The following is a 56,545-nucleotide window of genomic DNA, read 5'->3' on the forward strand; positions in this document are numbered from 1 at the left end:
GCTCCGGACCGGGGGCGACGCATCCGCGGCCCGCACACCGGGAGAACTGGACACGAGTCCTCGACCCGCCGACGATCCGGAGGCCCTCATGCCCCGTTCCTGGGAACTCGAAGGACGTACCGTCGTCGTCACCGGCGCCGCCCGCGGGCTGGGCGCCGGGCTGGCCCGGCTGTTCGCCGCGCGCGGGATGCGTGTGGCCCTGCTGGGGCGGGAGCACGCCACGCTCGCCGCCGTGGCCGCGACGCTCGACACGGCGAGCCACGCGGTCGAGGTCGACGTGACCGACGACGCGGCGATGGAGCGGGCCGCCGAGGAGGTGACGCGGGTTCTCGGCGTCCCGTCCGTCGTCGTCGCCAACGCGGGTGTCGCCGAGGGCGGGCCGTTCGAGACCTCCGACCCCGCCTCCTGGCGCCGCGTCGTGGAGGTCAATCTCGTGGGCAGCGCGGTCACCGCACGTGCCTTCCTGCCCGGACTCCGCTCATGCGGCGGCTACTTCCTCCAGGTCGCGTCCACCGCGGCCTTCGGCGCGGCCCCGATGATGAGCGCCTACTGCGCTTCCAAGGCGGGCGCCGAGGCGTTCGCCCGCTCCCTGCGGGCCGAGGTGGCGCACCAGGCCGTCGGCGTGGGCGTGGCGTATCTGCACTGGACCGACACCGACATGGTCCGCGACGTCGACCGTCACGCGGTGCTGCGCGAACTGCGCGGGCACATGCCCGGGCCTGCCCGCCGGGTGTATCCGGTGGACCAGGTGGCGTCCTGGCTCGTGCGGGGAGTGGAACGGCGATCCGCCTCGGTGTACGCACCGCCCTGGCTGAGGCTCGCCCAGGCGGGCCGGCCGTTCTTCCCCCTCGCGGTGGACCTGCTCGCCCGGCGCGAACTTCCCCGCCTCATGAGGGAGCACTCCTTCGAGCAGACCGGTCTGCTCGGCGCGGGTGGCCACATCGAGGAGAGGCTGATCGACCGGACGTCCTCCGCACGCCGCGGGGAGCGTCCGACCCGCTGAGCCCGGCCCCGGCCCCCGCCCGGGTTCCCTGCCCGGGCGGCCGCCCCAGCCTTGTCCGGTCAGCCGCCCTCAGCCCTGCCCGGGTTCCCTGCCCGGGCGGCCGGCCTTGTCCGGCCTCGACCGAGGCTCTTCCGAGGCGCGTCGAGGTCATGCGAGCACCGAGGGACGGCAGGGGTGCGCCCGGCCGCGCCGGCGTACCCGCGCGGATGCCCCGGCGGCGATGTTCCCAGGCGCCGCAAGGTCCAGTCCATTGACAGGTGCAGATCATCTGACCATTCTTGAGAGCGCTCTCAGAAGAGCCATGCAACCCGTACGGAGACCCCACCTCCGAGGAGCCCCTCATGTCCCCACGGCACAGGCGCGCCCGCGTCCGGCTCGTTCCCCTGGCCGTCGCCGCGTGCGTCGGCATCGTCGGCACCGTCATCGGCACCTCCGGCCCCGAGCCGGCCTCCGCTGCCGTTCCCGCCACCATCCCGCTCACCTTCACCAACAACTCGGCCCGCGGCGAGCAGGTCTACGTCTACAACCTCGGGACCGAGCTCTCGACGGGCCGCCAGGGCTGGGCGGACGCGAACGGAGTCTTCCACCCGTGGCCCGCCGGCGGCTCGGTCCCCGTGCCCGCCCCCGACGCCGCCATCACCGGACCGGCGGCCGGGAGGTCGATGACCATCCGGCTGCCGAAGTTCTCGGGCCGGATCTACTTCAGCTACGGCCAGAAGCTGGTCTTCAAGCTGGCGACCGGCGGCCTCGTCCAGCCCGCGGTGCAGAACCCCAGCGACCCCAACAGGAACATCCTGTTCAACTGGTCCGAGTACACGCTCAACGACGCGGGCCTGTGGCTCAACAGCACGCAGGTCGACATGGTCTCGGCGCCGTACGCCGTCGGAGTGAAGCGTCCGGACGGCACGGTCGTGAACACCGGGCGCCTCAAGCCCGGCGGTTACCGGGGCTTCTACGACGCCCTGCGCGCCCGGCCCGGCGGCTGGGCCGGCCTGATCCAGACCCGCTCCGACGGCACCGTGCTGCGCGCGCTTGCGCCCGGGCACGGCATCGAGGCGGGCGCACTGCCCGCCGGGGCGATGAGCGACTACATCAACCGCGTCTGGACCAGGTACGCGACCTCGACGCTGACCGTGACGCCCTTCGCGAACCAGCCCTCGACCAAGTACTACGGCCGGGTGTCGGGGAACGTCATGAACTTCACCGACGGCGCCGGAAGGGTCGTCACCTCCTTCCAGAAGCCCGACTCCGACAGCGTCTTCGGCTGCTACAAGCTCCTCGACGCGCCGAACGACCAGGTGCGCGGCCCCATCTCCCGTACCCTCTGCGCGGGTTACAACCGGACCACCCTGCTCACCAACCCGAACCAGCCGGACACCTCGGCGGCCGGCTTCTACCGGGACGCGGTGACCAACCACTACTCCCGCGAGATCCACGCCCGGATGGCCGACGGCAAGGCCTACGGCTTCGCCTTCGACGACGTCGGCGCGCACGAGTCCCTCGTCCACGACGGCGACCCGCGACAGGCGTACATCACGCTCGACCCGTTCGACTGACCGCACCCGCCGGCGGCCGGGACGGCCGCGTCACCCGGGCCGGCGGGCCCGGGTGACGCGGTGCCCGGTCACTTCCCGGTCGGGGCCAGGACGACGAAGTCGGCTCCGGACGGGTCGAGACAGACGGCGAGGCGGCCCACGTCCTCGGCGTCGTCCGGTCCCATCTGGACGCTGCCGCCGTGCGCCTCCACCTTCGCGACCGCGGCGTCGCAGTCGACGACGTCGAAGACCGGGTGCCAGTACGGGCGGCCGTCCGCGAGGGAGAGTGCCTCGCGGGGCAGCTCCATGAGACCGCCCTGCATGCTCTCCTGCGGCAGTCCGGCGGGGGTGATCAGGGTGTACGTGCCTCCGCCGCCCGGCATCTCCATGTCGGCGTACTGCCATCCGAAGACGCCGCCGTAGAACTCCCGGGCGGCCGCCGCGTCGCTCGTGTAGAGCTCGGTCCAGGACAGCGAGCCGGGCGCGTCCACCAGCTCCACGCCCTTGTTCGTACCCGGCTGCCAGACGGCGAACTGCCCGCCCAGCGGGTCGCTGTACTGGGCCATCCGCCCCCACTCGTCGAGGTCCATGGGCGCGACCCGCACGGTCCCGCCGCCGCGCTCCACGGCCTGGGTCGTGGCATCGGCGTCGGTGACGCCGTAGTAGATCATCCAGGCGGAGCGGGCGCCCTGCTCGGTGAGCTCGCCCAGGCCGGCGACGATCTTGCCGTCCTTGCGGAACATGCCGCCTTCCCTCTCCTCCCCGCCGCCGCTCATGGGCTCGTAGTCCCAGCCGAGGACGGCGCCGTAGAAGGCCGCCGCGGCGGGGACGTCCGGCGCGCCGAGGTCGAGCCAGCAGGGGGAGCCAGGGGGGAAGTCGGTGGTGATCATGGGGTTCCCTTCGCAGATCCCGTACGGCCCCAGGCTGCCACCGGCCGCCCTTCCCCGCCCCTCGACCGCGCACCGGGACGGTCGTCACGCTCCGGAGCCGACCGGGAGGGGCGGCGTGGAGGGGCCGCCGGCTCCGCCGTCCTGTGCCGCGCCGCCGTCCGGCTCAGGAGGTCCGGCGGAGCCGGATCAGCGCGCTGGCGTAGTCGCCCTCGGGCAGGGCCGGGCCGATGCCGCGCCGGACCAGGGCGGCGCCGGTGTGGACGGTGCCGTCGTCCAGGTCCAGGTACCGGGCGGCGGGGTCCAGCGCCGGCAGGGCGAGCGCCGCGGCCGGGTGGCCGAAGCGGGTCGTGGGGCGCCAGGCGAGGACGGCGTGTTCGGTGCCGTCCTCGGAGGCGTAGTGCACCCCGGTCACACCGCCGGGGCCGCTCAGGCGGTGCTGGCTTCCGTGCTGGACGAGGGGGCGGATCTCCTTGTAGCGGGCGACGAGCGCCGCCGCCTCGTCGAGTTCCTCCTCGGACCAGTGGGTGAGGTCGCCGCCGAGGCCGAGCGCCCCCGCCATCGCCACGTGGAAGCGGAAGCGCAGGGGAGTGGTCCGGCCGGTGGTGACGTTGGGGCTGTCGGTCACCCAGGCGGCCATGGACTGCGCGGGGAAGAGCTGGCTGAAGCCGTGCTGGATGCCGATCCGGTCGACGGGATCGGTGTTGTCGGAGGTCCACGCCTGGTCGGTGCGGGCGAGGATGCCGAGGTCGACGCGGCCGCCGCCGCCCGCACACGCCTCGATCCGCAGGCCGGGGTGGTCCGCGCGGAGGCGGTCCATGACGCGGTACACGGCGCGGGTGTGGTCGATCCACAGCCGGTCGGGGTCGGGATGGCCCGGCCAGCCGGCTTCGGTGACCACCCGGTTGGCGTCCCACTTGAGCCAGTCGACGGCATGGTCGCGCACCAGCCGGTCCAGGGTCCGCAGCGCCCACGCCTCGACGTCGGGGCGGCCGAAGTTCAGCATGAGCTGGTTGCGGAGCTCGGTGGTCTCCCGGGTCGGCGCGTGGACGACCCACTCCGGACGGGCGCGGTAGAGGTCGCTGTCGCGGTTGACCATCTCCGGTTCGACCCACAGCCCGAAGTCCATGCCCAGCCGGTGCACCTCGTCGGCGAGAGGCCGCAGTCCGTCGGGGAAGGCGGAGGGGCGGGGCGTCCAGTCGCCGAGGCCCGCCCGGTCGCTGGTCCGTGCGCCGAACCAGCCGTCGTCCACGACGAAGAGCTCCGCTCCCAGACGGGCGGCGAGGCGGGCCAGGCGCAGCTGTCCGGGGTGGTCGATGCCGAAGCCGGTGGCTTCCCACGAGTTGTAGAGGACGGGCCGGTCCCGGCCGGGGGAGGGGAGCACGTGGGCGCGGAGGTACGTGTGCCAGGCGCGGCTCGCGGCACCGAAGCCGCCCTCGGTGTACAGGCCGGCGAAGACCGGGGTGCGCAGGGTCTCGCCCGGGCCGAGGGTCCAGCCGACCCCCTCGTGGCCGAAGCCGCCGGTCCAGGTGGTGCGGCCGACCGGGTCGCGGTGAACGGTGACGCGCCAGCTTCCGCTCCAGGCCAGGGCGGTGCTCCAGACCTGGCCCTCGTCCTCGCCGGCGGTGCCGTCGTCGAGGGCGAGCCAGGGGTTGGCGTGGTGGCTGGTGACGCCGCGGCGGCTGGTGAGGACGGTCTCGGCGACCGGCAGCCGGTCCCGGTGCAGCTGGAACTCGCTGTTCCAGCCGCCGACGAGGTGGCTGAGCCGGTAGTCGGGCAGGGCGGGTGACGTCCAGGAGGCGGAGTCGAGCCGGTCGACCGCGATCGCACCGGAGCCCTCGGGCCCCGTGTGGGTGAGTTCCGTCCAGCGTTCGACGACGTCACTGCCGGGGCGGACCCGGTAGCAGAGCTCGGCGGCCAGCGGATGGTGGCGGTCGGTGAGGCGGAGGCGCAGCTCGCCGCCGTCGGCGTGGTGGCCGGCGAAGTGCCACTGGGCGCCGCGCGTGCCGTCGGCGAAGCGGACCTGAAGGCCGGCCGGCCCGAAGCGCGCCCCGGTCTGGGGAGCCAGTTCGTCCGGCGCGGCGTCGGCCTCGAAGCTGCTGGCCGCGGGGGAGGCCGCGCCGGGCAGCGCCTGGAGTTCGCCGGAGTCGAGGGCGGGTCCCCAGTGGACGTGCCGGGGGCTGCCGTCGGCGCCGACGCGGACGGCGTACACGCTGTGGGGGGTCCGGAGGACCGCGAGCCCGAGGGCGCGGTCGAACGAGACGGTCGAGGACGTTCGAGGCACGAGGGGTCCCAGGAGGTCGGGCGGACTGGTGGGTCCGGCGCGCCCCGGAGGGCGGTCGTCGCCGGAGCCTCCGGGGGCGCCAAGTGACCGAAGAGTAGGGGCGCTTGTTCGTCAAAATCAATACTGGACGAACTTATTTATTTGCCGGTACGTTGCCGCCGTGTTTCCGAACCAGACACGGCCGTTGGTCACCGCACCGGCCGAAACCGCCATCCTGAGCCTGCTGTTGGCCGAGAGCCCGCTCAGCCGGGTCGAGCTGGCCCGCCGCACCGGGCTGTCCTCGACCGCGGTGACCAAGGCGGCCAGGCCCCTGATCGACGACGGCTACCTGCACGAACTCCCCCCGGAGCGCACGGCCCCCGGAGCCGGACGCCCGGTGAACCCGCTGTCCGTCACCCCCGACCGGGAGTTCTTCGTCGGCGTGAAGATCAGCGCCGACACCCTGTACGGCACGGTGTGCGACCTGAGGTCCCGGCCCCGGGTCCACGCGAGCCGGCCGCTGGCCGACCGCGGACCGGCGGCCGTGTGCGCCCTCATCGCCGACCTCGTCACCGAACTCCTCGACACGGAGCCCGAGTTCCGTGCCCGTACCCGGCACGTGGGCATCGCCGTCTCCGGTGACGTCGACCGCCCCGGCGGGCTCGTGCGCTACTCGGTGCTCCCCGGCTGGCGCGATGTGCCGCTGGCGGAGACCGTGGCCCGCGCCACCGGGCTCAGCGTCACGATCGCCAACGACGTCAAGGCCCTGACCGTCGCGGAGCACTGGTTCGGTGACGGCATCGGGACCGAGTACTTCGCGCTCGTCACCATCGGCGCGGGCATCGGCTCCGGCATCGTCGTCAACGGCCAACTCGTCGAGGGCGCCTACGGAGTGGCCGGCGAGATGGGCCACATCAGCGTCGACCCGGCCGGCCCGCGCTGCCACTGCGGCTCGACCGGCTGCGTCGAGGCGATCGCCTCCAGCGACGCCATCCTCGGCACCGTGCGCCGGGCCACCGGTCGCGCCGACCTCGACTTCGACGGCACGGTCCGCCTCGCCCGCGACGGAGACCCCGCCGCGCGGGAGGCGTTCGCCCGGGCCGGCAAGGCCATCGGGGTCGGCATCGCCAATCTCGTGAGCCTCCTGGGGCCCGAACGCGTCGTCGTCACCGGCGAGGGGCTCGACACCTACGACCTCTTCGGCGTGCACATCAGGGAGGCGTACGCCGCGCACTGTTTCAAGGCCGCCGCGGAATGCCCGCTGACCCTGCGGCCCCTGCCGTGGGAGGAATGGGCCCGGGCGGCGGCCGTCGTCAGCATCCAGGCGCTCTTCCCGTGAGGCCGCCACGGACCACGACACGGGAGCACCCCGAGAACGCCGTGTGACCGGGACCCACCGGCCCACGTCACCGGCGCGACCGATGTCCGTCACCGCCTGCCAGCCGTGAACGTCGGACACCGGCCTCGCCGGACAACATCACCCGCACGCCCACATCACCACGCAAGGAAGCGACATGAGCGGACAGAGAGCACAGCTTAGCCGTAGAGGATTCCTCGGCGGATCCCTCCTCTTCGCCGCCGGTGCGGCGGTCGGCTGCACCACCAGCCCGACCGGCGGTTCCTCGTCCGGCGCGAAGACCACCCTGAACGTCTGGTCCCACGCCTACGGCGAGGCCGGCACCCAGCAGGCCCTGACCCGCTACGCCACCGAGTTCACCAAGGCGAACCCGGACATAGCGGTGAAGGTCACCTGGGTCCCCGGCGACTACACGGCCAAGCTCAACGCCTCGCTGCTCACCGACGCGGCACCCGACGTCTTCGAGCACGGCGACTTCACGCAGGGGCTCGCCCGGCGCGGCCAGGTCGCCGCGCTGGACGCCGAGTACGGCAGCGCCAAGGACGACTTCAACCAGGGCAGCCGCGGCCTGGTGACGGTCGACGGCAAGCTCTACGGCGTCAAGATGATCGACGACGTCCAGATGCTCTACTACCGCAAGAGCGCCCTCGCCGAGGCCGGGATCGCCCCGCCCACCACCTTCGACGCGCTCGTCGCCGCGGCCAAGGCGCTGACCACCAAGAAGAGCAAGGGACTGTTCGTCGGCAACGACGGCATCGGCGAGACGCCGGCCCTCTCGGTGTTCTCCCATCGCGGCGAACTCGTCACCGACGGCAAGGTCGCCTTCGCCTCGGACCGGGCCGTCGAGGCCGTCACGGGCCTCAAGCGCCTGCACGACGACAAGTCCCTGCTCCTCGGCTTCACCACCGACTGGTGGGACCCCTCGGCGCTCCTCCAGGGCGTCGTGCCGATGCAGTGGGGCGGACTGTGGGCCATGCCCGCCATCGAGAAGGAGCTCGGCGACGACTTCGCCATCCTGCCGTGGCCCGCCTTCAAGGCGGGCGGCAGCCCGGTGCTGCGGGTCGGCGGCTGGACGAGCTGCGTCAACGCCAAGGGCAAGAACGTGGACGCGGCCAAGAAGTTCGTCAAGTGGCTCTGGATCGACCAGACCGACCTCCAGAAGGACTGGTCCGAGGGGTACGGCTTCCACGTCCCGCCGCGCACCTCCGTCGCCGCCACCGCCACCAAGCTCAGCAAGGGCACCGCCAAGGAGGCCGTCGAGCTGGCCGCGAAGTACGGCAGGAGCAACCCGAACACCTGGGACTCCGCCTCCGGCACCCCCTTCGGCGCGGCCGTCTCGAAGATCGTCACGGGGCAGGGAGACCCCGCCGCGCTGCTGGCCGACGCGGCCAGGCAGGCCCAGACCGCCGTGGACAAGCAGCTGTCCTGATGAACGCCACCACACACTCCGTACCACGCTCCGAGAGAGCAGGGCGCCCCGCGGACACTCCGCGGGGCCCCGCCCGGGCCCGCGGCCGCCGCGCCGACCTGCGCGCCTGGGGCGCCTTCGCCCTGCTCACGGCGCCGATGCTGATCGGCCTCGGAGTGTTCAAGTACGTCGCCATCGGCTGGAGCTTCCTGCTCAGCCTCAGCGACGCCCAGGGCACCATCGCGCTGGGCGACTGGGTGGGGCTCGACAACTACCGGCAGCTGCTCGGCGACGCCGTCTTCCAGGGCTCGCTGGTCAAGATCCTTCTGTTCACCCTCTTCATCGTGCCGATCACCTTCGCGGCCTCCCTCGGCCTCGCGCTTCTCGTGCACCGGATCCGGCGGGGCCGGGCCGTCCTGCGGACCGCGTTCCTGATCCCCGCCGCCGTCTCGTACGTCGCCGCCTCGCTGCTGTGGAAGATGTCCCTGTTCAGCGGCATGCCGGCGGGCATCGCCAACATGATCGGCGGCTGGTTCGGGATGGAGGCCGTCCCCTGGCTGCAGACCGGCTCGCCCCCGCTGTACTGGATCGCCCTGGTCACCCTGCGCCTGTGGCTCCAGGTCGGCTTCTACATGGTGCTCTTCCTCGCCGGCCTCCAGGCGATCCCGAAGGAGGTCTACGAGGCCGCCGCCCTGGACGGGGCCACCGGACCGCGCCTGCTCCGCCGGATCACGCTGCCGATGCTGCGCAACACCTCGGTGGCCGTGCTCATGCTGATGTTCATCGCGGCGTTCCAGGCGTTCGACGAGTTCTACAACCTGTTCGGCAGCGGTCTCTCCGGCACCGGCACCGCGCCGGTGAAGACCCCGCTGATGTACCTGTACGACACCGCGATGGGCGCCCAGAACTACGGTCTCGGATCGGCCGGCGCCTTCGTCCTCACGGCCCTCATCGTCGGCGTGACGCTGGTCCAGGGGCGGATCACGGGCTTCGGAAAGAGCGAGGAGTGACCCCGGTGACGACCGTACGAGAGGGAGCGCGCTCCCTGCGGCGCCCCGCGCGCGGCCTGCTGGCCGGCGTCCTGATGGTGGTGTTCCTCGCCCCCTTCTACCTGATGCTGCGCAACGCGCTGATGGACACCCGGACCCTGACATCGCCCGAGTGGACCTGGTGGCCCTCGACGATGCACTGGGAGAACTTCACCTCCCTGTTCAGCGACCCCATGGTCAACATGGGCCAGTCCCTCGCCAACTCCCTGCTGATCGCCGCGATCACGGCCCCGCTGTCGACGCTGCTCGCCTCGGCCGCCGGCTTCGCGCTCGCCCGCATCCCGGTACCCGGACGCGGTGTCGTGCTCGGCCTCGTCCTGGCCACCCTCATGATCCCCGGCTCGGCCACGTTCGTGCCCACCTTCGTCGTCGTGGGCTCGCTCGGCGGGGTCAACACCCTGTGGGGCCTCATCGTCCCCGGACTGTTCAACCCCTTCGCGGTCCTGCTGTTCCGCAACTTCTACCTGCAGTTCCCCCGTGAGATCGAGGAGGCCGGCCGCCTCGACGGCCTCGGCTGGCTCGGCCTCTACCGCCGGATCGCCCTGCCGTCGTCCGGCGCGATGCTCGCCTCCCTCGGCGCGCTCGCCTTCATCGACAGCTGGAACGCCTTCCTGTGGCCCCTGGTCATCGGCCAGGACCCGTCCGCCTGGACGGCGCAGATCGCCCTCTCCACCTTCCTCACGGCGCAGACCGTCAACCTGCCCGGCCTGTTCGCGGGCGCCGTCGTGACCATCACCCCCCTGGTGGTCATGTTCCTGGTCGCCCAGCGCCACATCGTCGAAGGCATCGCCCACTCCGGCCTCAAGGGCTGACGGCGCCTTCGCCCCCCGACCCCGGACCGCCGGTCCGGAACGCAGTACCTCCTTCACTCCCACACCCTGGAGGACAGCACCATGCGATCACGCAGGCCCGACGGCGCCCTCGCGCGCAACGTCACCCGGGCGCTGACCGCCGCGCTGGCCACGAGCGCCCTGCTCGTCAGCGCGCTCCCCGGCACGGCGACGGCCCTCGCACCCGCCGCCGCGACCGACGCCCCCCTCGCACTGACCGGGCCCCAACTGGCGGCATCCTGGACCGCTCCGCTGAGCACCCGGGGCCGGTACGTCGTCGACGCCGACGGCGACCGCTTCAAGCTGAAGGCCGGCAACTGGTCCGGCGCCCAAGGAACATGGGAAGGCAGCGGGTCCGTCGACGACGTGACCAACCACCAGGCGGACCAGAAGTCGAACAACATTCCGCTCGGTCTGGACCGCGCGCCCCTCTCGCGTATCATCGCCGACTTCCACGCCCTCGGCCTGAACACCATCCGCCTGCCGTACGCCGACGCGATGGTCAAGGACACCACCGTGGTCCCGGACAGCGCCGTCGCGGCCAACCCGGAGCTGCGCGGCAAGACCCCGCTCCAGGTCTTCGACGCCGTCGTGGCCGCGCTGACCGCGGACGGCTTCGCCGTCGTCCTCAACAACCACACCACCAGCTACCGCTGGTGCTGTTCCGTGGACGGCAACGAACGCTGGAACAGCGGCCAGACCACCCAGCAGTGGGTCGACAACTGGCTCTTCCTGGTGAACCGCTACAAGGCCAACAAGCGGGTGGTCGGCGCCGACCTGCGCAACGAGGTCCGCCGCGACTGGTACGACGACCCCAACTGGGGCTGGGGCAACGACCACGACCTGTACAAGGCGTACCAGGAGGCCGGCAACAAGATCCTGGAGAACAACCCGGACCTGCTGGTCGTCATGGAAGGCATCAACTGGCAGGGCATCCCCCAGGGCATGTTCCCCCACGGCCGGCCCACGCTCACCCCGGTCCGCAACCTCTCCAACACCCTGATCAACTCCGGCAAGCTGGTCTACGCCGCCCACTTCTACGGCTACACCGGCCCCCACCACACCGGTGCGAGCGGCGGCTGGCAGAACGGCGAGACCAACGACCCCCGCTACCAGGACCTCAGCCCCGAAGACCTGATCCGGGTCGTCGACGACCAGGCCCTGTTCGTCACCGAAGAAGGCCAGCACTTCACCGCACCCGTCTGGATCAGCGAGTTCGGCGCCGGGGGCCGCGGCTCCGACAACGCCAAGGAGAAGGACTGGTTCGCCCGCTTCACCGACATCCTGGTCGCGAACGACACCGACTTCGCCCAGTGGCCCCTCGTCGGCTGGGCCGGCGCCGACGGCAAGCCGAACGACAACTGGGCGCTGATCACCTACGACGCCGCCGGCAACCGGCAGACCGTCAACGACCCCGGCGACTGGCGCGCCACCCACTGGAACAAGCTGGTCAACGCCCCCGCCAGGACCGGCCCGGTCGCCGAGGTCGACCACTGGAACATGATCAACCTCGACTTCGCCGACCAGAACGTCTCCGCCACCATGCGGCAGCAGGCGGACTGGTCCGCCGGCAACCGCAAGGGCAACTGCCCCGACAGCCAGCGGCTCGTCGCCCTCGCCCGCAGCAACAACCGCGGCCTGTGCACCGACGCCGGCGGTGAGCTCGCCAAGGCCGACAGCATGTGGATCACCGTCGTCGACGAGCGCCACGTCAAGAACGGCGACTGGGCGAGCGGCTACAACAAGCTCGAATGCCCCAAGGACACCTTCGCCGTCGGCTACAGCGTCAACGGCAACGCGATGGCCGCCCTGCTCTGCGCCCCCTCCGCCAGGCCGCTGCCCGCCACCAACCGGCTGCTCTGGTTCGACAAGGGAGACAACCGGCCCGCCACCGGCGGGTCAGTGAAGAGCGACTGGGCCCCCGGCGCCTACAAGGGCCAGTGCCGGGACGACGAGTACCTCGCCGGCGTCGCCTACACCTGGAAGTGGCAGCACGGCGGGGCCCCCGACGCCCTCCTGTGCCGCCCGCTGACCTGACCGACACCCTCCGCACCGACACCTAGGAGCACCACAGCCATGCCTCGACTGGAGATCGCCGCAGACGGCTTCCGTCTCGACGACCGTCCGTTCCGCATCATCTCCGGCGGACTGCACTACTTCCGCGTCCACCCGGAGCAGTGGGCCGACCGGCTCCACAAGGCGAGGCTGCTGGGGCTCAACACGGTCGAGACCTACGTCCCGTGGAACCTGCACGCGCCCCGGCGCGACGAGTTCCGCGTGGACGGCGGTCTCGACCTGCCCCGCTTCCTCGACCTCGCCGCCGCCGAGGGACTCCACGTCCTGCTCCGGCCCGGCCCGTACATCTGCGCCGAATGGGAGGGCGGCGGCCTGCCCTCGTGGCTGCTCGCGGACGACGACATCGCCCTGCGCAGCCGCGACCCCCGCTACCTGAAGGCGGTGGACGACTACCTCGGCGCCCTCATGGCGTCCGTCGGCCCGTACCTCGCCACCCGCGGCGGACCCGTCATCGCCGTCCAGCTGGAGAACGAGTACGGAGCCTACGGCGACGACTCCGGATACCTCGCCGAACTGGCCGACCTGCTCCGCAGCCACGGCGTGGACGTCCCGCTCTTCACCTGCGACCAGCCCTCCGACCTGAAGCGCGGCGGCCTCGACGGAGTCCTGCGCACGGTCAACTTCGGCAGCCGCGTCGACGCCGGCCTCGCCGAGCTGCGCACCCAGCAGCCCGAAGGCCCGCTGATGTGCACCGAGTTCTGGATCGGCTGGTTCGACCGCTGGGGCGGCACCCACGTCACCCGCGGTGCGCAGGACGCGGCGGCCGACCTCGACCGGCTGCTCGCGGCCGGCGCCTCGGTCAACCTCTACATGTTCCACGGCGGCACTAACTTCGGCCTCACCAACGGCGCCAACGACAAGGGCACCTACCGGCCCACCGTCACCTCCTACGACTACGACGCCCCGCTCGACGAGGCCGGCGACCCCGGACCCAAGTACACGGCGTTCCGCGAGGTCATCGCCAAGTACGCCCCCGTGCCCGACGAACCCGTCCCCGCCGCCGGACCGAAGCTGCCCCGAGCCGTCGCCGCACTCACCACCTGCGCGAGCCTCCTGGACCAGGCCGGCCGACTCGGCGGCCCGTCCGTGCACGCCGACAGCCCGGTCACCATGGAGCGGCTCGGCCAGCCCTTCGGATTCGTCCTGTACGAGACGATCCTCCCGGAAGCGGGCCGGACCGTGCTCCGCGTCGACGACGTGCGCGACCGCGCCCAGGTCTTCGTCGACGGACAGCCGGTCGGCGTCCTGGAGCGGGAGAACCACGAGCACGCCCTCGCCTTCCTCGTCCCCCGCCGGGGCGCCCACCTGGCCGTGCTCGTGGAGAACCAGGGCCGCGTCAACTACGGGGCCGCCATGCACGACCGCAAGGGCCTGCTCGGCGCCGTCACCGCCAACGGCCTGCCCCTCGCGGACTGGTACAGCCGTCCGCTCCCGCTGGACGACCCCAGCGCGCCGGCCTACACGGCGCTGGACCCCACCGCGCCCCCGGTCGGCCCGGCCTTCCACCGCGGCCACGTGGACATCGCCCACCCCGCCGACGGCTTCCTCGCCCTGGACGGCTGGACCAAGGGCCTCGCGTGGATCAACGGCTTCGCGCTCGGCCGCTACTGGTCCCGGGGCCCGCAGACCACGCTCTACGTCCCCGCCCCGGTCCTGCGCGCCGGGCGCAACGAGATCACGGTCCTCGAACTGCACGGCGCCACCACCCTCACGGTCGAGCTCCGCGGCACACCCGACCTGGGGCCCGTCGAGGACTGAGGGCGCGCCGCCCCCTCGACCCGCCACCACCACCCGCAGAGAGAGACCGACGATGACCCCGTACGCTCCCGGTGCTCCCGACACCCCCGCTCCGGCGGCAGCCCCGCCGGCATGGTGGCGCGAAGCCGTCGTCTACCAGGTGTACCCGCGCAGCTTCGCCGACGGGAACGGCGACGGCATGGGCGACCTCCCCGGAGTCCGCGGCCGGCTGCCGTACCTGAAGGAGCTCGGCGTCGACGCCCTGTGGCTGAACCCCTTCTACGCCTCCCCCCAGGCGGACGCCGGCTACGACGTCGCCGACCACCGGGCCGTCGAGCCGGTGCTCGGCACCCTCGCGGACGCCGAAGGGCTGATCCGGGACGCCCACGCGCTCGGGCTGCGGGTGATCGTGGACCTCGTGCCCAACCACTCCTCCGAACGGCACGAGTGGTTCCGGCGCGCGGTGGAGGAGGGACCGGGCTCGCCGTACCGCGACCGCTACCACTTCCGCCCCGGGAAGGGCGAGGAGGGGGAGCTCCCGCCCAACGACTGGACCTCCGTCTTCGCGGGCCCCGCCTGGACCCGCACGCGGAATCCGGACGGCACGCCCGGCGACTGGTACCTGCACCTCTTCGCCCCCGAGCAGCCCGACTTCGACTGGGACCACCCGGCCGTGCGGGAGGACTTCCACGCGATCCTGAGGTTCTGGCTCGACCGGGGAGTCGACGGATTCCGGGTCGACGTCGCCCAGGGGCTGGTCAAGGCCGAGGGACTGCCCGACATCGGCCGCACCGACCAGCGCAGGATGCTCGGCACCGAGGCCACGCCGTACTGGGACCAGGACGGCGTCCACGAGATCTACCGCTCGTGGCGCCGGATCCTCGACGCGTACCCGGGGGAGCGGATGGCGGTCGCCGAGGCGTGGGTGCCGACGCCGGAACGCACCGCCCTGTACGTACGTCCCGACGAGCTGCACCAGGCGTTCGACTTCGACCTCATGGGCGTGTCCTGGGACGCCGGGGAGATCCGGCGGGTCGTCGACACCTCGCTGGAGACCGGACGGACGGTGGGCTCGTCGGCCACCTGGGTGCTGTCCAACCACGACACCTGCCGGCACGCCACCCGGTTCGCCGGTCCGCAGACCGGGGGAGAGCCCCCGCGAGCGGGCGATCGCGCCCTCGGCCTGCGGCGGGCCCGCGCCGCCACGCTCCTGATGCTCGCGCTGCCCGGCTCCGCGTACCTCTACCAGGGCGAGGAACTGGGCCTCCCCGAGGTCACCGACCTGCCGGACGAGGTGCGCCAGGACCCGTCCTTCGTCCGCAGCGGGAAGACGGACGGCTTCCGCGACGGCTGCCGGGTGCCGATGCCGTGGACCGTCGCCGGACCCTCGTACGGCTTCGGGACGGGCGGCAGCTGGCTGCCGCAGCCCGAGGACTGGGGGCAGCTCAGCGTCGAGGCCCAGACGGGCGACCCGGACTCGACGCTGGAGCTCTACCGCGCGGCGCTCGCCCTGCGCCGCCGGCACCCGGGCCTCGGCGCCGGCGACACCGTCGCCTGGGACGACGCGCCCGACGGCGCCCTCGTCCTCCGCCGGCCAGGATTCGTCTGCACCGCCAACACGGCGGACCGGGCGCTGACCATCCTCGTGCCCGGGCGCCCGCTGCTCGCCAGCTCCCCGGTCGAGACCGCCGAAGGAGCGCCCGGCACGGAGTTCTCCCTGCCCCCGCACACCACCGTGTGGTGGACGACGACCTGACGCACCGAGCCCTCACCGGCCTTCGCCCGTACGACCACGGAGACATCGATGCACAGCAAGCAACGCCTCACCGAGCAGCGGCTCGCCCGCGTCCTCGACCAGCGCGTCAGGCCCGCCGTCCACGCCCTCACGGTCCCGCTCGACCTCGCGATCTGGAACGTCCCCGGCGAACCGGTGCCCGTCGCCGAGGGCCTGGCCGCACCGTACGAGCCGGTGACGCTCGGCCACCGCTGGGGGCCCGCGTGGACCACCAGCTGGTTCCGGATCAGCGGCAGGGTGCCCGAGGAGTGGGCAGGCCGCCGCGTCGAGGCCGTCGTCGACATCGGCTTCAACCACACCGGTGCGGGCTTCTCCAGCGAGGGCCTGGTCCACCGCGCCGACGGCACGGTCGTGAAGGCCCTCAACCCCCGCAACGCCTACATCCCGGTGGCCGACCCGGCGGTCGGCGGCGAGGAGTTCACGTACTACGTCGAGGCCGCCGCCAACCCGAACCTCAACGACAGCCACGTCCCCGACCCCACGGGCGGCCGACCCTCCTGGCTGACCGGAACCGGCGCCGCCGGCGCCCCGATCTACCAGGTGCTCCGCCTCGACCTGGCGGTCTTCGACACCGAGGTGTGGGAACTCGCCCAGGACCTGGACGTCCTCGGCGGACTGATGCGCGAGCTCCCGGAGGCCGAGCCGCGCCGCTGGCAGCTCCTGCGGACCATCGAGCGGGCCCTGGACGCCATCGACCTCCAGGACGTGTCCGGCAGCGCCGGCGCCGCCCGGGAGGTGCTCCGTCCCGCGCTCGAGGCTCCCGCCTCCCCCAGCGCCCACCGCATGTCCGCCGTCGGCCACGCCCACATCGACACCGCCTGGCTCTGGCCGCTGCGCGAGACCGTGCGCAAGGTCGCCAGAACCCTCTCCAACGTCACCCACCTCATGGACGACCACCCGGACTTCCGCTTCGCCATGTCCCAGGCCCAGCAGCTCGCCTGGCTCAAGGAACGCCGCCCCGAGGTCTACGGCCGCGTCCAGGAGAAGGCGAAGACCGGACAGTTCCTGCCCGTCGGCAGCCTCTGGGTGGAACCCGACACCAACATCATCGGCGGCGAGTCCCTCGCCCGGCAGCTGATCCACGGCAAGCGCTTCTACCTGGACGAGTTCGGCGTCGAGACCAAGGAGATGTGGCTGCCCGACACCTTCGGCTACAACGCGGCCATGCCCCAGCTGATGAAGCTCGCCGGCGTGCGCTGGTTCCTCACCCAGAAGATCTCCTGGAACACCACCAACAAGTTCCCGCACCACACCTTCTGGTGGGAGGGCATCGACGGCACCCGCGTCTTCACCCACTTCCCGCCCGTCGACACCTACAACGCCGAGGTCACCGGAGCCGAACTCGCCCACGCGGTAAGGAACTTCCAGGACAAGGAGGAGGCCAGCACCTCACTGCTCCCGTTCGGGTACGGCGACGGCGGCGGCGGCCCCACCCGCGAGATGCTGGCCCGCGCGGCCCGCGTCGAGGACCTGGAGGGCTCGCCGAGGGTCACCATCGAGAGCCCGGCCGACTTCTTCGAGCGGGCGCACGCCGAGTACCCCGACGCGCCCGTCTGGCTCGGCGAGCTCTACCTGGAGTTCCACCGCGGCACGCTCACCAGCCAGCTGCGCACCAAGCAGGGCAACCGGCGAGGAGAACACCTCCTCCGGGAGACCGAGCTGTGGTGCGCCACCGCAGCCCTCCGCACCGGCGCCCCCTACCCGTACGAGGCTCTCGACCGGCTCTGGAAGACGGTCCTGCTGCACCAGTTCCACGACATCCTGCCCGGCTCCTCCATCGGCTGGGTGCACCGGGAGGCCGAGGAGACCTACGCCGCGGTGACCGCCGAACTGGAGGCGCTCCTCGCCACGGCCCAGCGCGCGCTCGCGGGGGAGGGCGAGGAGACGGTGGTCTTCAACGCCTCCCCGTACCCCCGCGACGGCATCCCCGCCCTCGGCGCCTCCCCGAGGACAAACTCGCCGGCCCGCCCGGACGCGCCCGCGCCGGCCGAGGGCGGCCACGTCCTCGACAACGGGCTCGTCCGCGTCCACGTCGACGACCGGGGCCTGGTGACCTCGGCGTACGACATCACGGCGGACCGCGAGGCCCTCGCCCCCGGCACGGCGGCCAACCTCCTCCAGCTCCACCAGGACTTCCCCAACGCGTACGACGCCTGGGACATCGACGCCTTCTACCGCAACACCGTGCACGACCTCGGCGACGCCGAGTCGGTGCGCGCGGAGGACGGTGGCGTGCGCGTCGTCCGGACCTTCGGCGACTCCCGGATCGAGCAGTTCCTCTCCCTCGCCGAGGGATCCCGGCGACTGGACATCGACACCGAGATCGACTGGAACGAGCAGGAGAAGCTCCTCAAGGCCGCCTTCCCGCTCGACGTCCGCGCCGACCACTCCAGCGCCGAGATCCCCTTCGGTCACGTCCAGCGCCCCACCCACACCAACACCAGCTGGGACGCGGCCAAGTTCGAGTTCTGCGCCCACCGCTTCCTCCACGTCGGCGAACGCGGCTGGGGCGCGGCCGTGGTCAACGACTCGACCTACGGCCACGAGGTCACCCGCGACGTCCGCCCCGACGGCGGGACGACCACCACCGTCCGCCTCTCGCTGCTCCGCGCCCCGCGCTACCCCGACCCGAACGCCGACCGGGGCCGGCACCACCTGCGGTACGGGTTCGTGATCGGCGCCGACCTCGCGGACGCGGTGCGAGAGGGGTACGGCCTCAACGTCCCCGAGCGCTCCGTGCCCGGTGCCCCGGCGGAGATCGCACCCCTGGTCGCCACGGACGACGACGCCGTCGTCGTCGACACGGTCAAGCTCGCCGACGACCGCTCCGGCGACCTCGTCGTCCGCCTCTACGAAGCCCACGGGGGCCGGGCCACGGCCCTGCTGACCACCGGCTTCCCGCTGGAGTCGGCCACCGTGACCGACCTCCTGGAACGCCCGTTCGCCGCGGGCGGGGAGTCCGGCCCGGTCCGGGAGACCGCCGCCGGCCACGTGTCCCTGACCCTGCGCCCGTTCCAGATCCTCACCCTCAGGCTGCGCCCCGCCCCGACGGCCCACGCCGACCGGTGACGCACAGCCGCGACGCGACACCCCGACCGAGCGTCATGAAGGACCCTCATGCTGCGAGAGCACCACGTGCCCACGGCCCATGACCCCGACCGCGATCCCATCCCCGTCCCCCGTGCCGCAGAGGCCGGGCCGAGGCGGGTGCACGTGGTCCACAAGACCCATCTCGACCTGGGGTTCACCGACCTCGCGGTCAACGTCCTCAGCCGGTACCGGGACGAGTTCATCCCGGCGGCCGTCCGGCTCGGACGGGACCTGCTCGACGCGACCGGCAGGCGCGAGTTCGTCTGGACCACCGGGTCCTGGCTGATCGCGCACGCGCTGGAGCACGGAACGGCGGCCCAGCGTGCCGATCTCGACGCGGCCGTCCGGGACGGGATCGTGGCCTGGCACGCCCTGCCGTTCACGTCGCAGACCGAACTCATGAGCCGCGCCACGATCGAGCACGGTCTCGAGGTGTCGAAGCGGCTCGACGCGCGGTACGGCCGTACGACGCGCGCCGGCAAGATGACCGACGTCCCGGGTCACACGATCGGCATCGTCCCGCCCCTGGCGGAAGCGGGGGTGCGCTACCTCCACATCGGCGGAAACCCGGCCTCTCCCATGCCGGACGTGCCGGACCACTTCGTCTGGCGTGCGCCGGACGGCAACGAGATCGTGGTCTCGTACGACCCCACGTACGGCTCGGACCCGCGGACGGCACCCCTGCGCCGACTGCGCGGGACGGACGAGGCGCTGTTCCTCGCGTTCACGAACGACAATCACGGTCCGCCCACCCGGCAGAGCGTGGAGCGCCTGCTGTCGGTGCTGCGCGAGCAGCATCCCGACGCCGAGGTCGGCGGGTCGACCATGGACGCCTTCGGCCGGGCGGCCTGGGCCGCCCGCGAGCACCTGCCGGTGGTGGACCAGGAGATCGGTGACAGCTGGATCCACGGCGGCGCGGCCGACCCCATCCTCACCTCCCGGCTGACCCGGCTCCAGCGCCTGCGCGACCGCTGGCTCGCCGACGGCCGGCTGGTGCCTCACGGCGAGGTGGACCGGGCGCTCGCCGACGCGCTCGTCCTCGCCGCCGAGCACACCTGGGGCTACGACGTGAAGCGGTACCTGCCGGAGTACACCGTCTACACCAAGCCCGCGTTCCGGGCGGCCCGCGAGCGTGACGAGACCGACCTCGACCGGAGCATCCCGTCCGGCCTGGGCCATCTGCGCCAGTGGGTCGACGAGCCGCCGGGCCGGGGCGGGTACGCCGCGGCCCTCGCCTCGTTCGAGGAGAAGCGCGCGCACACGCGGACCGCTCTGGACGTCCTCCCGGCCGGCCTGCGCGCCGAGGCGGACGCCGGACTCGTGGTCGTCCCCGCCGCACCGCCGGCTGGCGCCGCCGAGGTGCACGGCCGTGCCGTGCGCGACGACGTGGAGCTGGAGATCGACGCCCACGGTGCGCTCATCGCGCTCACGGTCGCCGGGCACCAGGTCCTCGCGGCGCAACCGGCCACCGGGACCGCGCGCGGCCACGGAGAGCTGGGCGGCTACTCCTACGTCGCGTACGGCTCGGGCGACGAACAGCGCTGGCTGCGCCAGTACGTGCGTGACCCGGAACGGCACGGGGACTGGGCCTTCCCCGACTTCGGCAAGCCGGGGCTGGAACTGGTCCGCCCCGAGCGGGTGACCGAGGTGTTCCGGCCCCGGGTGAGGACGGCGCACAGCTGGACCGACACCGACGGCGGCCTGGTGCTCCAGGTCACCACGGGGCTGCACCGGCGGGCCACGGAAGAGTTCGGGGCGCCGCGTGCCGTCACGCTGGAGTACCGGGTGTCCCGGGGCGACGGGCTGCGACTGGGGGTCACCGCCTTCCTCTGCGACAAGGACGCGTTCTTCGCCCCCGAGGCGTCCTGGCTGCACCTGCGGCCGATCGTGGCGACGCCGTCGCGGTGGCGCCTGCGGAAGTCGGGAGTGGAGGTGAACCCGCTCGACGTGGTGCGCGACGGCGGGCGGGCGCTGCACGCGGCCCATGAGCTCGTGTACTGCGACTCCCGGAGCTCGGTGCGGATCACGCCGCTGGACACGCCGGTGCTGGCCGTCGGCGGGCCGCGGCTGTTCCGCCACGACAACACCTTCGGCGACCCCGGTGAGGGTTTCGACTTCTGCCTGCACAACAACGTGTGGGGCACCAACTACCGTCAGTGGTTCGAGGAGGACCAACGCGCGGAATTCCTGATCGAGTTCGGTGAGCGCACGTCCTGACCCGTGCGCCGACCCGTGTGTGCTGACCTGTGCGCAGACCCGAGCGCAGACCCGAGCGCAGACCCGCCGTGCGCCGACCCGCGTACGAGTCGGCGCACGGGTTCGCCTCCGTGGAAGCGTCGGTGGGTGATCGTTTCGTGACCGTACGGCGGACAACCCCGCGGCACGCTGGGCGGTCATGTGGACATGACCCGTCACACCGCCCGCCGCCTCGCCGGCGCGCTCGCCTCCGCCGTCCTGCTCCTCACCGCCTGCTCGGGTAGCGGTGACGGGGGCGGCCCCGCCGCGGCGCCGACGAAGCACCCCGTCTTCGACGAGAAGCTGGAACGCCAGGTCTCCCGGGCGCTGCGGCAGACGCAGGAGGCAGGCAACGCGCACTTCACCCACACCCTGACCTTCGAGTCCGAGAAGGGCCGGGCCGTGCAGACGATCAGCGGCAGGGTGGACTTCGCGCGCGGTACGGGCGAGGCGACGATCCGCTGGCAGGTACCGGAGTCGTACCCCGAGGACGTCCAGACCCTGCTCCTGGGCCGCGCGCCGGGCCTGGGCCACGCCGCCTCCACCTCCCGCGCCTTCGTCGACGGGCAGCACCTCACCTACCGCGCCGACTCCTCGGGCTACTGGCTGCGCTACGGGAAGGGCGACTACGACGCGGGCATGGGCGACGGTGCCCTCCACCGTCTCTGGGGCACCGAGAGCCCGGTCGGCGGCACGCTCCTGGAGGGCCTCGGCGGAACCCGCGCGATCTCCGTGCGCGACCGGAAGGCCGGGCGTACCTACCAGGCGGAGATGCCCCCGATCGTCTCCTCGATGCTGCCGTTCTCCATCGCGGGTGAACTGGCGGTCGAGGACGCCGCCTTCAGCCCCACCCGGCCGCCGAAGCCGCTTCCGACGACGGTCACCGTGGACGGCCGGGGCCTGATCACACACGCCCGGGCCGACCTCTCCCACCTCCTGGGCAAGGAGGGCAGCGTCCTCGACGGGGTGACCGCCGTACGGATGGAACTGACGCTCTCGGGCGTCGGCACGTCGAAGCCCGCCGCGAAGGCCCCGGGCACGGTCCTGCCCGCGCGCGACACGGTCCGCTCCGTCTGGGCCGTCGGGGCCGGACGCTGCGTCGACTTCGGCACCGGTCAGCACAACATCACCCTCGTGGCCGAGATCCCCTGCTCCCGGGCGCACGACGGACGCGTCCTCGCGCAGGTCCCCTACGGGGACGGCGCCTACCCGGGCGCCGTCGCCGCGAAGAGCCAGGCCCGCGACGCCTGCCGGCGGGCGTACCGCGATGCCTCCGACGCGTGGACCGGGGAAGCCGCGCGGGAGGGCAGCTACTGGTACATGTGGTCGGCGGAGGAGGAGTGGCAGGACGGGGGCAAGGCCGTCTGCTACGTCGTCACCCCCAAGGGCGCCGCGCAGGACCCGGCCGCGGGGGACACCGAGTAAGGGTTGTGCCGCAACTGCCGGCCCGTGAGCAAGGAGGGCCGAGGGTGTCGCGGACTGCCGCACGGGTGTCGCGGCAGACTCGTGCTCATGGTGCACCTGCGCGTTCTCACGACGAGCGACTGGCCGCTGTGGCGGGAGGTTCGCCTCGCCGCACTGAGCGAGGCGCCTCACGCCTTCAAGGCCGGCCTCGCGGAATGGCGCAACGGCGGGGAGGAGCGCTGGCGTCAGCGCTTGGCGATGCCCGGCACCTACAGCGTCGCCGCGCTGCTGGACGGCCGAACCGTGGGGATGGCCGTCGGCCTTCCCGCGGAGGGCGGCACGTGCGAGCTCAGATCGGTGTGGGTCAGCCCCCAGGCGCGAGGCCGCAACGTCGCGGACCAGTTGATCGCGCAGTCGAGGGGTGGGCCCGGCAGAGGGGTGCCACGACGCTGAGACTCGCGGCCCTGCCGGACAACGAACCCGCCGTCGCGGTGTACGAGCGCAACGGGTTCGTCGACACGGGAGAACCCGGAGACCTGTTGTCCGACGGGGTGACCAGGGAACGTCTGATGGCAAAGGCGCTTCGCCGAGGACGGGGTGCGAGCGGGTCCGGGCCGCCGTCGAGCACGGCTCCGCCAGGATGAAGACCTCTGGCGGCACGCTACTGAACGTGATCGGGTGATGTCGGAGCTGTTCGCCTGACAGTTGGGTCTCGGCACCGGTAGCTCTGGGGTGTGAGGTACGCGCAGGGTGGCGGGTCACCTTGGAATTCGATTGCCGCAGGCCCATCGAGTGCGCAGATACTTCGGCATGAGCAGACTCGCTGAGGTCATCGTGCTGGCACCGTTCGCGGACGAGGTGATGGAACCCCTGACACGGCCGGACGACTCGCGCGACTGGGGAGGCTGCTTCGAGCGGCTCTACCAGGTCGACGGGTGGGTGAAGGAGTTCAACCGTTCGCGATCCGGCCTGTTTCGACACCTGGAGTCCCTGGCGTGGCCGAACCCGGCGAGCGTGCAGGTACTCATCCATGACGAGGAAGACGACTGCTTCGGGCTGTGGATGATCCAGGACGGCGTGCTGACCGAGGTGCCACTTCCTGGCCATAGGCGTCTACACCCTCCAGCGCCGACCACTGAGGAGTACCCACCCGAGCCGGGCCTGCTGTGGCGAACGGAAACGACCGTTCCGCCCGGCTTCTCCACCGAGCGCCAGGATCCACGCCCGGCCTGGTAGGGCTCACTCATCCACCCAGGTCTCCGGTCATGACCCGAGGACAGCCGACATCACGGATTCAAGTTCAGTAGTTCCGGGACATGATGGGGAGGCCGCGGCTGCCCTGGCAGGCATCCCGTACTTCTGTACCAACTAGTATGTACACTGCCCGCATGGATGCCGCGGAACGTCTCATCGAGAGCACGCGCGAACTGCTGTGGGAACGCGGTTACACCGGCACCAGCCCCAAGGCGATCCAGCAGCGGGCGGGTGCCGGACAAGGCAGCATGTACCACCACTTCGCGGGAAAGCCGGATCTGGCGCTCGCCGCGATTCGGCGCACCGCCGAGGAGATGCGCGCCAAGGCCGAGGAACAGTTCTCCGCACCGGGGACCGTGTTGGAGCGCATCGCCGCGTACCTGCACCGGGAGCGGGACGTCCTCAGGGGCTGCCCGATCGGGCGCCTCACCCAGGACCCGGACGTCATGGCCGACCCCGCGCTGCGCGCCCCCGTCGACGAAACCCTCGCCTGGCTGCGTACGCGCCTTGCCGGGCTGATGGCCGAGGGGCGCGAGCGCGGCGAGCTGGACGCCGCGCTGGACCCGCGGGCGACCGCCGCGACCGTCGTCGCGACCCTGCAGGGCGGCTATGTCCTGGCCCGCGCCGCCCACTCCGTCCAGCCGTTCGACCAGGCGATCGCAGGGGTGCTGGGCCTCCTGGCCGCACACGCCTCCGCCGCCCACGAGGAGACGTGGCAGCCGTGACGCTTCACCTCACCGGCCTGCTTGCCCGCTGATCACCACACGACGAAAGGCGGATTCACCCGTGTATGCCAAGCAGTACGAGATCACCCTGCCCGCCGACTACGACATGAAGATCATCCGGCAGCGGGTCGCCGAGGGCGGCCACGTCCTCGACGACCGGGCCGGGCTGGGACTGAAGGCGTACGCCATCCGGGAACGCGGAGTCGACGGCTCACCCGTCAACCAGTACGCCCCGTTCTACCTGTGGAACGACACCGGCGCGATGGCCCGCTTCCTCGTCGGTGGCGGAGGATTCCAGAACATCGTCCGCGACTTCGGCCGCCCTGTCGCCCGGCACTGGGTCGGCGTCGCCTGCCACGCCGGCCCCGCTCGCACCGCGCCTCCCAAGGCGGCCTCGCGCCGTCTCACCGCGCTGCCTTCCGACACGGAACCGGATGCCACGGGAATGAGTCTGACCGCGCTGATCGAGCGGGAGGCCGAACAGCTGCGGCGGCTTCGCGGCCAGGAGGGCGTTCACACCGCCGTGCTGGCCGTCGACCCCCACCACTGGCAGCTGCTGCGGTTCGTGGTGTGGGCGGACTCCTCCGCACCGGACGAGGAGGCGACCCAGCGCTACGAGGTGCTGCACCTGTCCGCGCCCGGCCTGGGGGACCTGCCGGAGGGACGGGCCTGGTAGCTCCGCGCGAGCGTACCGCCGCTGCGACGGGCTCCGGCGGGCCCTGCGCGGGATCGCCGGCATGCGGGCGGCCACACCCTCGAACGGCACCGTCAGCGCGGGCCTCACCTGTTCGCGGCGGGACCTCCGGGCCCGATCACGCCTCCGTTCTTCCTCACCCACTCTCTCCGCAGAGTCTCGTAGTCCTGGTCGCCGAGGTCCTGGCAGGCCCGGGGCCTTTCGGTCTTCGTCGAGGTCCCGTCGATGGCCAGCCGGCAGGTCTCGCGCCTCTTCGCCGCGGAGTCGCCGCACGCGGTGACCCCCGTGAGCAGAGCGAGCAGGACGACGGCGGTGCGGATCCTCATGGTTCCCCCACATGACGGGACAGCGACAGTCATCGGACGCGACCGGAGGAGTACGGGTTCCATGGCGGACGTCGGCATGGGTCCAGCGCCCTCGGCGGAGCCGGGCGACCCTCACCGGCTCCGCAGGGCACCACGCACATGGACGACGTTCCCGTCCGCAGGCGGGGCGCCGGGCCCGTCCGCAGAGGGAACGCTGTCAGACGTCCCTCCATGCGGCCTGGCCGAAGGAGAACAGGCCGAAGAGGACGAGGCAGACGGCCACGGCGACCAGCAGCCAGGGTCCCGCGGGTGTCTGGGCGAAGGAGCGGATGGCGTCGTCCATGCCCTTGGACTCCTTCGGATCGAAGGCGGCCGCCGCTTTGAGGCCGAAAAGGCCGATCGCGCCGAAGACGAGCCCGCGTCCCACGCCTCCGGCGATGCCCGTCACGTCCATGAACCGTCGCCGGCGCCCGGACATCCCGTCCCACGCGAGGTGCTCGCGGTACGTGCGCAGCGCGGCCCGGCCCGCGATCCACACTCCCGCGCCCAGGAAGCCCGCGGCCACGGCACCCACCCACCACTGGCCTCCGGGCAGACCGAGCAGACGTCCGGTGACGTCCTGGCTCTGGCGGTCGGTGGAGCCGGCCCCGCTGCCCCGGTCACCGGCCGCGAAGGCCAGCACGAGGAACGACGACACGCCGTAGAACACGGACCGCCCGCCGGACAGGACGCGCTTGCCCGCTCCGCCGCCCCCGGGCCCCGCCGCACCGAACAGCGCCTCGGAGAGCCGCCACACCGCCATCCCGGCCAGCCCGACGCCCAGCGACCACAGCAGGACGGCCCCGAACGGCGTCGCGGCGACCTCGGCGAGAGCCCCGCCCCGGTCGGCCTGCTCCTTCGTCCCCGTCAGGCCGATGCGTACGGCCAGGACCCCCACCAGCAGATACAGCACACCGCGTGCCGCGAAGCCCGCCCGGGCACCCCCGCGTACGACATCCCCCCGAGCCGCCCGCCTCGCGGCGGCCCACGGCGAACCGGCTACGGTCATGTCAGCTCACTCCCCTCCGTCTGCACCGTCGCGTGCCCCGACTCCGCGGTTCGAACCACCTCACCCGCGGACGGAGCGGCAGGAAGGGCGAGCCGCCCGAGGGCTGTCGCTCCGCTGACGCGGGCCGCCGGCGAGCGGGTTCTTCCGGTGCTCGGGCGCGGCGGAACTTCATGACATGGGGAAGGCGTTGGCAGGGTGGTGCGCGACGACGCGTGTCCGACGACGGACGACATGGCAGAAGCCGAGGTGGCACGAGTGGCGATGTGGGATCGGATCAAGGACCAGGCGACCAGAGGTCTCCAGCAGGCCCAAGGGGCGCGCGGCGGAGCCGGAGGCCACGGGCCGTCCGGCGCTCGGTCCGGCGGCGGTTCGAGGGCCGAGCTCGTGAGCGCGCTGAAGCTGCAGCTCACGTCCTTGAAGACGGAGCTGAAGAGCGGCGGTTTCCGGGACGCCAGCATGGCCATGTGCGCGTTGGTGGCCGCCGCCGACGGACGGGTCGACCCGTCCGAGCGCCAGCACGTCGAGTCGCTCATCCTCACCAACGACGTCCTGCAGAACTTCCCCGCCGACCAGCTCCGCCAGCGTTTCAACAAGCACGTCGACCAGCTTTCGGCCGGTTTCGTCATCGGCAAGGCGGCGGTGCTCCAGGAGGTCGCCAAGGTGGCGAAGAAGCCCGCCGAGGCGCGGGCCGTCGTCCAGATCGGCATCGTGGTCGCGGGCGCGGACGGCTTCATCGAGCCTTCCGAGGAGCAGATCATCCGCGAGGCGTGCGCCGCGCTCGGCCTGTCGGCGGCGGAATTCGGCATCTGACCCGCTCACCTCGGCCAAGAGGCGCGCGGCCGACGCGCGGGTCACGATGGAAGAGGATGGTGGCGTCGATGGAATATCCCGAGAGCTACGAGCTCGTCTTCCAGGAGTCGGCGGTGGCTGACGACGTGGTCGTGGTCCGCCGCACGGAGCGTGCCGGGCCGGGTGGCTGCCCGGTCTACGAGGACGACACGGGCATCGTGCGCGCGGAGATCAGCGAGCGCGGAGACGTCCGCATGCTCGCGAGCGGCGGTCACCAGGCCCCGTCGTCCCCCGTGGCGGCCCGTGCGCGGGGGTAGGGGGCGGGCAGGAGAACCGCGTCCGCCCGACGTTCCGTGCCCACCGGCACCGCCCGCGCTCCGGTCCGGTCGGCCGAGGTGCCGGCGGAAGGGCGGAGGGGATCGAACGGGAACCTCCGGAGCGCGAACGATCTGGTGAGGAGGCTGAGCCGCAGCGGACCGTCCCCACTGCCGGCGGAGGCATCTGAATCCCCTTGTTAGGTCTTTAGCCAAGATGCTAAATATGGCGCATGACAGAAGCTCAGGACGAGGCGGGAGCCTTCCGTGCCCTCGCCGATCCGACGAGGCGCCAGATCCTCGAGGACCTCAGAGCCGGTGAGCTCGCCGCCGGCGAGATCGCGGCCAGGTTCGCGATCAGCGCGCCCTCCATCTCCCGGCACCTCGGCGTGCTGAAGGGAGCCGGACTGGTCACCGAGCGACGGGAGGGCAACCGGATCATCTACGCGCTGGCCGAGGACCGCCTGGCCACCTGCATCGGCCGGTTCCTCAGCGCCGTCTGCCCCGAGCAGATCGTCCTGCGCCACACCAAATGGCGTGCCAAGGAACAGGGTGAGGGATCATGAGGCAGCCGCGACTGTCCAGCGTCATCGAACGACGGCTGCTGGTGAACTATCGAGTCGCCCCGGACGCCGCCGCACGCCTGCTCCCCGGGGCACTGCGCCCGCAACTGGTGCACGGCTACGCGGTCGCGGGCATCTGCCTGCTGCGGGTGGGAAGGGTCCGGCCGTCCTGGGCACCCGAGGCGTTCGGTCTGCGGAGTGAGAACGCGGCCCATCGCATCGCCGTCGAGTGGGACGGACCGGACGGCGTCGAGACCGGCGTCTACATTCCGCGACGCGACACCGCCTCGCGGATCAACGCCTGGGCCGGAGGCCGCCTCTTCCCCGGCGAACACGGCCGGGCCGACTTCGAGGTGCGCGAGACGCCCGGCCAGATGCGCGTCGCACTGGAAACACGGGACGGCGACACCCGAGTGGATGTCACCGTCGAGCCGTCCGACGAGCTGCGGGGCAGCGAGCTCTTCGCCGATCTCGCCGAAGCCTCCCGCTTCTTCCAGCGCGGGGCGAAGGGCTTCTCGGCCACCGGCTCCGGCCATCACCTGGACGGCATGGAACTGCGGACCGACGCCTGGCAGGTCGAAGCCGCCCAAGTCCACTCCGCCGCCTCGTCCTTCTTCGAGGACCCGGACCGCTTCCCCTCGGGGAGCGCGACCCTGGACTGCGCGCTGCTCATGCGCGGCGTCCCCGCCCATTGGCAGCCGCTCCCGGCCATGGCCTCCGGGTGAGGAGGCTCGCCCCGCCCACCCGAGCGCTCAGCCGCACCCCGGCGTCGGACCTAGTGGGCGGAAGGGCGGGTGTGCACGGCGAGCGCCGCGTCGGCTGCGGCCAGGTGGCGGGTGACCGGGCCGTAGGAGATCAGGCCGCTGCCCGCCCCGGCGAGCTCGGCTTCGGCGGCCGCGAGTTCCTGCCGCGCGCGGCGCAGGACCGGAACGTGCCCTACGGCTGCGGCGGTTCGGGCCAGGACGCACCACAGGGCCTCCTGGAGGAGGTCGTGCGGGGGGCGGGGGACCGTCGCGATGGCCTGGCGTGCGGCGTCGGTGGCGCCTGACGCGGCCAGCAGCAGGGGATCGAGCCATGGCCGGTAGGGGCCGGGATCGAGATCGGCGAAGTCGTCCGGATCGGGCAGGGCGTCCCCGCGCATGACCGGGACCAGGGCGACGAGGGCGGCGGCTCCCCGGACGAGGCCGGGCATGCCGCATCCGGCGGTCTCCGTCAGAACGTGCGCGTACGGGCGGCGGGCGGCGGCCCAGCCGTCGGTCTCGCTGATGCGCAAGGCTCCGTACCAAGCGGTGAAGACCGCGGCGAGCGGCCGTTCGGCGCGGCGCGCGAGTCGATCGATCTCCTCGGCCTCGGCGTCCGCCTCCGTGAAGGCGCCGAGACCGGAGAGGGCTTGGAGGCGGACGATCCGGCCCAGCACCTCGTGCCCGGGAATCTGGTGGTCGACGGCGAGCCGCGTCAGCTCCCTTCCGATCGCGTCCCGCTGGGCGGCCGACCCGCAGGCCGCGAACGACTGCATGAAGGAACCGTTGAGGGCGAACGCCAGGACCGAGGGGTCGCCCAGGCGCCGGGAGATCCGGACAGCTTCCTCGGCGGCGCGTGCGGCGCGCAGTCGCCACGGCTCGGTGACGGGCGCGACGGCCGCCGGGGGAATCGGTGCGTCGGCGGCGGCGTCTCCCCGGGATTCGACGGCGACGACCGACAGCAGCCGGGCGCGCAGAGCGGCCGGGCCACCAGGGCCGAGCCGGGCGGCTGCGCGGGCGGCCGCCCGGGACAGCTCACCGGCGTCGGCGGGATCGTCGGCGCGGGTCCATGCGGCCGGGACGTCGTAGGAACCGATGATCCGGGCGGCCAGCTCCGGATCGCCGGTCGCTTCGGCAGCCGTGACCAGGTCCCGCCGGTGGCGGTGTGCCGACTCCAGGCCGTCGGGACCGGTCACCGCGAGGTCGCGCAGCAGGCCGGCGGTGGCGTGCAGACGGGCCCGCGAGCGGGCGGGCACGGAGCGGTCGTACGAGGCCGTCGCCCGGCCCCAGACGCTGTCGGCCATCCCTGCCGGATCGGCCGCGGTGTCCGCCGCAACGCTGCGAAGGGCGGCCTCCGCGCGTGCCAGAGGCCCCCCGCGGCGGGGCGGCCCGCCGGCGTCGACGAGCGCGTCACGGGCCTGCGCCAGCGCCTCCAGCGCCTCGCCGCGCCGCCCGGCACGGTCGAGTGCCGTGGCCAGGAGCGCCCAGCCGTCCTCCCGGCCCGGATGAGCCGTGACGTGGGCCCGCAGATCGGCGACCGCGTCGCGGGCGGCACCGGTCGCCAGCAGGGCGTCGGCACGCCGCTCGACCGCGTCGAGGCGGAGCGCCTGCAGCCGGGCCCGGTCGGCGGCAGCCCACGAGGCGGTGGGAAAGTCCGCCAGCACGGGCCCGCGCCAGCTGTCGAGGGCCTCGTCCCACAGGGCCACGGCGGCGTGCGGCGCTGCCTCGGCCGCCCGCGCGATGGTGTCCTCGAAGCACCACGCGTCCACCGCCTCGCGGCCGGCGCGCAGCGCGTAGCCGGGCCCGTCGGTGACCAGCAGGCGGGACGGCCGGCGCGGGGGACGGCCGGGCTCCAGCGCGCGGCGCAGCGCGGCCACGAACGTGCGGACCGCGCCGACGGCCGCCGCCGGAGGTTCGTCCTCCCACAGGTCCGCGACGAGCCGGCTCACAGGAACCACCCGGCCCCGGGCGATCAGCAGCCGCCCGAGCACCTCCCGGTGGCGGGGCGCGCCGAGGCTGAGGGGCGAACCGTCGGCATCCCATGCGGCCACCGGCCCGAGCAGTCCGAACATGACGCCCACCGCAGGGTCCTTTCGCGGGCGGCGGCGTCCTGGGCGGGTGCCGCGTGCTCACTCATCGATCGCTGATCCGGGGCCCGCAATCTGGGTGACGCCCCCGGACGACGGGACCGCCGAGGCCGGCGGCCCGGAGCGTCCACTCTGCCACGAACCACAGGAGTCGCTGTGACAACCCCTTCCCTCCCCGGCTTCACCGAGCACCGTGTGCGCGTCGACGCCGGCGTCACCCTGCACGCCGCCGTCGGAGGAGCGGGCAGCCCGGTCGTCCTGCTGCACGGCTTCCCGCAGACCCATCTGATGTGGCGGCACGTCGCGGCCGGCCTCGCCGCCGACCACACCGTCATCTGCCCCGACCTGCGCGGCTACGGCGCGAGCGACAAGCCCGCCGAGACCGGCCCCGACGTCTACTCCAAGCGGACCATGGCCCGGGACGTCGTACGCCTCGCGGCCGCACTGGGGCACGACCGCTTCACCCTGGTCGGCCACGACCGCGGTGCCCTGGTCGCCTTCCGCGCCGCCATGGACCACCCGGACACCGTCACCGGCGCCCTCTTCCTCGACGTTCTGCCGACCCTCGACATGTGGGACGCCCTGCACGGCGTCTCCGGGGCGATCGGCTTCCACCTCTACCTGATGGCACAGGCCCCCGGCCTGCCCGAGACGATGATCCAGTCGTCCGCGGACACCTTCTTCGCCCACTTCCTCGACGCCTGGACGAAGCGGCCGGACGCGATCCCCGCCGAGGTCCGCGCCCACTATCTCGCCGCGTCCGCCGCGGCCGTCCCCTCCATCGTGGCCGACTACCGCGCGTCGGCCGGAGTGGACGTGGACCACGACACCGCCGACAAGGAGGCCGGCAACCGGCTGGCCATGCCGGTGACCGTCCTCCAGCAGGACTGGGGTGCCGCGCTCGGCTACCACGCCCAGAGCCTGTGGAGCTCCTGGACCGACGATCTGGAGCACCGCACGGTGTCCTGCGGTCACTTCATGGCCGAGGAGGACCCCCGGCTGATCGCCGACGAGATCCGGGCGCTCGCCGCCCGCTGAGCCCCGGCGACGTCCCGTTACCCCCGCCACGGGGACCGGCGGCGGGAGAGAACGGGGAGAGGCGAGGCACGCCGCCTCGCACGTACCGGCGGGCCGTCAGAACGGTGGTTCGGCGGAAATGGCGCCCTCCCGGGCCGGCATGACCGGTCCGGGCACCGGCTGCTGGAGGACTCGTACGGCGTCCTCGACGCGGCCGAGGTCGATGAGGCGCTCGGCACGGGAGGAGCGGTTGAAGGCCGGGTGCCGTTCGAGGACCGCGGCGGCCTCCTCGGTCCGACCCGCTTCGGCGAGCACGTCGGAGAGGACGCCGGCCGCGTACCAGGTGTCGCCCTCGGGGTGCGCCCGCGCCTGCTCGATCGCTTCATCGAGAAGGCCGCAGCCGGCCATCAGCGGAAGCCGCATCCGGAAGAAGTCCCACTCCTCCTCGCCGCCGCGGCGAGCCCTGAGGGCATCGAGGTGGGCCAGGCCGTCCCGGGGCCGGCCGAGGTCGGCGTACAGGGTGCACAGCGTGTCGACGATCCAGTCCTCCGCGCCGCCGGGCCGTTCGGCGAGCGCGCGCATCACCTCGATCGCCTCGTCGCCCCTTCCGTGCCGGACCAGGAGCTCGGACAGGGGTACAGCCACGTGCCACATACCGCCCGACGCGGCTCCGTACGTGCGGTAGGCGGCGATCGCGCCTTCCACGTCGTCACGTTCCTCCAGCACCTCCGCAAGGCGCTGGACGGCGTGCCCGTGGTGCTCGGACGCCGCGTACGCACGGAGTTCCGTGATCCGATCGTGCCGGGTCAGCAGGTCGGCCAGCTGGTCCTCGCCGTTGACCGAGGTGGTCTCGCGGGTGTGCAGCAGGGCGATCGCCTCATCGATCCGGCCCTGGCGTTCCCTGATCGTGGCGAGCAGGCCGACCGCGTTGAACGGTTCCATCCGGAGTCTGTCGCAGCCGGGGTCGTCGCAAGCGGGGGCCGCCCCTTCCATCCGGGCCACCAGCAGGGCCGCCGCTTCCTCGTCCCTGCCCGCTGGTCCGGCGACATCGACGAGGCACTCGGCGAGGAACCAGTCCTCGACACCGTCACGCAGCAGCGCGAACGCCTCGCCGCCGCGGCCTCGGCGGGCCAGCAGGCGCGCGAAGAAGTCCAGCGCCGGCCGGTCACCCGTCTCCGCGTACGGGCGGGACAACGTGATCGCCTCCTCGGCCCGGCCCCAGCCCTCCAGCAGCTCCGCCTGGGCGCGGGCCGCCGGCCACCCTCGCGTGGCGAGGTACGGAGCGAGTACCTCCAACGCCTCGGTGCGCCGGCCCTGTTGCCCGAGCAGCCGTGCCCACTCCAGAGCGCAGAACCATTCCCCGCGGCCGGCCTGGAACTCCACTTCCCGCTCATGACCGAGTTCGAGGAGCCGCGCCACCAGCGGCGGAGGAATGTGGCCCGTCGATGTCCGGGCCTTGTAGTCGAGATCAGCAGCGTCCACGACAGCGCACCTTAGCCCCGGCCTCCGACACGGCCGCCGCACGGTCGGCCCATCAGATGGGGAAGGCGGCTGCCGGCGGCTGCCCGTGCGCCGGCCATGAGGTCGGGAGGGCGGTCACCACCGCGTCAGCACCGGCGGTCGAACTCCGGGTCGGCGCCGAGGGCCGGGCGCTGACGGACGGTGGAGTCCTGCCGTCAGTTGTTGGAACCGACGGTGTTGTCGTGGCCGGCGTTGAACACGTCGTCGGCGGCGAACTGGCCCCAGTCACCGAACACGACGGTGTAGGAGATCTCGGGCTCGTATTCCACGTTCACGTCGGCGTTCGCGAATCCGGCGCTGCCGAGGACGAGGGCGCCTGCGGCGAGGACGGGGAGCAGGGAGCGCATGGTGGCCACCTTTGTGTGTGTGGGGGTTCGGAACGCTCCTCACGCTAGGGCGCCGGACCGTCCGTTCCCCCGGTGTCCGCCCGCGTGGCTTGGGCCTTCAGCCGATTGGGGCAGTCGCGCGAGCCGTGCCCAGGCATTGCTCCGTCGGTGATGCCCACGGCCGGGGGCGCCGCTCCGCCGGTTCCTTGCACGGCAGCGGAGATCGACAACGTCGCACTGGCGCGATGATGTGCACATGTTCTACGAGGACCTCAGCCCCTACGCCTACCGGGACCAAGGCGATACGTTCTTCGACGTCACCGACGGCATGCGTTTCGCGAGCTTCGAGCCGGCCTACGACCGACTCAACATAGGCTGGCTGGAAGCCGGCCGCTCATGGCCGAGCGGCCGAGCTCCCCGGAACTTCGGCCGCAGGCTTCTGGCCGTCATCGACGCCCAGCAGGTCAATGACATGCTGGGCCTGCACGAGTGCGATCTTTGCCCCACGCCCCTCCCCGACTCCCACTTCTGGCAGACACCCCGCCCGGGAGACCTCCGCGCGAGCGCCGGAACCGGTGAGATCCGCGTCCCCGGCAGCCCCGGCACCGTCTTCGCCGCTCCGAGCCTCGTCGGCCACTACGTCCTCGACCACCGCTACCTGCCGCCCCAGCCGTTCATCGAGGCGGTGCTCGCCTTCGACCCGTACGGCACCTGGCAGGCAAGGTTTCCGGGGATCAGGTTCCCGTGGATACCGGAGGATGCGGTCCTTCGCCACGTCGACGACGAGTAAGGCCCCCCCCCGTGCCGGCGCACCCGTCTGGCGTTGCCAGCGGGTGAGGGCACACTGACCGTGTGATCACCTCTTCGTCCATCCCGGCCGATGCCTCCCTCCCCTCTCCAGGAATCGGCGGGCAGGAGCTGAACGAGGCCGACCTGGTTCTCCTCGTCGACCTGGGTGTGCGTGGCGCGGACCCTCCAGCGGCCGGCGGGCAGCGGGACCGCCGCCTCGGCGGGCATCCCGCCGCCGGGGCACCCAGGCGGTCCTCATCCCGCCACACGACCGGTCGAGAGGCGGACCCCCGAGCGGTGCCATGGCCGTCCTCGCCGTCAGTCGATGTAGTCCAGGGGGATCGAGCGGTAGCCGCGGACCTGCTCCGGGACTTCGAGGGTGCGCTTGGCGGCCGAGGCCACCATGGAGTTGAGGAATCCGTTGAGGGCGGCGCGCAGTGCCGAGGAGTTGTCGCCGGTGTTCTCCGCCACGAAGGCGGCGGCTGTGGCGATGCGCTTGATCACGTGTTCCTGGGCGTTGCCGAATCCGTAGGCGATGATGTGGGGGTGGGTCTTCCACCGGGAGTCCAGGAGGTCGTCCAGGTGGCTCTCCCACGGGTCCCCCGGGAGGTCCTCGGCGTCGGTCGGGATGCCGTCCGTGAGGATGAAGACGACCGGGCGGAGGACCCGGACGCCCCGGTCGACCAGGGCCGGCACATCGGTCTCGATGCAGGTGCGGACCAGCCGGAACATCGGACCGAAGTTGGTGCGGCCCGAGCAGTTGACCTCCGGGAGCTGTTTCACGCTGTCGAAGTCGGTCATCTGCGTGACGACGTGCGGCTGGCTGTTGAACGACAGGACCGAGAGGTGGACGAACTCCTTGATCTGGGGCGTCGTGTCGATCGTGTCGTAGATGGTCTCCAGGGTCTGGTTGAGCAGGCGCTCCTCCTTCTCCATGGAGCCCGAGGTGTCCAGCACCACGTACATGGGGAGGCCGGACGAAGGTGCGTAACTCATGGTCATCCTCTTCGGGATTCGGAAGTGTCGGGCATGGGGGCCTGGTTCCAGGCGTCACGTGGGGAAGGCCAGGAAGCCCAGGAAGGCGAGGACGCCGAGGACGAGTACGGCGGCCAGCGGGAACAGCACCAGGGGGAGGAGTCTCCGGGGGGATCGCTTCTTCGCCGCCGTGCCTCGCCGCGTGGTGCCTCGCTGCGCGGCTCCCCGCTGCGCCGCGCGTCGCTGCGCCGCGCGTGCCCCCGCGGGTGCGGGACCGCGCCCGTGGGCCGCCGGCTCCGCGGGTCTCTGTCTCGTACGGCCGACGGGACGGAAACGGACGACGTTGCTGCCGGGTCCCGTGTGCGCGGTCGGCCGGGCCGGGCCGGGGTGCCTCAGGGCGTCGAGCAGCTCGGCCGTCCGGGGGCGCCGTGAGAGGTCGGCGGTGGTGAGCGCCTGGCGGAGCAGGCGGGGAAGACCGTCTCCCGCCGGCCAGTCGCGCTCGAGCACGTCCAGGCTGTCCAGCGGTTCGCCGCGGGTGCCGGTCAGGCAGCGCAGGCAGAGCAGCGCCATCCGGAACCGGTCGGTCGCGGCGGTCAGCCGGGAGCCCTCCGGAAAGGCGGGGTCGGTCCACTCGGGCGACGCGATCCACGGCCGCGCGCCGATCCCGCACGAGTCCATGTCGAGCAGGAACACCGAGCCGGTCCCGTGGTTCCACAGGGCGTTGCGGTAGGACCAGTCCCCGTAGACGACGTCATGACGCTCCAGGACGGCGCCCACCTCCAGGAACGCGCACGCGATCTCGTGCCGTCGCTGCCGGCTGGGCGGACGCACCCCCAGGCCGGTGAGGTAGGCGGAGTCGTTGACCAGGTGGTCCAGCTGGAGCTCCCGTGGTGCGCTGCTCCGTCCTCCACGGAGGTTGAAGGGCACGTAGAAGCCGGAGGGCGCCTGCGCCATGATCACACCGACGGTCCGGCCCCCGTCCGTGAGCCGGGACACCGGCCATGCCGTGCTGCGGTCGAGCGTCTCCCGTTCCCGCGCGGACAAGGCGACCGGAAGCTCCACGAGCCGGTCCAGCGTCGCCACGTCCGGGGAGCCGGGCGGGTCTCGGTAGAACTTCGCGACCCACCCCGGATGGCTCGCGAGACGATCCACCGTGCGGGACTGGCCGCCCTCGCCGAGGTGTTCACCGGCCAGCCTGATCGAGGAGACCTCGGTGACGGCGCCGAAGGGGCTGTCCGACCACGTGCTCATCGTTGTCCTCCTTCGGGGGACGGGGGCCACACCACGACCGCGGTCCGGTCGTCGTTGCGCTGGTGGGAGTCGTAGGCGATGTGAAGAAGCAGGTCGATCGGCTGGACCGGAGCGGCCCATTGACGGTGGAACAGCTCCTGGGCCGCGGGGAGTTCGGTGAGCGCGTCCCCCACGCCGTCGGTCGTGAGGGCGAGGGCCTCGCCGGGTTGCAGCCGGACATGGCGGCCCTGGGCCGCCTCGGGCGTGTGCGGCAGATAGGCATGCAGCCGTCCGGCGTCGAAGCCCTGTTGTTTCTCGCCCAGTTCCCGCGACCAGGACCGGGGGCGGCGTACCCACGCGGTGGTGTCGCCCAGTCCGGCGATCCACACGTCGCGGCCGCCACCCGGCGAGGGGGCCGTGGGGACGACGGCCACGGCCGCCACCGTACGCACGCTGTCGTCCGGCCACTGGCGCTGCCGGGCGACGGTGTGGACCTGGCGGGCCGCCTCCAGGAAGGCGGACGCGTGGTCGAGGCCGCGCAGGGGCACTCCCTCGTCCAGCTGTGCGCGGAGCGCGTTGACCAGGGCGAGGGCGGCCACCGCCGCGGCCGTGTCGGAGTGGACGCTGTCCGACATGCCGTCCGCGACGGCGACGACGAGGTGCTGTGAGGCGGCGTCCCGGCCCAGACGGTAGGCGTCCTGCCGGGGGACCGCGTGCTCTGCGTCGACCCGGTGCCCGGTCCCCACCAGGGAGGCCGCACGAACCTCGAGGTCGCCCAGCCGCGCGGCGTCGGCGGCCATCCCGGGTGGCGCCGGGTGGGTGGGCAGCCGCCAGGGCAGCGCGGTGAGCTGGGACGCCTGATAGATCACCGGGGGAGGAGGACACGCGGGGACGGCCTTCGGCGGGACGAGACTCCGTCCGGCGGGTCCGGGAGGGGCCTGCGCCCGGCCGGCTCCGCTCCGCACGCCGGTCGCCCCGGGCGGGACGACGGCAGGGGGTACCGCGCCCGAGACACCGGTGGCGTGCGGCGGCCGGGCGGGGGGCGGCGGCCAGGTGGTGGCGGGACCGGCCGGGGACCCCCCTTCGGAGGCGGGGCGCGCGACGGCCTGCTCGTCCTCGTTCCGGGAGGCGAGAGCCTTCACCGCCTCGCGTACGACGTAACCGGCGACGGCGCCCGCGGCCAGTCCCAGCCCCGCGCCGACCTTTCCTGCCATCAGAGCTCCCGTAAGTGTCAGAACGAGCACGGTCCCCCAGCCGGCGATCCCGGCGGGACGCCAGCGTGGTGCCCGGGCCTCGCCGCCGTGCTGCGGCGGAGCCGTGGCGCGGTGCGCCGACGGGACCGGCCGGTCGGCGGTGAACCACCGTCTCCGCCGGAGACCTCGCCGTGTCCCGCGCCCCGGCGCCGGGACACCGGAGGCGGACCCGCCACCGTCGGGGGGCCGGGGAGTTCCGTACGCGGGGTCCTGTCCGCGCACCGAGGGGCCGTGGCCCGTACGGCCGCCGTGGTCGGGGTCGGCCGGACCGGGGCGGTGGTACGAGGAGAGACCGGTGCCGGGGTCGTGGGGAGAGAGACGGTCGCTCCCGGAAGCCGGCTCGTGGCCGGGCGGGCCGGCCGCACGCCGGCCCGGACCGGAACCGCGATCGTGGCCGGAACCGGACTCGTACTCGGGGCCGGCGTCGTAGTCGATACGCTTCCGCCTCATCCCCTCTCGTCCTCCCGCTCCTGGCGCCCCGCACCGTCCGCGCGCGTACGGTTGCGGCCGACCGGCTTCCAGCCGACGACCCCGTTCCCCGGCTGCTCCTCCGCCGTGGGACCGCCGGCCCCCGTGACGGGCTCCGGCCGGGAAGGCCGGTCGTCACGGTGCCGTGGCGGCGGGGGGATGGGGGCCCGGGAACCGGGGTGGGGGGACGCGCCCTCCAGCGCCGGGCCCGCGTAGGGGAGGGGCTCGCCCATGAACCGCTGGACCCACTCCGCGCGCTCGGCGGGGTGCAGTTCGTCCTTGAAGTCGCGGAGCAGCGCCTGCTTCCGCTCCAGCGTCATGTCCTGCCGTCCGGCGATCTCCTGGAGAATGCTGCGGAGCTGGCTGGGGTCCTGGGCGATCAGGTGCACCAGCAGCCCGCCCTCACCCCGCTGTGCCGCCTGCAGGGCAGCCGTCCGCTCCCGCACCCGCCGCGCCTCGTGCTCCTCGGCGAGCGAGGTCAGCTCCTCCGCCCCCTCGGCCTGGGCCAGGGTCACCCCGTGGGCGAGCCGCGCCTGCTGCTTCTGCCACGCCAGGTCGCGCTGGTTGCGCAGATAGCTCTCGGCGGTCTCGTCCAGGCTCAGCCGGACCACGCAGTCGAGGATCGTCAGGCCCGCGTCGAGGACGCGCTGACGACTGCGGAGGAAGCGGTTGACGGAGTCCTCCGCACGACCGACGTCCTCGATGTCGAAGGAGCGGGTGTGCGGGCGGAGCTGCTCGTTCAGTGCTCCGTGCACCAGCGCTTCGGCCGTCGTCAGCGTGGTGACGCCGCGCTTGACCACCACCTCGGGGGAGGTGATCCGCCACGTGGTGCTGATCTCGGCACGGAAGGCGAACCCCGTGGTCCGGCTGGGGAGCGGGCCGGACCAGCCCGCGTGGTGGTCGGTGATGTCCACCTCGTACCGGTTGTGGAAGCGTGTCGCCTCCAGGAAGGAGGGCTTCCGGTCCACGGTCACGGCTTCGCCGGTGTTGAGTGAGAACACCAGGGCCGTCCCGGGCGGCGGCGTCTCACCCCGCTTCACCGGGCCGGCGGGCAGGGGGCCGGTGACCAACTGGTCGGGATCCGATGCGTTCATGATGCGGTGCCTTCGCTGTCGAAGTGGCTCAGGAGGTGTGCCGCGGTGCGGGTGGCACGGCTGTCCGCGTCGCGCCAGGTGGAGACGTGGCGCAGCAGGATGTGCCGGCCGCGGGGGGTCGGGGTCGCGGCCTGCAGCAGGCGGGTCAGCGCGCGGCGGCCGGACGGGTCCGCGTCCACCGCGCGCGCCCATTCGGTGAGTACCTGGCAGGCCGTGGTGTAGGACTCCGGAGACTGGAGGACGGCGTCCCAGAGGTGTGCGACGTCCCGCTGGCGCACGGGATCGTGCGCCGCCAGCGCCAGGAGACGGGGCCACCGGCGGCGGGTGCCGGTCCCGGCCCCGGCCGGCGCGTCCTCCAGCAGGTCGGCCGCGGAGAAGAGGAAGGCCAGCCAGCCGACGGACCGCCGCCGTGGGTCACGGGCGGAGACCCACTGCCGGAGAAGGGCCAGGACATCCCGGGTCTCGGTGCGGTCCGAGCCGGCCAGGGAGTCCGTCACGCCGAGACAGACGGCCTCCATGACCTCGGCCCGGTCCGTGTCGGCGAGCGTGTGCAGCAGCGCGACGGCTTCGTCGTCGTGCAGGCCCCCGGGTCTGCGCAGCACTCTCCAGGTGCGGGCCGAGGTGGCCTGGAAGGGGGCGTCGCCGTCGGACCAGGCATGCACCAGGTCGCTGACCGGCTGCGCCAGTTCGGGGTTCTCCGCCGCCATGGCCAGAGCCGTCGCCGCCGCCTCGCGCTGGAGCGGCGCCGCGCTTCCGGCCCAGGGCTGGAGGACACCCGTACGGAGGCTGTCGAAGGAGAGCCCGGCGAGGAACCCGACCGCGACGGCCGCCCGGGTCCGGACGGTGGCCAGTTCGTGGCCGGCGCAGCTCTTGAGCCAGGCGGGCAGTTCGTGCCGCAGGTCGTCGTACTCCTCCCAGACGGTCCGCAGCACACGGCTCGCCATCAGGGGATCGTGAAAGCGCACGACCTGGGCGGGCGCCCCGCCGTGCCGCGAGGCGACGCTCTCGCTCACGAGCGTGGCGTTCACCTGGCCGAGCCGTGCCGCGCGGGTGGCGGTGAATGCCTCGTCGCGCCGCCGCCCCAGGTTCGCGGCGGTGGGCGGGGGCTGGAGCCGCCGGCCGAGGGATCCGGCCAGGGCGGCGACCGTCTCGTACGCCTCGCCTCCGAAGACCGCCGTGGCGAGGGCCAGGCACTGCGTCTGGAGGTCGCTGAGGCCGTTGAACCACTTCACGAAAGCGTGCGTGTCGCGCAGTGACGCCTGCTGCCCGACCTCGCGCACCGCATCGGCCGGGGCCCCGGACGACCGGGAGAGCAGCCGGGCGTTCTCGGCGACCCGGCCGAGCGGAGCGTCCGCGCCGTTCGGTTCGGTGTGGAGTCCCGCGGTCTCCGGAGCACCGAGGAGTTCGTCCGCACGTCCCTTCCGGCGGGGCCCCAGCCACCAGCGGAGGTGCTGTTCGAAGACGTGCCGTGGCGCGGGAGGACCTTCCACGGAGAGCGTCTGCCTGTCGAGTTCCGGGTCCCCGGGGCCGAGGCCCTCGCTCAGGGTCACGACCAGCCGGCAGCGTCTGGCGCGCATCACGGTGTTCAGGCGCTGGAGTTCGAAAGCCGACAGGGCGCCGGCCGGGTCGCCGGGAGCGCGGTCCTGGAGCAGGTAGCCATGCCCGGTGCGCAGCGACGCCTCGTCGAGCCGGGTCAGGTCCGCGCCCGGCTCCAGGCACTGGAGCGTGCTGTGCCCGAGGTCCAGCAGCAGCCGCTGGGCCACCGCGTACTTGCCGTGGCCCGGTGCGCCGCTGACCAGAATCACGCGCAGGGACTCGGCCGCCCGCAGGACCGAGGGGTAGTTCGCCGGGGGCAAGAAGGCCGACGACGCGAGGTCGATGTCCTGGGCGGGCAGCTGGTAGGCGCGGACGGAGCGGGAGCCCTGGCCGAGCACGACCTCGATGTGGTCGCCGCCGTAGACCCGCTCGCTGCGTATCCGCGACTGCGCGAAACGGGAGAGGGAGGAGCGGGCGTCGCGTTCCGCGTCGAGCCGTTCGTCCGTGGCTCCGGGCTGGGCCGTACGCGCCGACAGGGACCGGAGGATGTCGTCGACACCGAGCTCCTGGTGCCCGGGGTGGTCCCCCGGACCGGACGGGACGGGGACGACGGCCTCCTCCCCGGGTACGGGCCCGTTCGCCCCGGGACCGTTCTGCTGGTTTCCCCGCGGGGCCTCCTCGCTCATGCGCCGGCCCCCTGCCCGCCGTCGCGGGGCCGGACCTGGGCGGGGTCGACGCCCTCGTAGTGGTCGCCGCCGTACACGCGCTGCGGGTTGTGGAACACGGCACCGGCGAAGGGTCCGTGGTTGCCGGACGCCGGGCCCTGCCCGGTGGCGGCCCGCGCGGACTCCGCCGGCTTCCCGGGAGCGGGGGAGGAGCCGACGCCGGGCGGCTCGTCGTAGCCGGGGACGTGCAGCCAGGCGTGCGAGTGGATCTCCTTGGCCTCGAAGGGCACTTCACGGAATCCGGCCGCGGGAAGCTCGGGGAAGTCGTGGCGGACGACGGCGGTGTGCCAGTCCGCGGAGACCGCGAGCGCCAGGCCGGAGCGGTCGGCGGCGCCGAGCGCGGCGCGCAGTGCGTCGAGGTCCACCAGACGGCACGCCGTGTTGAGCGCCTCGCCCACCCAGCCGCGGTCGTCCCGCGCCACGTCACCGGCGTGGAGCGCGACCCGGACCCGCAGGGCTGAGTCCTCGTTGCTCCGCTGGGCGTGGCCGCGGAGACCGGCCTGGAGGGCGTCGACGAAGCGCGTGGTCAGGTCCAACTTGGAGACGGTGGGCCTGATCAGCAGGAAGCTGCCGTCCCCCCGGTCGCTGACGGCCTCCATGTCGGCGGGGCCGATGCCGGCCTCCCGCAACGCCTCGTCGGTGATCGCGTGCAGCCGCTCCCTGAGCCACTGCTGGAGCGGGTCCGTCCTGCGGCCGAACTGTTCGATGTCGAGCACCACGATCAGGTAGTAACGCGGCTTGATGCCCATGACTGGACGTACCTTCCTCGTTCTGCGGTGGATGGCGACCGCCGGATCCTTCCCCCGCGGGGCTCCGGCGGCCGCCGCTCTCAGATAAGCCCACGTACCGCCGCCCCTTCCGCCTCAAATGACGCAGAAGGCGGGACGGCCCTGGCCGGCTCAGGTCCGTTCCGGCTGCCATGTCGCGAGCCCGGCGGGGTCGAGCACCACGATGGCGCCCCTGCGGGTGGCGACCAGTTCGACGGACTGCAGCTCACGAAGGGTGCGGACCACGGATTCCCGGGACGTGCCGACCGCGCCCGCGAGTTCCTGCTGGGTGATGCGCACCGACCGGGCCGACGGAGCCCAGGACGGCACGGCGGTGCCGTACCGCTCGGCGAGCTCCACCAGCAGCCGCGCGACCCGGGCGGCGGCGGGCAGCGCGCCCAGCGCCTCGCGCTGGTCGTCCGCGTGGCGCAGCCGGGTGCTGATGCTCCGGAGCACCGCGAGCCCGAGGTCGCCGTGGGCGCGGAGCAGAGCCGTGAACCGGCTGCCCGCCACGGCCGTTCCGTGCCCGTCCTGGAGTGCGATGACGGAGGCGGAGCGGACGCCACCGTCGATGCAGGCCAGCTCACCCACCAGCTCCCCGGGCCCCCGGAAGGCCAGCAGGCTGGTGTACCCGCCCACGGACTCGGAGACGACCTTCACCATGCCGTCGATCAGCAGGATGGCGCGGTCGGCCGTCTCTCCCTGATGCAGGAGCACCGCGCCGCGCCGCCATTTCTCCGTAGCGCCCGCGTTCCTCAGAAGGGCCAGCTGGCCGGGGTCGAACGTATGCGGCCCGGCCGCGGGGGAAGCCCCGGAACCTGGTAACCGACGTGCCTCGTTCCGCACAGGCCCCCTCCTGTCACCGGCCGAACCCGGCCGGCGGAAGCACGGCCGGACGGAAGCCCGGGCGGCCAACTGTAGAGGCAGAGCCGCCGAGTTGAGTGGCATTTGACCTACAGCCCAGGGCCCTTCCGCCCCCACCATCGGAATCGCGGAGGCGCGCGGCCGGACGCCGGGCCCGCGTCGTCCTTGCCGGAACGTTTCTTGAATCGAGGAGATGCTTCATGACCGATACCTCCACCCCCAGCGCGCTCCCGTCTCCGGGTCAGGAAGGCGTCGAGCCGCCGGCGATCACGACCGCCTGGCGCATCCACGCCTCGCTGGCGGAGTGGACCGGCAGGGCGGACACGAAGGCATCGACGGCACTGAGCGTGGAACTCGCCGTCCTGGCGGGGGGCATGGCGCTGGTCTCGTCGGGCCGCGGCACGGGGCCGGACGGGACCGCCCTCAGCGCCGCGCTCATGGCCTCAGGAATGGTGCTCGTCCTGCTGTCCGTCCTCCTGGCGGCGGCCGCACTGCTGCCGCGCAGCTGGAAGGCGCCCGGGGATCCGGCCGCGACCGAGAACTTCATCTACTTCGGGACGCTGCGCTCGATGCCGTCGGATCAGGTCGCCACGATGCTGAGGGAGACGGACGTCCTGGAGGTCCTGAGCGGTCAGCTGGTCACGATGTCCCACATCGCCTGGCGCAAGCTGATCCTGGTCAAGTACTCCCTCGTCGCGGCGTGCTCGGGGCTCGTGCTGGTCTCCCTGGCCGTCTGGGCATCGGTCTGAGCAGCGCCGGTGCCCCCTGGCCCTCCCAGCCGGAATGTCGGTGGGTCCCTCTACGCTTCCGTCCGTGAACACGGATGATCTCTCATGGCAGGCCGGCAACCATGGCGGTCTGCATCCCCGGAAAGTGGATCTTCTGCTGGAGCACGGCCACCTGGACCTGGTGATCCTGGCCGCGCAGGAGCGCGAGGAGTGGTTCTGCGCGCAGGGCGCGGCGCGGGCGCTGTGCCGATCGGGGAGCTTCGACCGGGCACTGGACGTGCTCGAGCCGTATGCCGCGGCCGGGTGGCGGCCGGGTGTCGAGGCGAAGGCCGAAGTCCTGCTGTCCGCGGGCCGCCCGGACGAGGCACTGGACCTCGTCCGGCCGGACGAGGAAGGCCGCACCGCGCCGGACGCGTGCCGTCGCTTCGCCGAGCTGCTCGTCCGGGCGGGACGCACCGACGAGGCCATCGATCTGCTCGTTCCGCATCTCGAGGACGGGTGGATCCGGTCGGTGCTCGTGGAGGTCACCGGCGGACAGGGGTGTGACGAGCGGGTACGGGAGCTGATGGCCCAGCACGCGGAGGACGCGCGTCAGGCATGCCAGAAGGCCCGCCCGGAGTTCGGCGGCGAGACCGCTCTGGTGCTTCACGCCCAGGTGCTGGAACGCATGGGCCGCGCCGACGAGGCGATCCGCACGCTCGGTGCGGACATTGCCGCCCGGCGGTACCGCACCCAGAACACCCTCACCGCCTATGCCGGACTCCTGGCACGCCAGGACCGGCTCGACGACCTGCGCGAGCTGGCCACGGGACAGCACGCGCACACGCTCCTGGACATCCTCGCCGACGCCCTGCGCGCCCGGGGCCGGGCCGGGGAGGCCGAGTCGATGATGCGTGAGGCCATCGCTGCCGACGACCGGCCCAAGTACCGGGCCTGGCTCTCCGCGGCCCTGCTCCAGGACGGGCGTCTGGACGAAGCGATCACCGTGGCCGAACCCGGCTTCAGCTGGTACGACTGCTCCAACCTCCTGGCCCCGCTCGTCTCCCTGGTCGACCGGCCCGAGGATCTGCTTCACCTCCTGGACCATCCCCTGACCGTGCCTCACCACGGGCACGAGGAGTTCCAGCACGGCTGGCGGGCGTTCGCCCTGGCCGGTCTCGGGCGTATCGAGGAAGCGATCGCCGTGGTCGAGGTCCACCCGGACCCGTGGCGCGATCCCCGGGTCGCCAGAGCCGAACTCCTCGTCACCGCCGGCCACCTCACCGCCGCCGCCACCGAGCTGGAAGCCCTCAGTACGGTCGAGGCACGTGAGGCCCTCTTCGAGGTCCTCGTCCGGCAAGGAAGGGCGGACCAGGCCCTCGCCGTACACCCCACCGCGGCCGAGCAGCGTGCCGCCAGACAGCGCGCCGCTGAAGCGAGGGCCCTGACTGCTCCCGCCCACGCGGGCGGCTACTCCCTGGAGCCGCCCTTCTAGTCCGCGCCCGGCCGACGACGGCGACGGCGGCGGCGGCGGCGAGTCCACGCGCATCGATCGGTGCTGCCCCCGGTGCTCCTGACGGAAGCTCACCCACGTACGCGGCGAGTGGATGGTCGCTCGCGCCTGCCCCCCGGGCCGCGCGGTTCGAGGAGGGAACCGGCCCCACCGGCCCCACCTGTCTCACAGGAGGTCGGAGACGGCCTGCAGCGCGGCAGGCCAGGGGTAGGCGTACGGGGCGCCCTGACCAGGCTCGTGCGGCACGAAGCCTCCCTCGCCGTAGACCAGCCGGACGCCGGCGGAACGCAGCGTCTCGATCGACCGCTCCCATTGCGGGTGTGCGGTGGAGGCGCTGTTGACGCACGGCATCATCGCGATCGGGATGCCCTTGCCGATGCCTTCCGCGACCACCCCTACGAGCCATGTGCCGGTGATGCCGAGCGCCCAGGCGTTCACGGTGTTGAAGGTCGCCGGTGCGACGAGGACGGCGTCCGGCTCCGGCCACATGTCCGGCTCCCCCGGGAGGCGGTAGTCCCACCTGACCGGCCGGCCCGTGAGCGCCGCGAGTCCGTCCAGGGACTCGTGAAGCCAGCGGGCCGCGGTCGGGGTGAGCCCCAGGCACACGTCCCAGCCGTCGGCCTGTGCCTCTTCGATGACCCGGGCGATATCGAAGACCGGGGGCGCCGCGCTGCTGAACAGGTACAAGGTCCGCGTCATGGTCGTATCCGATCACACGGACCCGCCACGACGTTGCGGAGGGGAGTCCGTGCCTGAACCCGACGCACTCAGCGGGGAGGGGCAGGGGCACGGACGGAACCCCTACCGGACGAGCCGCTGGCTGGGGACTCGCGCCGTGCGGGCCGGCGGGGGAGGGGGCTACTCGATGCCGAGGTCGGCGCACTGGGCGGCGAGCTCGTCCGTGCAGATCTCGGCGGCCTTGTAGATGCCGTCCTGGACGACCGTGGTCTGGATGTTGGTCCTGTCGACGACCACCGGGTCGAGGAGGTTCGACGGAACCCCGTCGGTCTCCGTCTGAGCACGGATCGGCACGCCCATCAGCAGATCGACGGCGAACTCCGCGGCCTTGGGAGCGAGGTCGAGCGGGGACTTGTAGATGGTGAAGGTCTGGGTGCCGGCGACGATCCGCTGGATGCCCGCCAGTTCGGCGTCCTGGCCGCCGACCGGGATGCCCTTGATGCCGGCGTTCTCCAGCGAGGTGATGATGCCGCCCGCCATGCCGTCGTTGGCGGAGTAGACGGCGCCGATCTTGTCCTTGCCGACGGAGGAGACGGCGGCGGCCATCTTCTCGCCCGCGACCTTCGGGTCCCACTCGCCGGACGCCTCGTAGGCGATCTTGCCGACCGTTCCCTCCAGGGCGATACGGGCGCCCTCCTTGAACAGGGCCGCGTTCGGGTCCTTCTCGTCGCCGTTGATCATGACGATCTGGGCGGTGGCGGCCTTGGCGCCGAGGGCGGAGATCAAGGCTTCGCCCTGGAGCTCGCCGACCATGTAGTTGTCGTGGCTGACGTAGACGTCCGCGCCCTCGATGGCGCGGTCGTACGCGACGACCTTGACGCCCTTGCCCTGCGCCTCCTTGACCCAGCCGGCGGCCTTGGCGGAGTCCACGGGACAGAGCGCGATGACCTTCACGCCGTCGGCGATGAGCTGGTCGAACTGCTGCTTCTGCTTCGCGACGTCGGAGACGGCGTTGTTGTACACGACCTCGCAGTCGAGACAGCGCCGCCTGACGGCCTTCTCGAACTGCGGCTTGTCGAGCGCCTCGTACCGCGCGGTCTTGTTCTCCGGCAGGAGCAGACCGATCTTGGTCGAGCTGCCCTTGTCACCGCTGCCGTCGCCGCCGGCCTCGCCGCACGCCGAGACGGCGAGGGCCATGGAGAGCGCGGCCGTGCCTATGACGACGCGACGGGACATTGCGTTCATGCGGGGTGCCTCCCTGACGAGGCCGCGACGGTGCGGCCGAGGTGTCACGAAGTGAACTCGGCCGACATTTGATCGTCAAGAAGTAAACATTTAACGAGATGGAAACGGAGCCTACTGTCTAGTAATTGAATACGGGGTCCCCGGTGACCCTGCGATGCCCGGGCGGCCTCGGGCGACCCTGGACGGTGTCGTAGAGGAAGCACGGGGAAAGAACCTCGGCCGTCGTCGTGCGGTGTTCGTGGGGTTCGTCGGCCCGGGGCGATGGTCGCGCTGCCGGGGGACTTCACAGACAGGGGTGTTGTGCCGGATGAGCATTGCCTTCACTTTGCGAATGAAGTGTGTGATCCGACCTCACTAGCCCACGCCTCCCCGAAGTCGCTCCAGGCGACCGGACTTTCGACGGCTGACGAGCCATGCCCGCGTCCGGGTGGGTGTGCGTGCGGTCGCAAACCCCTTGGCTCCGGCTCGGCAGGACCAAGAGCTGCGCAGGCCGGGTGTGGCTGCGGTGGCCAGGTTCGACCGAAGGCTGCTCGTGAACCGGAACAACGGCGAGAAGCCGCGCGGGTGCTGGTCGGCGCCGTCGCCTCAGTGTCTCCACCGACGGTCCGGTGCTGTCACCCACAGGATCACTCCGACGAGCGCGTAGATCATCCCTCCGATGATGATCACCGGGACACCGATCATGAGAGCGAATCCCAGGAGGAGATCGCCCCAGGTCGGCTCGTCGCCCATCGTGCTTCCCCCTTGCGCCATGCACGTCATGACTCGGTGGAGACCGAATCGGTTCCCGTACCGCCAGCGGGCCTGCCCGGACGCGGCGGAAGAACGCCCAGCGCGCTACAGGTCCGGCAGTCGTTCGCCGGGTGCGGGAGACCGTCCCTCCGTCAGCCAGTAGAGGTACGTTCGCAGGTCCGCCGCCAGGCATCCCGCGAGGTAGGACCTGTAGTCCTGAACCGCGGCGGCCAGACCTTGCTCCGCCCAGTCGACGTCCGCCCAGTCGTGGGCGGACAGGTACTCCGTGATCCGGCCGCGATCACGCCACCACTCCCGCACCGCCTCCGGAGTCCACCGTGCGTCGCCGTCGCAGCCGTACCCGAGAAAGGGGTCGCAGTCGGCTGCTTCGACCAGCCGTGCCGTCTCATCCGGCGTCTTGGGCTGGCGGTAGACGTACTCCGTCAGGTACTCCCCGCCGTAGAGGACGTGTCGGGGCGCGGAGAGCCGGCCTGTGCGGCACGTGTCGGTGTCGCCGCCGTAGAAAGGCCCAGGGACATTGAGCCAGAGCCGGTCCTCCCAGATGCCTTGGAACGCCTCGAGGTCTTTGCCGAGGCTCGCCACGGGGTCGTAGTAGAGCGTCACGGGCCGAGCATAGAAGCCCCGTCCCGCCTCGCCGTCGATTCCGGGTGCAGGAGCGCGCTGTTCTCGGGCCGCCCCGCCTCCTCCGACAGCCGCTCAGTCGCGGCCTTCCTGAACGCCGACCCGCTGCCGCAACCCGCTTCGGTGCCCTGGCGTCCCTGTCTGTGCCGGACGGCTGCCGATCACCCAGGAGAGCACGTGACGAAGAAGGTCCACAGGACGGACGCGGCGGGGGAGAAGGACCGCGAACAGTGGATGGCGCGCTTCCAGGTGCGGCTGGCCATGCAGCCGGGCGTGGACCGGGCCGTCGTGCTCCGGGCGGTCAAGGACGTCACGGCCCACTGCGCAGAGACGGGAGAGCACCCGCGGACTGCCTTCGGTGACCCGGACGCCTACGCCGTGCAGGCTGCCGCGCGGTTGGTGCCGGCGGACCAGGCGGCACGCGCGAGGCAGCGCAACGCCGTGGTGGACGCGCTCGACTCCGCGCTGAAGAAGGCCAGGGACGTCGCCGGTCTCTGACCGATTTCCCCTGGCGCCCTCGCGACGCCGGCCGAGACCGCAGCCTCACCGTGATCCTTGAGGTGTGGCTGCGGAGGTACGGCTGCGACCCGCGCGACATCAGAACCCGGACCGGAGCCGCGGTACGCCTCTGCGGCAGGACGCCGCTCGACCGCCGCCCCGACCGGTGCTTCCCGGAACCTAGGCCGAGAGGCTGCGATCGAGACGGCACAAGGGACACAGGGGGCTTCCCCCGATGCCGTAGCGGTGGGTGGGCATCCGGCAGACCGCGCACGGGCCGACCAGGTCGGCGGGGCAGTCGGGAGAGCCGTCGCCGACGATCGGCTGCCGGGACACGTCCCGGTCACGAGGCCCCGGCTGCAGAGGAATCGAGGCGGGTGTCGGGGAGACTCCGGCCGGTGTAGAGCCCCCGGCCGGTGCACCGGCCGTCGGTCCCGGACGGCAGGTGCGCTCGCGCGCAGGGTGGAACCCAGGACGCGGGTCGGACAAGGCGATGCCCGCCGGCATCAGGGCGTCGGTGTCGCGGACGATGTCACGCCGCCGGTCCTCTCCCCGCCGGGCCTGGTAGGAGCAGGACCCGTCGAAGGGAAGTCGTTCGGGGGCAGCGGGATCGCTGTCGTCCGCGTGCCCCGGTTCGGGCTGCGCCAACGTGTCGGTGGTGGCGTCGAGATACCGTCCGTGGTCGTCGGCGGACACCCGCATGTGCGCGGCACGTGACCGGCGCCCGCGCTGGACGGGAAGGTACAGCGGCACGTACTCGCCGGCTGCGGTGACACCGATCAGCCGGTCCAGATGCATGCCGAGAGCAGGTGCCCACGTGCCGTGCCAGTGGTTGCAGCGCCCGTGCCCGCGGTCGGGACACGGCACTGGGCCGCGTGCGTCGCAGCGGGCCAGCTTCAGCTCCCTCACACCTCCGCGGACCAGGAGCGCGTTGCCACTGGAGTACGCCTCCAGAGGCATCCGGTCGATACGTGCCCACGGCGTCCGCTCGATGAGCGGCGAGCTCGGGTCCTCGGTGGTCCACAACGGTCTGAGGCCGTCGGCGCGGGCGAGATCGCTCCGCCTGGCCACCGAGTGGGATGTCGTACAGGACAGCTGCACCTCGCAGCCGAGCTCGATGTCGCCCTCGCCGTGCACCAGGACATCGGTCCGTCGGCGCCCGTCCGGCCCGCGGGTCTCCAGCTCGGCGGTGAAGCCCGCCCTTTCGGCAGCCGCGGCGATGCGTTCCTTGAGCGCCTTGTGCCGCGGGCTCTCCGGTGCTGTGGCGTGACGGCGGCCCTGGGAGTAGTGCACGGCGACGGGGCGGCCCTTCCACAGCCTCAGGAACATGTACTGCGGGCAGCCGGGGTCGGCCTCCCGGCACTCCCCACACTCCAGATCGCCCTTGACCGTCCTGCGGTAGACGGACCGCCAGAGCCTCAAGTCCTCGGAAACGGTGAGATCCAGCTCGGACAGGTTCAACCGGCCGAGCTCGCGGTGGAACACACTGTGTGCCATCCCACCAAGCTACGCCGTGCCACTGACAAGCAACACACCGTCATGCTGCGGGTGTTGAGCAGATGGGCAAGGCCCCGTCTGGATGAGCAAGGCCCCGTCTCCAGAAGCAGAGCCACCGGATCGTTCTCGGAGCCACAGGCCCACCTGCACTGCTCCCGCGCCGTGGTCGACTCCAGCCGCATCCGCGCGCGAGAGCGGCCGGCCACTGCGTCGCCCCGAGCACCTGTACGCCACCGACCGCAGCGGTGACCACGATCTCCTCCGGGAAAAGGTCCGCCGGTTCCAGTCCCCTCAGAACGATACGCAGCAGTCGTACCCGCGCAGCCTCACATCCGGGATCTGAGCACGTCGACCTCGCAGCCTGGCGCGAACGGGTCGAAGCCGTGCTCGACCAGCCAGCGAACCGCGAGCAGGCTTCGCAGCGACCACCACGCGCGGATCACGTCGAGGTCGACATCGGTGCCGTAGCCGGCGAGGACGTCGAGGCGCTCCTCGTGTCCGAGCGTGAAGGTGGCCAGGTCGTACAGAGCGTCGCCCTGGCCCGCCTCGGACCAGTCGATGATGCCCGTCACCTCGTCGCCGCCGACGAAGACGTGCGCGATCTGCAGGTCGCCGTGCGTGAACGCAGGTGTCCACGGCCGGAGCGCGGCCTGGGCGACCCGGCGGTTACGGGTGACCAGGCCGGCGGGCAGGAGGCCGTTCGCCACGAGCGACTCGCACTCGGCGTCGAGTTCCGCCGCCAGTGCGTCGATGGTCCGGCCGGCCCGCCCGGGCCGGGGCGGCAGCGGCGCGTCGTGCAGCTTCCGTATGGCGGCGCCCGCCGCGGCCCACGCCGCCGCCGACCCGGTCACCGGGCCGCCGAGGCGCCCGAGTGTCGTCCCCGGGAGCGCGGCGATCGCGAGCACGGGCGGCTTGCGCCACAGGACCTCCGGGGTCGGGACCGGCGCGAGGGACATCACCTCGACCTCGATGTCGATACGCGCCTGGTCGGCGTCCACCTTCAGGAACACGTCACCGACGCGCAGGGTCGCGCGCTCGGCATGGGCGGCGACGACTTCGACCTCATCCATGGGCGACCAGTATCCCGGAGGTGATCGCCGGCGTCGCCAGACTTTTCGCGTGCGACGACGCAGCCGATCGCGTCCCGCCCCCCGACAGCCCCGTGCGTGACTGTGATCCGTGACCAGGCCACGTTCATGCATGCGGTCCGGAGCCGGACCGGAAGACTGGACCCATGAGAGACATCGTTTTCACGCGGGGGAGCGGCTGGATCCCGAGTGTGGTCCGCGAGGACGGCGAGCTGAAGCTGATGCTCGGCGCGGGGGCCGACGCCAACCACGACCCGCGCACCTTCACGTTCCCGATCGGCGAGGGGCATCGCGCTGTGATCCAGGAGGACCTGGCCAGGCACCTGTTGCTGTGGAGCGCGGTCCTTCCGCTGTGCGACGACGCCGGCACCAGGGGCCAGCTCGACGAGGACGCCGCCGTCGCGCTCCTGGACCCGGTCCTGCTGGCCGCGCCCGCGGACGTCGACGCGTTCTTCCGGCGCGTCCGGTGGGACAGGAGCCGGCTCGTCGCCCACGGGGCCGACATCGGCCTGCTCGACCGTGGCCAGGTGTGCGCGGCGATGCGCGGGGCGACGGAGACCGCGGACGCGAGGCGTGCCCAGGAGCACCACGCGAACCGCCGACGCGCCCGGCGCGGAGTGGTACTCGGCCCCCTCGACACCGCGATCCTGCGGTACACGGGCCAGTACCTGCACGGCGCGACGGTGCCGAAGCGGACCCCCGACGCCGTCGCCCCCGCGCTGCTGCCCGACGTCATGCGGGTGGTCGCCACCGCGGAGCGGGCCTGTGCCGGGATGCGGATCGGCCGCGATCCACGACGGGGAAACCGCGCCACCGACAAGCGCGACTGGGCCCTGATGGAGGCGGCGGTCGAGGCGGCCGTGCGCCGCGCGCACCCCGGACTCGCCGACGACGCGGTGCGCACGGTCGGCTTCCTGATGTGCTCCGAAGCGGCGGCCCGTTCGAGGAACGCGCCGATGGAGGACGACGAGGAGGCCGCGGGCTCAGGGGGCGCGAGGAGCAACGCCCTGACGTTCACCGATGACAAGGGCGCCGAGAAGAAGTGGCTGCCGGACGGCCCCCGCGGCGCCGCCGCGGAGTTCTGGGCGTTCGTCGGCGACCGCTCCGCCGCGGACAACGAGGTGTTCACCATCGAGGACGAGGAGCTGGGCGAAGGGGTCCAGCTCCACTTCTACGCCGACTCGCTGGCCCGCATCACGACGCTGCGCGCGGGCGGGGGCGGATCGGATCCGGAGTACCTCGTCGAATACGGCCTCGTCGACGGGCTCGGCGACTACCGCACCCTGGTGAGCGCCTTCGTCCGCGGGGGCTGCGCCGCGCTCGACGAACACGGCCCCTGGATACGGGACGTCGCCGAGTTCGAGCGCGCGCGGCGCCGGCGCGACGAGCGGCGCCGACAGGGCGAGGGGTCGGCATCCCGGCGGCGGCGGGGGTGAACCGCCCGTGCGCAGCGCCTCCCGTGTGCGGCCGGCCGTGCGCCGCGTCGACGGGGCTTCCACACCGCCCGTGAAACTTCCTGGACGAGTGTCCATGTATTCTGGACACTCGTCCAGGAAGTCTTGTCGCGCAGTGTAGGGAGTGCCCATGGAAACGACGGCAAACGTGCTGGTCGCGCTGGTGGCGGCGCTGCACGTGTACATCCTCGTTCTCGAGATGTTCCTCTGGGAGCGGAAGCCGGGCCGCAACCTCTCCGGGTTCGACGCGGACATGGCCCGCGCCACCGCGCCGCTCGCCGCGAACCAGGGCCTCTACAACGGGTTCCTGGCCGCCGGGCTCGTGTGGGGGCTGGTCGCGGACGAGCCGACCGGCTTCCGCGTCCAGGTCTTCTTCCTCGGCTGCGTACTCGTCGCGGGGCTCTACGGCGGACTCACCGCCAACCGGCGCATCCTCCTCGCCCAGGCGCTGCCCGGGGCCCTGGCCCTGGCCGCGGTTATGCTCGCCCGGTGACCAAGGAGCAGGCGGACCCCCGTACGGCGCGGACCCGCGCCAAGCTGCGCGCAGCACTGCTGGAGGAATGCGCCGACCGCCCGCTGGCAGAGGTCAGCGTTGCCGCGCTCGTGCGCCGGGCGGGCGTCGGCCGTGCGACGTTCTACCTCCACTACGCGGACATGGAGGCGCTCGCCGTCGACGCCTGCGCCGACATCGTCCGCGAAGCCGTCGACGCCCTCCACGCCTGGCGCGGAGTCCCCGACCCCGCGACCCCGCCCCCGGCCCTGTCGGCCTTCTTCGAGGAGTTCGCCCCCCACGCGGGGCTCTACCGGGAGCTACTGGGCCCGGGCGGCAGCGGCCCGCTCGGGCACGTCCTGCACCAGGAACTGCGGGCTCGCAGCCGCACCGAGCGCGCGCTGGCCGGTGCCCCGGAACCCGACCTGATCGCCTCGGCCGTCGCCGCGACCTTCGCCGGGGTCCTCGCCGACTGGCTGCACGGACTCATCGAGGCCACCGCGCCCCAGATCGCCCAGCACATCTGGCGCCTCCTGGTGAACCTCCACCGCACCCCCCTGGGACGTGTCTCTTCGATCAGTTAGCTCGTGTTCCCCCAGTTCGAGCTGGTCATGGACACTGGCTCCGCTCGTGAGAAGCGGGAGAGCCTACGCCTGCTCGCTCAGCCGGTCGAGGCGCTCGCGCTGGGCCGGAGTGAGGTGGAGGTCTGCCGCTGCGAGGTTCTCCTCCAGGTGGTCGATCCGGGCGGTGCCAGGGATCGGGAGGATGACCGGCGATCGGTCGAGGAGCCAGGCGAGCGCGACCTGCGTGGGCGTGGCGTCGATCTCGGCCGCCACGGCGGCGATCTCGGCCCGCGCGCCCGACGCCCCTGCTGCGACGGGACGCCACGGCAAGAACGCGATGCCCGCCGCCTCGCAGGCCGCGAGCACGGGCTCGTGTTCGCGGTCGAGCAGGTTGTAGCGGTTCTGCACGCTCGCGACGTCGATGATCTCGCGCGCCTGGTCCAGCTCGGTGACGGTGACCTCGGACAGTCCGATCCGGCCAAGCTTGCCTTCGGCCTGAAGGTCCCGCAGTGTGCCGAGCTGATCGGCGAGAGGTGTCTCCGGATCGATGCGGTGCAGCTGGAGCAGCTCGATCCGCCCAACGCGAAGCCGACGGAGCGCCTGTTCGACCTGAGCGCGCAGGACGGCCGGCCGGCCGTCCAGTCCCCATTCGCCTGAAGAGGCCGATCGTGCGACGCCGACCTTGGTGGTGACGAGAAGCTCGTCCGGGTAGGGGTGCAGAGCCTCAGCGAGGAGTTCCTCGTTGGCGCCCCCGCCGTACAGGTGGGCGGTGTCGATCAGCGTGACACCCAGCTCGACAGCCCGCCGGGCAACCGCAAGGGACGTCTGCCGGTCGGAAGCGGGCTCGGTCGGCAGGCGCATGGCTCCGAACCCGAGCCGCCGCACACCCAGGTCTCCGCCGATGAGAAAAGTGGTCGATGCCATCTGCTGTCTTCATCCCCTCGCTCAAGGGGCCACGTTAACAGCGCAGTTGGCCACGGCGTCGGTCCATCGGCGAGGGCGATCGTTCGCCGTGATCGGAGCGAAGGCCGCTGATCGAAGAGACATGGCCCATCTAGGCCGAGCAGAGCTGTGAGCGCAGGCAGTCGTGGGCCCACTCTTCCCACTCTTCGGGTGACCAGCCGCGGTCGCGCACGAACAGGAGGTAGAGCTCGGGGCTGAGTACGCAGAACAGCACGTCGGCGGCCTTCTCGGCAGGCACTCCCGGACGCGCTCCCGGCTTGGCCATCAGGGCGGTCGCGGCGGTCGCGTGGACGGCGAATCGGGGGTCCTCGTCCTGGTGCCAGACTCCGGCGACCTCGGGATCCGCCAAGGCCGCCGTGTCGACCATCTTCAAGATCGGCGCGACGCGTTCGAGGATCTCCCGCGTCCCGCGGACGTGCGCCCGCAGGTGCGCGTCGGAGGTCTCGGCGGCCAGCGCCTCGCGGAACCAGGGCCGGTCCATGGTGGCCACGGGCTCCTGATCACCGGCGATCGCGAGGTCGACGAGTTCCTTCAGCAGGTTCCGCTTGTTCCCGAACACGAAGTAGATCGTCTGCACGGCCACCCCGGCCTGGGTCGCGACGTCCTGGAGCATCGTGGCGCCGTAGCCGCGCTCCACGAACAGCTCGCGGGCGGCCTCCAGGATGCGCCGCCGCGTCTGCTGAGCCTTGAGCGCTCGCTTCCCGGTTCCCTTGACATCAGCC

General features: G+C 72.4%; 49 protein-coding genes and 1 pseudogene (1 of these 50 cut by a window edge). 28 read left to right on the forward strand and 22 right to left on the reverse strand.

All coding sequences use genetic code 11. From position 1 onward, the window contains the following. Window positions 1-88: 88 nt before the first annotated feature. A complete protein-coding gene (locus ACFVU3_RS26610; protein WP_390070003.1) occupies window positions 89-1,003 on the forward strand; it encodes an SDR family oxidoreductase in 915 nt (304 codons plus the stop codon). 341 nt (window positions 1,004-1,344) lie between these two features. After that, window positions 1,345-2,559 carry a glycoside hydrolase family 64 protein gene (locus tag ACFVU3_RS26615; RefSeq protein WP_390070005.1) on the forward strand — a complete coding sequence of 405 codons (1,215 nt, stop codon included), beginning with the start codon at window positions 1,345-1,347 and terminating at the stop codon, window positions 2,557-2,559. 68 nt (window positions 2,560-2,627) lie between these two features. On the opposite strand, the gene ACFVU3_RS26620 is transcribed toward ACFVU3_RS26615, so the two are convergent. Next, complete coding sequence (locus ACFVU3_RS26620; protein WP_390070007.1) at window positions 2,628-3,428, reverse strand: VOC family protein; 801 nt, start codon at window positions 3,426-3,428, stop codon at window positions 2,628-2,630. 163 nt (window positions 3,429-3,591) lie between these two features. Beyond that, window positions 3,592-5,709 (reverse strand): alpha-galactosidase, encoded by a 2,118-nt coding sequence (locus ACFVU3_RS26625; protein ID WP_390070009.1) that lies wholly within the window; start codon window positions 5,707-5,709, stop codon window positions 3,592-3,594. Between the two features lie 160 nt (window positions 5,710-5,869). Between ACFVU3_RS26625 and ACFVU3_RS26630 the strand changes: the two genes are divergently transcribed. The 14 genes and pseudogenes from ACFVU3_RS26630 to ACFVU3_RS26695 all read left to right on the forward strand — a co-directional run bounded on the left by ACFVU3_RS26630 (window position 5,870) and on the right by ACFVU3_RS26695 (window position 25,324). Then, a complete protein-coding gene (locus tag ACFVU3_RS26630; protein ID WP_390070011.1) occupies window positions 5,870-7,027 on the forward strand; it encodes an ROK family protein in 1,158 nt (385 codons plus the stop codon). Window positions 7,028-7,202: 175 nt separating this feature from the next. Further along, complete coding sequence (locus ACFVU3_RS26635) at window positions 7,203-8,474, forward strand: ABC transporter substrate-binding protein (RefSeq protein WP_390070013.1); 1,272 nt, start codon at window positions 7,203-7,205, stop codon at window positions 8,472-8,474. Continuing rightward, entirely contained in the window at window positions 8,474-9,463 is a 990-nt protein-coding gene (locus ACFVU3_RS26640) for a carbohydrate ABC transporter permease (protein WP_390070014.1), read from the forward strand. The genes ACFVU3_RS26635 and ACFVU3_RS26640 overlap by 1 nt, the downstream gene beginning before the upstream one ends. A 5-nt stretch (window positions 9,464-9,468) precedes the next feature. Then, window positions 9,469-10,314 (forward strand): carbohydrate ABC transporter permease, encoded by an 846-nt coding sequence (locus ACFVU3_RS26645; RefSeq protein ID WP_390070016.1) that lies wholly within the window; start codon window positions 9,469-9,471, stop codon window positions 10,312-10,314. An 81-nt stretch (window positions 10,315-10,395) separates the two neighbouring features. After that, window positions 10,396-12,369 (forward strand): glycoside hydrolase family 5 protein, encoded by a 1,974-nt coding sequence (locus tag ACFVU3_RS26650; RefSeq protein ID WP_390070018.1) that lies wholly within the window; start codon window positions 10,396-10,398, stop codon window positions 12,367-12,369. 39 nt (window positions 12,370-12,408) lie between these two features. Further along, window positions 12,409-14,166, forward strand: coding sequence for a beta-galactosidase family protein (locus tag ACFVU3_RS26655; protein WP_390070019.1), 1,758 nt, complete (start codon window positions 12,409-12,411; stop codon window positions 14,164-14,166). Window positions 14,167-14,218: 52 nt separating this feature from the next. Further along, window positions 14,219-15,901, forward strand: a complete 1,683-nt coding sequence (locus ACFVU3_RS26660) for a glycoside hydrolase family 13 protein (RefSeq protein ID WP_390070021.1) — start codon at window positions 14,219-14,221, stop codon at window positions 15,899-15,901. A gap of 48 nt (window positions 15,902-15,949) precedes the next feature. Beyond that, window positions 15,950-19,009, forward strand: coding sequence for an alpha-mannosidase (locus tag ACFVU3_RS26665; RefSeq protein WP_390070023.1), 3,060 nt, complete (start codon window positions 15,950-15,952; stop codon window positions 19,007-19,009). A 48-nt stretch (window positions 19,010-19,057) separates the two neighbouring features. Further along, entirely contained in the window at window positions 19,058-21,247 is a 2,190-nt protein-coding gene (locus tag ACFVU3_RS26670; RefSeq protein WP_390070024.1) for a DUF5054 domain-containing protein, read from the forward strand. A 186-nt stretch (window positions 21,248-21,433) separates the two neighbouring features. Then, window positions 21,434-22,690 carry a septum formation family protein gene (locus tag ACFVU3_RS26675; protein ID WP_390070026.1) on the forward strand — a complete coding sequence of 419 codons (1,257 nt, stop codon included), beginning with the start codon at window positions 21,434-21,436 and terminating at the stop codon, window positions 22,688-22,690. Between the two features lie 87 nt (window positions 22,691-22,777). Further along, window positions 22,778-23,313: pseudogene (locus ACFVU3_RS26680) on the forward strand (GNAT family N-acetyltransferase). A gap of 166 nt (window positions 23,314-23,479) precedes the next feature. Continuing rightward, entirely contained in the window at window positions 23,480-23,905 is a 426-nt protein-coding gene (locus tag ACFVU3_RS26685; RefSeq protein WP_390070028.1) for a hypothetical protein, read from the forward strand. A 152-nt stretch (window positions 23,906-24,057) separates the two neighbouring features. Next, window positions 24,058-24,648 (forward strand): TetR/AcrR family transcriptional regulator, encoded by a 591-nt coding sequence (locus ACFVU3_RS26690; RefSeq protein WP_390070029.1) that lies wholly within the window; start codon window positions 24,058-24,060, stop codon window positions 24,646-24,648. Between the two features lie 61 nt (window positions 24,649-24,709). After that, entirely contained in the window at window positions 24,710-25,324 is a 615-nt protein-coding gene (locus tag ACFVU3_RS26695; protein ID WP_390070031.1) for a DUF4865 family protein, read from the forward strand. A 104-nt stretch (window positions 25,325-25,428) separates the two neighbouring features. On the opposite strand, the gene ACFVU3_RS26700 is transcribed toward ACFVU3_RS26695, so the two are convergent. Continuing rightward, a complete protein-coding gene (locus tag ACFVU3_RS26700) occupies window positions 25,429-25,668 on the reverse strand; it encodes a hypothetical protein (RefSeq protein WP_390070033.1) in 240 nt (79 codons plus the stop codon). 196 nt (window positions 25,669-25,864) lie between these two features. Continuing rightward, on the reverse strand, window positions 25,865-26,695 hold the full coding sequence (locus ACFVU3_RS26705; RefSeq protein WP_390070034.1) for a DUF1206 domain-containing protein: 831 nt from the start codon (window positions 26,693-26,695) through the stop codon (window positions 25,865-25,867). Between the two features lie 255 nt (window positions 26,696-26,950). On the opposite strand from ACFVU3_RS26705, the gene ACFVU3_RS26710 reads away from it, so the two are divergent. From ACFVU3_RS26710 to ACFVU3_RS26725, 4 genes are all read left to right on the forward strand, one after another. Further along, the gene (locus ACFVU3_RS26710; RefSeq protein WP_390070036.1) at window positions 26,951-27,505 is read left to right on the forward strand and encodes a tellurite resistance TerB family protein; all 555 of its coding nucleotides are present in this window, start codon (window positions 26,951-26,953) and stop codon (window positions 27,503-27,505) included. 68 nt (window positions 27,506-27,573) lie between these two features. Further along, window positions 27,574-27,801: a DUF6296 family protein gene (locus ACFVU3_RS26715; protein ID WP_390070038.1), complete on the forward strand. Its 228-nt coding sequence runs from the start codon at window positions 27,574-27,576 to the stop codon at window positions 27,799-27,801. 230 nt (window positions 27,802-28,031) lie between these two features. After that, window positions 28,032-28,364: a metalloregulator ArsR/SmtB family transcription factor gene (locus tag ACFVU3_RS26720; RefSeq protein WP_390070040.1), complete on the forward strand. Its 333-nt coding sequence runs from the start codon at window positions 28,032-28,034 to the stop codon at window positions 28,362-28,364. After that, on the forward strand, window positions 28,361-29,086 hold the full coding sequence (locus tag ACFVU3_RS26725) for a DUF2071 domain-containing protein (protein WP_390070041.1): 726 nt from the start codon (window positions 28,361-28,363) through the stop codon (window positions 29,084-29,086). The genes ACFVU3_RS26720 and ACFVU3_RS26725 overlap by 4 nt, the downstream gene beginning before the upstream one ends. A 50-nt stretch (window positions 29,087-29,136) precedes the next feature. Here the strand turns inward: ACFVU3_RS26725 and ACFVU3_RS26730 are convergent, their stop codons facing one another. After that, a complete protein-coding gene (locus tag ACFVU3_RS26730; RefSeq protein ID WP_390070204.1) occupies window positions 29,137-31,173 on the reverse strand; it encodes a BTAD domain-containing putative transcriptional regulator in 2,037 nt (678 codons plus the stop codon). A 171-nt stretch (window positions 31,174-31,344) separates the two neighbouring features. Here ACFVU3_RS26730 and ACFVU3_RS26735 point away from each other — a divergent pair, with 171 nt between their 5' ends. Then, complete coding sequence (locus tag ACFVU3_RS26735; protein WP_390070042.1) at window positions 31,345-32,226, forward strand: alpha/beta hydrolase; 882 nt, start codon at window positions 31,345-31,347, stop codon at window positions 32,224-32,226. A gap of 96 nt (window positions 32,227-32,322) precedes the next feature. On the opposite strand, the gene ACFVU3_RS26740 is transcribed toward ACFVU3_RS26735, so the two are convergent. Then, a complete protein-coding gene (locus ACFVU3_RS26740; RefSeq protein ID WP_390070043.1) occupies window positions 32,323-33,687 on the reverse strand; it encodes a tetratricopeptide repeat protein in 1,365 nt (454 codons plus the stop codon). 194 nt (window positions 33,688-33,881) lie between these two features. After that, a complete protein-coding gene (locus tag ACFVU3_RS26745) occupies window positions 33,882-34,073 on the reverse strand; it encodes a hypothetical protein (RefSeq protein ID WP_390070044.1) in 192 nt (63 codons plus the stop codon). A gap of 235 nt (window positions 34,074-34,308) precedes the next feature. Here ACFVU3_RS26745 and ACFVU3_RS26750 point away from each other — a divergent pair, with 235 nt between their 5' ends. Beyond that, window positions 34,309-34,842: a hypothetical protein gene (locus tag ACFVU3_RS26750; protein ID WP_390070046.1), complete on the forward strand. Its 534-nt coding sequence runs from the start codon at window positions 34,309-34,311 to the stop codon at window positions 34,840-34,842. A gap of 317 nt (window positions 34,843-35,159) precedes the next feature. Here the strand turns inward: ACFVU3_RS26750 and ACFVU3_RS26755 are convergent, their stop codons facing one another. The 7 genes from ACFVU3_RS26755 to ACFVU3_RS26785 form a co-directional block, all read right to left on the reverse strand. Further along, window positions 35,160-35,837, reverse strand: a complete 678-nt coding sequence (locus ACFVU3_RS26755; RefSeq protein WP_390070048.1) for a VWA domain-containing protein — start codon at window positions 35,835-35,837, stop codon at window positions 35,160-35,162. A gap of 54 nt (window positions 35,838-35,891) precedes the next feature. After that, window positions 35,892-37,067: a hypothetical protein gene (locus ACFVU3_RS26760; RefSeq protein ID WP_390070050.1), complete on the reverse strand. Its 1,176-nt coding sequence runs from the start codon at window positions 37,065-37,067 to the stop codon at window positions 35,892-35,894. Then, the gene (locus ACFVU3_RS26765; RefSeq protein ID WP_390070051.1) at window positions 37,064-38,260 is read right to left on the reverse strand and encodes a protein phosphatase 2C domain-containing protein; all 1,197 of its coding nucleotides are present in this window, start codon (window positions 38,258-38,260) and stop codon (window positions 37,064-37,066) included. Before ACFVU3_RS26765 ends, ACFVU3_RS26760 begins: the two co-directional genes overlap by 4 nt. A gap of 485 nt (window positions 38,261-38,745) precedes the next feature. Next, window positions 38,746-39,861 carry a hypothetical protein gene (locus tag ACFVU3_RS26770; protein WP_390070052.1) on the reverse strand — a complete coding sequence of 372 codons (1,116 nt, stop codon included), beginning with the start codon at window positions 39,859-39,861 and terminating at the stop codon, window positions 38,746-38,748. Beyond that, a complete protein-coding gene (locus ACFVU3_RS26775; protein WP_390070054.1) occupies window positions 39,858-42,083 on the reverse strand; it encodes a hypothetical protein in 2,226 nt (741 codons plus the stop codon). Before ACFVU3_RS26775 ends, ACFVU3_RS26770 begins: the two co-directional genes overlap by 4 nt. Next, window positions 42,080-42,871, reverse strand: coding sequence for a hypothetical protein (locus ACFVU3_RS26780; protein WP_390070055.1), 792 nt, complete (start codon window positions 42,869-42,871; stop codon window positions 42,080-42,082). The genes ACFVU3_RS26775 and ACFVU3_RS26780 overlap by 4 nt, the downstream gene beginning before the upstream one ends. 150 nt (window positions 42,872-43,021) lie before the next feature. After that, the gene (locus ACFVU3_RS26785; protein WP_390070206.1) at window positions 43,022-43,657 is read right to left on the reverse strand and encodes a Crp/Fnr family transcriptional regulator; all 636 of its coding nucleotides are present in this window, start codon (window positions 43,655-43,657) and stop codon (window positions 43,022-43,024) included. 296 nt (window positions 43,658-43,953) lie between these two features. Between ACFVU3_RS26785 and ACFVU3_RS26790 the strand changes: the two genes are divergently transcribed. Continuing rightward, entirely contained in the window at window positions 43,954-44,502 is a 549-nt protein-coding gene (locus ACFVU3_RS26790) for a Pycsar system effector family protein (RefSeq protein WP_390070057.1), read from the forward strand. Window positions 44,503-44,626: 124 nt separating this feature from the next. Then, window positions 44,627-45,955 (forward strand): tetratricopeptide repeat protein, encoded by a 1,329-nt coding sequence (locus tag ACFVU3_RS26795; protein WP_390070059.1) that lies wholly within the window; start codon window positions 44,627-44,629, stop codon window positions 45,953-45,955. Between the two features lie 183 nt (window positions 45,956-46,138). Here the strand turns inward: ACFVU3_RS26795 and ACFVU3_RS26800 are convergent, their stop codons facing one another. The 4 genes from ACFVU3_RS26800 to ACFVU3_RS26815 all read right to left on the reverse strand — a co-directional run bounded on the left by ACFVU3_RS26800 (window position 46,139) and on the right by ACFVU3_RS26815 (window position 49,252). Then, window positions 46,139-46,672, reverse strand: coding sequence for a flavoprotein (locus ACFVU3_RS26800; RefSeq protein WP_390070061.1), 534 nt, complete (start codon window positions 46,670-46,672; stop codon window positions 46,139-46,141). Window positions 46,673-46,831: 159 nt separating this feature from the next. Next, window positions 46,832-47,896 carry a sugar ABC transporter substrate-binding protein gene (locus ACFVU3_RS26805; protein ID WP_390070062.1) on the reverse strand — a complete coding sequence of 355 codons (1,065 nt, stop codon included), beginning with the start codon at window positions 47,894-47,896 and terminating at the stop codon, window positions 46,832-46,834. Between the two features lie 585 nt (window positions 47,897-48,481). Further along, window positions 48,482-48,628 carry a hypothetical protein gene (locus tag ACFVU3_RS26810; protein WP_390070064.1) on the reverse strand — a complete coding sequence of 49 codons (147 nt, stop codon included), beginning with the start codon at window positions 48,626-48,628 and terminating at the stop codon, window positions 48,482-48,484. 105 nt (window positions 48,629-48,733) lie between these two features. Beyond that, a complete protein-coding gene (locus ACFVU3_RS26815) occupies window positions 48,734-49,252 on the reverse strand; it encodes a ferredoxin (RefSeq protein WP_390070066.1) in 519 nt (172 codons plus the stop codon). 195 nt (window positions 49,253-49,447) lie between these two features. Between ACFVU3_RS26815 and ACFVU3_RS26820 the strand changes: the two genes are divergently transcribed. Continuing rightward, window positions 49,448-49,768 carry a hypothetical protein gene (locus ACFVU3_RS26820; RefSeq protein ID WP_390070067.1) on the forward strand — a complete coding sequence of 107 codons (321 nt, stop codon included), beginning with the start codon at window positions 49,448-49,450 and terminating at the stop codon, window positions 49,766-49,768. Between the two features lie 180 nt (window positions 49,769-49,948). Here the strand turns inward: ACFVU3_RS26820 and ACFVU3_RS26825 are convergent, their stop codons facing one another. Continuing rightward, the gene (locus ACFVU3_RS26825; RefSeq protein WP_390070069.1) at window positions 49,949-51,265 is read right to left on the reverse strand and encodes a hypothetical protein; all 1,317 of its coding nucleotides are present in this window, start codon (window positions 51,263-51,265) and stop codon (window positions 49,949-49,951) included. 326 nt (window positions 51,266-51,591) lie between these two features. After that, window positions 51,592-52,335 carry a phosphotransferase family protein gene (locus ACFVU3_RS26830; RefSeq protein WP_390070070.1) on the reverse strand — a complete coding sequence of 248 codons (744 nt, stop codon included), beginning with the start codon at window positions 52,333-52,335 and terminating at the stop codon, window positions 51,592-51,594. A gap of 164 nt (window positions 52,336-52,499) precedes the next feature. Between ACFVU3_RS26830 and ACFVU3_RS26835 the strand changes: the two genes are divergently transcribed. From ACFVU3_RS26835 to ACFVU3_RS26845, 3 genes are all read left to right on the forward strand, one after another. Continuing rightward, a complete protein-coding gene (locus ACFVU3_RS26835; protein WP_390070072.1) occupies window positions 52,500-53,789 on the forward strand; it encodes a DUF6357 family protein in 1,290 nt (429 codons plus the stop codon). Between the two features lie 148 nt (window positions 53,790-53,937). Then, complete coding sequence (locus ACFVU3_RS26840; protein WP_390070074.1) at window positions 53,938-54,300, forward strand: DUF1304 domain-containing protein; 363 nt, start codon at window positions 53,938-53,940, stop codon at window positions 54,298-54,300. After that, window positions 54,297-54,881 (forward strand): TetR/AcrR family transcriptional regulator, encoded by a 585-nt coding sequence (locus ACFVU3_RS26845; RefSeq protein WP_390070075.1) that lies wholly within the window; start codon window positions 54,297-54,299, stop codon window positions 54,879-54,881. Before ACFVU3_RS26840 ends, ACFVU3_RS26845 begins: the two co-directional genes overlap by 4 nt. A gap of 63 nt (window positions 54,882-54,944) precedes the next feature. On the opposite strand, the gene ACFVU3_RS26850 is transcribed toward ACFVU3_RS26845, so the two are convergent. After that, on the reverse strand, window positions 54,945-55,784 hold the full coding sequence (locus ACFVU3_RS26850) for an aldo/keto reductase (protein ID WP_390070077.1): 840 nt from the start codon (window positions 55,782-55,784) through the stop codon (window positions 54,945-54,947). Between the two features lie 130 nt (window positions 55,785-55,914). Then, window positions 55,915-56,545, reverse strand: partial view of a TetR/AcrR family transcriptional regulator gene (locus tag ACFVU3_RS26855; RefSeq protein ID WP_390070078.1) — the 3' portion only. The gene runs 2 nt beyond the window's last position; the window shows 631 of its 633 coding nt (coding positions 3-633); only part of the start codon is in view: it crosses the right edge, with 1 base visible at window position 56,545; it ends in the stop codon at window positions 55,915-55,917.

The organism is Streptomyces sp. NPDC058052, from assembly GCF_042885515.1.
In the GTDB taxonomy this organism is placed as follows: Bacteria; Actinomycetota; Actinomycetes; order Streptomycetales; family Streptomycetaceae; genus Streptomyces.

What these genes read in the sequence shown, in the direction of transcription:
- ACFVU3_RS26610 (WP_390070003.1), top strand. Translation starts at nt 89, where the DNA reads ATGCCCCGTTCCTGGGAACTCGAAGGACGTACCGTCGTCGTCACCGGC.
- ACFVU3_RS26615 (WP_390070005.1), top strand. Translation starts at nt 1,345, where the DNA reads ATGTCCCCACGGCACAGGCGCGCCCGCGTCCGGCTCGTTCCCCTGGCC.
- ACFVU3_RS26620 (WP_390070007.1), bottom strand. Translation starts at nt 3,428, where the DNA reads ATGATCACCACCGACTTCCCCCCTGGCTCCCCCTGCTGGCTCGACCTC.
- ACFVU3_RS26635 (WP_390070013.1), top strand. Translation starts at nt 7,203, where the DNA reads ATGAGCGGACAGAGAGCACAGCTTAGCCGTAGAGGATTCCTCGGCGGA.
- ACFVU3_RS26640 (WP_390070014.1), top strand. Translation starts at nt 8,474, where the DNA reads ATGAACGCCACCACACACTCCGTACCACGCTCCGAGAGAGCAGGGCGC.
- ACFVU3_RS26650 (WP_390070018.1), top strand. Translation starts at nt 10,396, where the DNA reads ATGCGATCACGCAGGCCCGACGGCGCCCTCGCGCGCAACGTCACCCGG.
- ACFVU3_RS26655 (WP_390070019.1), top strand. Translation starts at nt 12,409, where the DNA reads ATGCCTCGACTGGAGATCGCCGCAGACGGCTTCCGTCTCGACGACCGT.
- ACFVU3_RS26660 (WP_390070021.1), top strand. Translation starts at nt 14,219, where the DNA reads ATGACCCCGTACGCTCCCGGTGCTCCCGACACCCCCGCTCCGGCGGCA.
- ACFVU3_RS26665 (WP_390070023.1), top strand. Translation starts at nt 15,950, where the DNA reads ATGCACAGCAAGCAACGCCTCACCGAGCAGCGGCTCGCCCGCGTCCTC.
- ACFVU3_RS26670 (WP_390070024.1), top strand. Translation starts at nt 19,058, where the DNA reads ATGCTGCGAGAGCACCACGTGCCCACGGCCCATGACCCCGACCGCGAT.
- ACFVU3_RS26675 (WP_390070026.1), top strand. Translation starts at nt 21,434, where the DNA reads ATGACCCGTCACACCGCCCGCCGCCTCGCCGGCGCGCTCGCCTCCGCC.
- ACFVU3_RS26685 (WP_390070028.1), top strand. Translation starts at nt 23,480, where the DNA reads ATGAGCAGACTCGCTGAGGTCATCGTGCTGGCACCGTTCGCGGACGAG.
- ACFVU3_RS26690 (WP_390070029.1), top strand. Translation starts at nt 24,058, where the DNA reads ATGGATGCCGCGGAACGTCTCATCGAGAGCACGCGCGAACTGCTGTGG.
- ACFVU3_RS26700 (WP_390070033.1), bottom strand. Translation starts at nt 25,668, where the DNA reads ATGAGGATCCGCACCGCCGTCGTCCTGCTCGCTCTGCTCACGGGGGTC.
- ACFVU3_RS26705 (WP_390070034.1), bottom strand. Translation starts at nt 26,695, where the DNA reads ATGACCGTAGCCGGTTCGCCGTGGGCCGCCGCGAGGCGGGCGGCTCGG.
- ACFVU3_RS26715 (WP_390070038.1), top strand. Translation starts at nt 27,574, where the DNA reads ATGGAATATCCCGAGAGCTACGAGCTCGTCTTCCAGGAGTCGGCGGTG.
- ACFVU3_RS26720 (WP_390070040.1), top strand. Translation starts at nt 28,032, where the DNA reads ATGACAGAAGCTCAGGACGAGGCGGGAGCCTTCCGTGCCCTCGCCGAT.
- ACFVU3_RS26725 (WP_390070041.1), top strand. Translation starts at nt 28,361, where the DNA reads ATGAGGCAGCCGCGACTGTCCAGCGTCATCGAACGACGGCTGCTGGTG.
- ACFVU3_RS26730 (WP_390070204.1), bottom strand. Translation starts at nt 31,173, where the DNA reads ATGTTCGGACTGCTCGGGCCGGTGGCCGCATGGGATGCCGACGGTTCG.
- ACFVU3_RS26745 (WP_390070044.1), bottom strand. Translation starts at nt 34,073, where the DNA reads ATGCGCTCCCTGCTCCCCGTCCTCGCCGCAGGCGCCCTCGTCCTCGGC.
- ACFVU3_RS26750 (WP_390070046.1), top strand. Translation starts at nt 34,309, where the DNA reads ATGTTCTACGAGGACCTCAGCCCCTACGCCTACCGGGACCAAGGCGAT.
- ACFVU3_RS26755 (WP_390070048.1), bottom strand. Translation starts at nt 35,837, where the DNA reads ATGAGTTACGCACCTTCGTCCGGCCTCCCCATGTACGTGGTGCTGGAC.
- ACFVU3_RS26760 (WP_390070050.1), bottom strand. Translation starts at nt 37,067, where the DNA reads ATGAGCACGTGGTCGGACAGCCCCTTCGGCGCCGTCACCGAGGTCTCC.
- ACFVU3_RS26765 (WP_390070051.1), bottom strand. Translation starts at nt 38,260, where the DNA reads ATGGCAGGAAAGGTCGGCGCGGGGCTGGGACTGGCCGCGGGCGCCGTC.
- ACFVU3_RS26770 (WP_390070052.1), bottom strand. Translation starts at nt 39,861, where the DNA reads ATGAACGCATCGGATCCCGACCAGTTGGTCACCGGCCCCCTGCCCGCC.
- ACFVU3_RS26775 (WP_390070054.1), bottom strand. Translation starts at nt 42,083, where the DNA reads ATGAGCGAGGAGGCCCCGCGGGGAAACCAGCAGAACGGTCCCGGGGCG.
- ACFVU3_RS26780 (WP_390070055.1), bottom strand. Translation starts at nt 42,871, where the DNA reads ATGGGCATCAAGCCGCGTTACTACCTGATCGTGGTGCTCGACATCGAA.
- ACFVU3_RS26790 (WP_390070057.1), top strand. Translation starts at nt 43,954, where the DNA reads ATGACCGATACCTCCACCCCCAGCGCGCTCCCGTCTCCGGGTCAGGAA.
- ACFVU3_RS26800 (WP_390070061.1), bottom strand. Translation starts at nt 46,672, where the DNA reads ATGACGCGGACCTTGTACCTGTTCAGCAGCGCGGCGCCCCCGGTCTTC.
- ACFVU3_RS26805 (WP_390070062.1), bottom strand. Translation starts at nt 47,896, where the DNA reads ATGAACGCAATGTCCCGTCGCGTCGTCATAGGCACGGCCGCGCTCTCC.
- ACFVU3_RS26810 (WP_390070064.1), bottom strand. Translation starts at nt 48,628, where the DNA reads ATGGGCGACGAGCCGACCTGGGGCGATCTCCTCCTGGGATTCGCTCTC.
- ACFVU3_RS26825 (WP_390070069.1), bottom strand. Translation starts at nt 51,265, where the DNA reads ATGGCACACAGTGTGTTCCACCGCGAGCTCGGCCGGTTGAACCTGTCC.
- ACFVU3_RS26830 (WP_390070070.1), bottom strand. Translation starts at nt 52,335, where the DNA reads ATGGATGAGGTCGAAGTCGTCGCCGCCCATGCCGAGCGCGCGACCCTG.
- ACFVU3_RS26835 (WP_390070072.1), top strand. Translation starts at nt 52,500, where the DNA reads ATGAGAGACATCGTTTTCACGCGGGGGAGCGGCTGGATCCCGAGTGTG.
- ACFVU3_RS26840 (WP_390070074.1), top strand. Translation starts at nt 53,938, where the DNA reads ATGGAAACGACGGCAAACGTGCTGGTCGCGCTGGTGGCGGCGCTGCAC.
- ACFVU3_RS26850 (WP_390070077.1), bottom strand. Translation starts at nt 55,784, where the DNA reads ATGGCATCGACCACTTTTCTCATCGGCGGAGACCTGGGTGTGCGGCGG.